The organism is Pyxidicoccus sp. M15, from assembly GCF_056858435.1.
The window spans coordinates 6,820,343-6,878,013 of sequence record NZ_CM166495.1 but is presented as its reverse complement, the minus strand read 5'-3'; the positions used below and the strand labels follow the sequence as shown (position 1 = coordinate 6,878,013).

40 protein-coding genes and 1 pseudogene (2 of these 41 running past the window's edge) are annotated in these 57,671 nt (G+C 69.6%); 13 read left to right on the top strand and 28 right to left on the bottom strand.

Annotated features, from left to right (window positions below; genetic code table 11):
* Window positions 1–1,214, bottom strand: the 5' portion of a protein-coding gene (locus ACX9TP_RS25365; protein WP_482973190.1) for an ELWxxDGT repeat protein. It extends 241 nt beyond the left edge of the window; the window shows 1,214 of its 1,455 coding nt (coding positions 1–1,214); it begins with the start codon at window positions 1,212–1,214; its stop codon lies off the left edge, out of view.
* Window positions 1,215–1,545: 331 nt separating this feature from the next.
* Between ACX9TP_RS25365 and ACX9TP_RS25360 the strand changes: the two genes are divergently transcribed.
* Window positions 1,546–1,707: a hypothetical protein gene (locus ACX9TP_RS25360; RefSeq protein ID WP_482973189.1), complete on the top strand. Its 162-nt coding sequence runs from the start codon at window positions 1,546–1,548 to the stop codon at window positions 1,705–1,707.
* Window positions 1,708–1,992: 285 nt separating this feature from the next.
* A complete protein-coding gene (locus ACX9TP_RS25355) occupies window positions 1,993–2,976 on the top strand; it encodes an aerolysin family beta-barrel pore-forming toxin (protein WP_482973188.1) in 984 nt (327 codons plus the stop codon).
* 32 nt (window positions 2,977–3,008) lie between these two features.
* On the opposite strand, the gene ACX9TP_RS25350 is transcribed toward ACX9TP_RS25355, so the two are convergent.
* The 4 genes from ACX9TP_RS25350 to ACX9TP_RS25335 all read right to left on the bottom strand — a co-directional run bounded on the left by ACX9TP_RS25350 (window position 3,009) and on the right by ACX9TP_RS25335 (window position 6,854).
* Entirely contained in the window at window positions 3,009–3,296 is a 288-nt protein-coding gene (locus ACX9TP_RS25350; protein WP_482973187.1) for a molybdopterin dinucleotide binding domain-containing protein, read from the bottom strand.
* Window positions 3,297–3,604: 308 nt separating this feature from the next.
* On the bottom strand, window positions 3,605–4,276 hold the full coding sequence (locus tag ACX9TP_RS25345) for a TVP38/TMEM64 family protein (RefSeq protein WP_482973186.1): 672 nt from the start codon (window positions 4,274–4,276) through the stop codon (window positions 3,605–3,607).
* The gene (locus ACX9TP_RS25340) at window positions 4,273–6,549 is read right to left on the bottom strand and encodes a sensor histidine kinase (RefSeq protein WP_482973185.1); all 2,277 of its coding nucleotides are present in this window, start codon (window positions 6,547–6,549) and stop codon (window positions 4,273–4,275) included. Before ACX9TP_RS25340 ends, ACX9TP_RS25345 begins: the two co-directional genes overlap by 4 nt.
* Before the next feature lie 26 nt (window positions 6,550–6,575).
* Complete coding sequence (locus tag ACX9TP_RS25335; RefSeq protein WP_482973184.1) at window positions 6,576–6,854, bottom strand: hypothetical protein; 279 nt, start codon at window positions 6,852–6,854, stop codon at window positions 6,576–6,578.
* 225 nt (window positions 6,855–7,079) lie between these two features.
* Here ACX9TP_RS25335 and ACX9TP_RS25330 point away from each other — a divergent pair, with 225 nt between their 5' ends.
* Window positions 7,080–7,703: a flavodoxin domain-containing protein gene (locus tag ACX9TP_RS25330; RefSeq protein ID WP_482973183.1), complete on the top strand. Its 624-nt coding sequence runs from the start codon at window positions 7,080–7,082 to the stop codon at window positions 7,701–7,703.
* A 132-nt stretch (window positions 7,704–7,835) separates the two neighbouring features.
* Here ACX9TP_RS25330 and ACX9TP_RS25325 read toward each other — a convergent pair whose 3' ends face one another.
* Together ACX9TP_RS25325 and ACX9TP_RS25320 are read right to left on the bottom strand one after the other, a co-directional pair.
* Window positions 7,836–9,350, bottom strand: coding sequence for a DEAD/DEAH box helicase (locus ACX9TP_RS25325; RefSeq protein ID WP_482973182.1), 1,515 nt, complete (start codon window positions 9,348–9,350; stop codon window positions 7,836–7,838).
* 8 nt (window positions 9,351–9,358) lie between these two features.
* Entirely contained in the window at window positions 9,359–10,159 is an 801-nt protein-coding gene (locus ACX9TP_RS25320) for a BREX system ATP-binding domain-containing protein (RefSeq protein WP_482973181.1), read from the bottom strand.
* Window positions 10,160–10,490: 331 nt separating this feature from the next.
* Between ACX9TP_RS25320 and ACX9TP_RS25315 the strand changes: the two genes are divergently transcribed.
* Together ACX9TP_RS25315 and ACX9TP_RS25310 are read left to right on the top strand one after the other, a co-directional pair.
* Entirely contained in the window at window positions 10,491–11,147 is a 657-nt protein-coding gene (locus ACX9TP_RS25315; RefSeq protein ID WP_482973180.1) for a hypothetical protein, read from the top strand.
* Complete coding sequence (locus tag ACX9TP_RS25310; RefSeq protein ID WP_482973179.1) at window positions 11,144–11,983, top strand: hypothetical protein; 840 nt, start codon at window positions 11,144–11,146, stop codon at window positions 11,981–11,983. The genes ACX9TP_RS25315 and ACX9TP_RS25310 overlap by 4 nt, the downstream gene beginning before the upstream one ends.
* Here the strand turns inward: ACX9TP_RS25310 and ACX9TP_RS25305 are convergent.
* Window positions 11,971–12,897 (bottom strand): hypothetical protein, encoded by a 927-nt coding sequence (locus tag ACX9TP_RS25305; protein ID WP_482973178.1) that lies wholly within the window; start codon window positions 12,895–12,897, stop codon window positions 11,971–11,973. The two genes, ACX9TP_RS25310 and ACX9TP_RS25305, sit on opposite strands and share 13 nt — an antisense overlap.
* Before the next feature lie 259 nt (window positions 12,898–13,156).
* A complete protein-coding gene (locus ACX9TP_RS25300) occupies window positions 13,157–14,044 on the bottom strand; it encodes a sulfotransferase domain-containing protein (RefSeq protein ID WP_482973177.1) in 888 nt (295 codons plus the stop codon).
* Between the two features lie 300 nt (window positions 14,045–14,344).
* Here ACX9TP_RS25300 and ACX9TP_RS25295 point away from each other — a divergent pair, with 300 nt between their 5' ends.
* Both ACX9TP_RS25295 and ACX9TP_RS25290 read left to right on the top strand, forming a co-directional pair.
* Window positions 14,345–16,108 (top strand): eCIS core domain-containing protein, encoded by a 1,764-nt coding sequence (locus ACX9TP_RS25295; protein ID WP_482973176.1) that lies wholly within the window; start codon window positions 14,345–14,347, stop codon window positions 16,106–16,108.
* Between the two features lie 53 nt (window positions 16,109–16,161).
* A complete protein-coding gene (locus ACX9TP_RS25290) occupies window positions 16,162–24,267 on the top strand; it encodes a LamG domain-containing protein (protein ID WP_482973175.1) in 8,106 nt (2,701 codons plus the stop codon).
* 34 nt (window positions 24,268–24,301) lie between these two features.
* Here the strand turns inward: ACX9TP_RS25290 and ACX9TP_RS25285 are convergent, their stop codons facing one another.
* Window positions 24,302–24,934 carry a hypothetical protein gene (locus tag ACX9TP_RS25285; RefSeq protein ID WP_482973174.1) on the bottom strand — a complete coding sequence of 211 codons (633 nt, stop codon included), beginning with the start codon at window positions 24,932–24,934 and terminating at the stop codon, window positions 24,302–24,304.
* Between the two features lie 44 nt (window positions 24,935–24,978).
* On the opposite strand from ACX9TP_RS25285, the gene ACX9TP_RS25280 reads away from it, so the two are divergent.
* Both ACX9TP_RS25280 and ACX9TP_RS25275 read left to right on the top strand, forming a co-directional pair.
* Window positions 24,979–26,580 (top strand): SAM-dependent methyltransferase, encoded by a 1,602-nt coding sequence (locus ACX9TP_RS25280; protein ID WP_482973173.1) that lies wholly within the window; start codon window positions 24,979–24,981, stop codon window positions 26,578–26,580.
* A gap of 89 nt (window positions 26,581–26,669) precedes the next feature.
* Window positions 26,670–27,476 carry a siderophore-interacting protein gene (locus ACX9TP_RS25275; protein WP_482973172.1) on the top strand — a complete coding sequence of 269 codons (807 nt, stop codon included), beginning with the start codon at window positions 26,670–26,672 and terminating at the stop codon, window positions 27,474–27,476.
* A 45-nt stretch (window positions 27,477–27,521) separates the two neighbouring features.
* On the opposite strand, the gene mxcL is transcribed toward ACX9TP_RS25275, so the two are convergent.
* The 15 genes from mxcL to ACX9TP_RS25200 all read right to left on the bottom strand — a co-directional run bounded on the left by mxcL (window position 27,522) and on the right by ACX9TP_RS25200 (window position 49,164).
* Complete coding sequence (gene mxcL / locus ACX9TP_RS25270) at window positions 27,522–28,808, bottom strand: myxochelin B biosynthesis transaminase MxcL (RefSeq protein ID WP_482973171.1); 1,287 nt, start codon at window positions 28,806–28,808, stop codon at window positions 27,522–27,524.
* Window positions 28,809–28,862: 54 nt separating this feature from the next.
* Window positions 28,863–30,086 carry a myxochelin export MFS transporter MxcK gene (gene mxcK, locus ACX9TP_RS25265; protein WP_482973170.1) on the bottom strand — a complete coding sequence of 408 codons (1,224 nt, stop codon included), beginning with the start codon at window positions 30,084–30,086 and terminating at the stop codon, window positions 28,863–28,865.
* 69 nt (window positions 30,087–30,155) lie between these two features.
* Window positions 30,156–30,992 (bottom strand): TonB family protein, encoded by an 837-nt coding sequence (locus ACX9TP_RS25260; protein ID WP_482973169.1) that lies wholly within the window; start codon window positions 30,990–30,992, stop codon window positions 30,156–30,158.
* Window positions 30,979–31,425: an ExbD/TolR family protein gene (locus ACX9TP_RS25255; RefSeq protein ID WP_482973168.1), complete on the bottom strand. Its 447-nt coding sequence runs from the start codon at window positions 31,423–31,425 to the stop codon at window positions 30,979–30,981. The genes ACX9TP_RS25260 and ACX9TP_RS25255 overlap by 14 nt, the downstream gene beginning before the upstream one ends.
* A 2-nt stretch (window positions 31,426–31,427) precedes the next feature.
* Window positions 31,428–32,117, bottom strand: a complete 690-nt coding sequence (locus tag ACX9TP_RS25250; RefSeq protein ID WP_482973167.1) for a MotA/TolQ/ExbB proton channel family protein — start codon at window positions 32,115–32,117, stop codon at window positions 31,428–31,430.
* Window positions 32,118–32,211: 94 nt separating this feature from the next.
* Window positions 32,212–33,447 carry a hypothetical protein gene (locus ACX9TP_RS25245; RefSeq protein WP_482973166.1) on the bottom strand — a complete coding sequence of 412 codons (1,236 nt, stop codon included), beginning with the start codon at window positions 33,445–33,447 and terminating at the stop codon, window positions 32,212–32,214.
* 52 nt (window positions 33,448–33,499) lie between these two features.
* Window positions 33,500–36,082, bottom strand: coding sequence for a TonB-dependent siderophore myxochelin receptor MxcH (mxcH, locus tag ACX9TP_RS25240; protein ID WP_482973165.1), 2,583 nt, complete (start codon window positions 36,080–36,082; stop codon window positions 33,500–33,502).
* Window positions 36,083–36,144: 62 nt separating this feature from the next.
* On the bottom strand, window positions 36,145–37,521 hold the full coding sequence (locus tag ACX9TP_RS25235; RefSeq protein WP_482982222.1) for a class II 3-deoxy-7-phosphoheptulonate synthase: 1,377 nt from the start codon (window positions 37,519–37,521) through the stop codon (window positions 36,145–36,147).
* A complete protein-coding gene (mxcG, locus tag ACX9TP_RS25230) occupies window positions 37,521–41,873 on the bottom strand; it encodes a myxochelin non-ribosomal peptide synthetase MxcG (protein ID WP_482973164.1) in 4,353 nt (1,450 codons plus the stop codon). The genes ACX9TP_RS25235 and mxcG overlap by 1 nt, the downstream gene beginning before the upstream one ends.
* Before the next feature lie 22 nt (window positions 41,874–41,895).
* On the bottom strand, window positions 41,896–42,792 hold the full coding sequence (locus ACX9TP_RS25225) for an isochorismatase family protein (protein ID WP_482973163.1): 897 nt from the start codon (window positions 42,790–42,792) through the stop codon (window positions 41,896–41,898).
* Window positions 42,793–42,804: 12 nt separating this feature from the next.
* Entirely contained in the window at window positions 42,805–44,454 is a 1,650-nt protein-coding gene (locus tag ACX9TP_RS25220; RefSeq protein ID WP_482973162.1) for a (2,3-dihydroxybenzoyl)adenylate synthase, read from the bottom strand.
* Window positions 44,451–45,680, bottom strand: coding sequence for an isochorismate synthase DhbC (dhbC, locus tag ACX9TP_RS25215; RefSeq protein WP_482973161.1), 1,230 nt, complete (start codon window positions 45,678–45,680; stop codon window positions 44,451–44,453). The genes ACX9TP_RS25220 and dhbC overlap by 4 nt, the downstream gene beginning before the upstream one ends.
* Before the next feature lie 55 nt (window positions 45,681–45,735).
* Window positions 45,736–46,509, bottom strand: a complete 774-nt coding sequence (locus tag ACX9TP_RS25210) for a 2,3-dihydro-2,3-dihydroxybenzoate dehydrogenase (protein WP_482973160.1) — start codon at window positions 46,507–46,509, stop codon at window positions 45,736–45,738.
* Window positions 46,510–46,642: 133 nt separating this feature from the next.
* A complete protein-coding gene (locus ACX9TP_RS25205) occupies window positions 46,643–48,241 on the bottom strand; it encodes an adenylate/guanylate cyclase domain-containing protein (RefSeq protein ID WP_482982221.1) in 1,599 nt (532 codons plus the stop codon).
* 83 nt (window positions 48,242–48,324) lie between these two features.
* A complete protein-coding gene (locus tag ACX9TP_RS25200) occupies window positions 48,325–49,164 on the bottom strand; it encodes a cyclic nucleotide-binding domain-containing protein (RefSeq protein WP_482973159.1) in 840 nt (279 codons plus the stop codon).
* 318 nt (window positions 49,165–49,482) lie between these two features.
* Here ACX9TP_RS25200 and ACX9TP_RS25195 point away from each other — a divergent pair, with 318 nt between their 5' ends.
* From ACX9TP_RS25195 to ACX9TP_RS25180, 4 genes and pseudogenes are all read left to right on the top strand, one after another.
* A complete protein-coding gene (locus tag ACX9TP_RS25195; RefSeq protein WP_482973158.1) occupies window positions 49,483–50,163 on the top strand; it encodes a Crp/Fnr family transcriptional regulator in 681 nt (226 codons plus the stop codon).
* Window positions 50,164–50,374: 211 nt separating this feature from the next.
* On the top strand, window positions 50,375–51,139 hold the full coding sequence (locus ACX9TP_RS25190; protein ID WP_482973157.1) for a cyclic nucleotide-binding domain-containing protein: 765 nt from the start codon (window positions 50,375–50,377) through the stop codon (window positions 51,137–51,139).
* Window positions 51,140–51,263: 124 nt separating this feature from the next.
* A pseudogene (locus ACX9TP_RS25185) lies at window positions 51,264–51,404 on the top strand (hypothetical protein); the annotation flags it as partial.
* A 90-nt stretch (window positions 51,405–51,494) separates the two neighbouring features.
* Complete coding sequence (locus tag ACX9TP_RS25180; RefSeq protein WP_482982220.1) at window positions 51,495–54,626, top strand: ATP-binding protein; 3,132 nt, start codon at window positions 51,495–51,497, stop codon at window positions 54,624–54,626.
* Here the strand turns inward: ACX9TP_RS25180 and ACX9TP_RS25175 are convergent.
* The 3 genes from ACX9TP_RS25175 to ACX9TP_RS25165 form a co-directional block, all read right to left on the bottom strand.
* A complete protein-coding gene (locus ACX9TP_RS25175) occupies window positions 54,614–55,807 on the bottom strand; it encodes an OmpP1/FadL family transporter (RefSeq protein WP_482973156.1) in 1,194 nt (397 codons plus the stop codon). The genes ACX9TP_RS25180 and ACX9TP_RS25175 overlap by 13 nt on opposite strands.
* Before the next feature lie 153 nt (window positions 55,808–55,960).
* Complete coding sequence (locus tag ACX9TP_RS25170) at window positions 55,961–57,226, bottom strand: glycosyltransferase (protein ID WP_482973155.1); 1,266 nt, start codon at window positions 57,224–57,226, stop codon at window positions 55,961–55,963.
* A 34-nt stretch (window positions 57,227–57,260) separates the two neighbouring features.
* A protein-coding gene (locus tag ACX9TP_RS25165; RefSeq protein ID WP_482973154.1) for a cyclic peptide export ABC transporter crosses the window boundary here: on the bottom strand, window positions 57,261–57,671 show its 3' end. 1,200 nt of this gene lie beyond the right edge of the window; 411 of the gene's 1,611 nt are visible here — the last part of the coding sequence; its start codon lies off the right edge, out of view — the gene reads right to left on this strand; it ends in the stop codon at window positions 57,261–57,263.

Below are 57,671 nucleotides of genomic sequence, written 5' to 3'. Positions count from 1 at the left end.
TAGAGCTTGCGGCTGGCCACCATGAGGCCGTAGGGCGAGGAGCCCTCCGCGCCCGGGCGGATGTCCCGCGCGAGCCGCGTGCCCGCGGCGGTGCCGTCAGTCACCCACAGCTCGCGCCCGTGCGCACCGTCGTCCGCGGTGAAGTAGAGCAGGCCCTCGAACACGGTCAGCCCGGTGGGAAACGAGCCCTCCTCGCCCGGGAGGATGTCCACCAGCCGCCCCGTGCCTCCGGGCGTGCCGTCGCTCACCCACAGCTCCACGCCGGCGCCGGGGAAGTCGCTCTCCTCGGCGGAGAAGTACAGGCGGCCGGCGTAGGCGGTGAAATGGCCCGGCGTGTTCACCTCGTCCCAGAAGTAGAGGGGCGTGGCGGCGCCCGGGGTGCCGTCGCTCACGTAGAGGAAGGGGGTGCCGTCCGTCTCGTCCACCAGGAAGAACACCCGGTCCCCCACGGCCGTCAGCCGGAAGATGGAGGTATCCCCGCCGCCGCCCACACGGAAGAGCTCCTCCACGGCCCGGGTCGGGGACACCTCCAGCACCGCGTGGGTCTCCAGGTCCTCGTCCACGTATGCGTCGAAGACGAGATTGCCGCTGGCCGTCTCCACGATTTCGTTGGGGAGGCTGGAGGGGGCGCCGGGGTTGAGGTCCAGGTACAGCCGGGTGCCCGCGGGCGTGCCGTCGCTGGCCCACAGCTCCACGCCATGCTCCGGGGTGTACATGCGGAAGAACAGTCGGCCGCGGAACTCGCCCAGCACCGTCAGGCCCGTGCCAAGCGGGGGCGACGACGGCTCGGTGACCAGCGGGAGGGTTCCGGCGGCAGTGCCGTCCGTCCTCCAGAGGGTGTCGCCCACGATGAAGAAGAGCAGCCCTCGTGCTTCCGTCAGGCTGCTCGGGTAGGCGCCGAAGTCGCGGAACAGGCGCGTGCCGCCGGGCGTCCCATCGCTGGTCCAGAGCGCCGGGCCGTGGGTGCCGTCATCCACGGAGAAGTAGAGCGTCCCCTTCACGCCCGTCAGCTCATAGGGCCCCGCGAGATCCCCTCCGGCCGAGAAGTCCGCGAGCCGCGTGGCGGAGGGACACGTGTCCCCGCCGTTCGCGAGCATGTCCGGTGTCTCCAGGGACACGGGCACTTCGTCTGGCTCCGAAGTCGTCACCCCGCATGCGGCCAACCCGAGCCCCAGCAGCCACGCACCCGACTTGCGTCCCCACCTGCTCATCATGACTTCCCCCTCCCGACAGGGCGTGATGCCCCTCGCGGTGGACCGGAAGCTTGGGCGGGCGCCAGGACGCTGCATCTGCACCCGGGTTGGGGGCAATGACAGCCGCAGGGAGGAGAGATGGACCGCACAGGCTTGCCTGCTTCGGCGGGAACGGAAGAGTGCGGTGCCGCCGAGACCTGTTGCGGCGAAGCAACCCAGAGGTGGAGGCGGCGCCTGGGCCTGAGCGGTTGCCCACGAGGGGCAGCGTGTGCGCACGCAAGGGGTGGAGGCTGCGCACGCCCGCCACGGGCTCACTTGCCCTCTCCGGGCCCGGACCCACCTTTTCAAGGCCATGACGGTGCTCTGGTTCATCATCTGGGTCATCGCGAACAACGTCGGTGCCCCTGAGCCGCTGCTCCTCGACCCCGTGAATGTGTGGGCCGGGGCCTTGATTCTCGCCGTGGCGCTCGACCTCTCGGCGGCTCACGCGAAGCGGGGCGGGCGGAGCAGGTAGAAGCGGAAGCGAGCAGCGGCCCGTGGGAAGTCAGGCCGGTGACAGCGCGTTCAGGCCGAGCAGCCATCGCGGGCATGTGTCCCCTTGCACGAGTCGGGCCGCTCCCTCGATACGCTCGCGATGGTCCCGCTCTGCTGGCGGACAGCCTCGCGGCAGTTCTTGGATACGCTCCCCGCCTTGAATGGTGACGTAGCTCAACCCCATCTCAATTCATGGAAGGTAGACGGGCCGCAACGGCGAAGCCCCAGGTCCAGACCTCGCGGCCGTCGGCAATGGAGGCGCAAGATGGAAGCGGGCGAGTATCTGAGGCTCCTGGCACAACGCGAGGTACCCATCACGCTCTTCAACAAGAGCTATGGGGCGTATGTGTTCGTCTCGAATGACAAGAAGGGCGGCGACCATGTCGTCGAGGCGCACGGCGCAGAGGGAGAAGCCCGGAACTCCTTTGTCCTGGAAGACTGCGGCGATGGCTGTTTCCGGCTGCGCAATCCCACGTACGGTGACTGGGTCTTCGTCTCCAACGACAAGCTCAGGGGCGACAACATCGTGGAGGCACATGGCTCTTCCGGAGAGGCTCGGAACAGCTTCCAGTTCGTTCCCGTGGACGCCAGCTTGCGGCGCTTCAAGATCTTCAGCCCCTCCTATGGGAAGTGGGTGTTCGTTTCGAACGACCGGATGGGGCGCGACTACGTCGTCGAGGCGCACCCACATGAATTCGAGGAACGAAACATCTTCGAAGTCACTCTTCCCGATGCCCAGTCCTACACGCTGACGAACGTAAAGTATGACTTGAGCAGAGCCATCCATTCGTTGACCCCACCCGTTTTCTCAGGCGTGGAAAACTTGACGAACGAGGGGGATACCGAAGCGTCAAAGACCGCGACCATCACGAGAGCGGTGTCTGAAACCACCAACTGGAGCACGAAGTGGGGAATCAAGGTGGGCGTCAGCACGAAGGTCAAGACAGGCATCCCGATACTGGTCGGTGGAGAGGTCCAGATTTCCGCCGAGACGACCTACGAGTCGACGGAGGGGGGCTCTGTCGTCATCACCGAGACTCAATCGCACGTCATTGCCGACAGGGTGCCGCCCCGCTCGGCGGTCAGGTGTGAGTGGTTGCTCCACCAGCACCACGTGGCGGTCCCCTATACCGCGACCCTGGTCCTGGACTTCGGAGGGACAGGAATTGATATTCCAGTGGAGGGCGTGTTCGAGGGCGTCAATCAGACGGAGTTCAACGTCACCTACCGTCGGCCGACGCCCCTCTAAGCCAGGGGAAGTAAGTCCTGTCACGGGGCCCGTCAAGCGCGCTCCACCCGCACGGCCGTCACTTTGTAGTCGGGCGTGTGGGTGTACCCGTCCTGATGCGGGCCGATGACGGCGTTGATGAAGACCTCCACCGTGTGGAAGGTGGTGAAGAGCTCACCGGGGCGAAGGCCCCCGGCGCGGCGCATGGGCAGCACCGCCTCTCCATGCCGGCTGCGGACCCGCACGCGCGCACCGTCCTCCAGCCCCAGCCGCTCCGCGTCCACCGGGGCCATGGGCAGGAAGACGTGGCCACAGGCCCGAGCCGTCTCGTTGAGAAACAAATCCTGGACCACCAACACCTGTAGCCGGTGAGGTTGCCCGGCTCGCAGCCCATGTGCGCCGAGCCCTGCACGTTGTTCTGCCCGCGCATTGGATTGACGCCCATGCCCGGCCCGCCGAGGTTGCCCGTCAGGAGCGCCAGGTGAGTTTCTGCATCGCAGGGTGGTACGGGGTTCCGGTGCGGACGGTGTCCGTCCAGTGAAACACCGCGCGGCGCCGCACCACCTCGGTGCACAGGTCATCGGGGCAGATGCGCTCCACGCGTGCCGGCTCGGCAGTGAAGTCGCCGGCCAGCACGGCGAGGGCGAGGCTAGGGGCCCAGCCGTCTGCGAAGCAGGTGCAGGGCCCAGGCGCCGAAGAGGATGCTGAACGCGCCCAGTCCCAGCCAGACGACGATGCGCTGCTCGAGGAAGCTGGAGCCGAGATAGACGGTGCCCACCGCGTACGGTAGCTCCGCCAGCGCCAGGACGAGCAGGTAGCGGCGCAACCCGTAGCGCGCCAGCCCGAGCACGTAGCCCGGAATCTCGGAGGGGACCGCGAGCTGGAAGAGCAGCACCAGCACGAAGGGCGTCTGCCGGGAGATGCGCTCCTCGTAGCGGGCGAGCAGGCTGGAAGAGGCGAGCCGGCGGATGACCGGACGTCCCCCATGGCGCGCGAGGCCATAGGCGCTCGCGCCGCCGAGCATCCAGCCCACCCACAGCAGCAGCACGCAGACCGTCTTCCCCCAGGCCTCCAGGGCCACCGGCAGCAGCAACGCGCTGGAGAAGAAGGCCAGCATCGCCGACAGCGCGGACACGAGGACGAAGAGCACCGCGCCCCAGAAGGGGTGCCCGGCGATGATGGGCGCGGAGGCGTCGAGCACCTGGCGGAGGACGGACTGGAATGCGTCCGAGGAGGCGAGGAACGCCAGCCCGACGAGCAGCAGCACCAGCAGGAGCGGCCGCCCCGCTGCACTGCGCGGCTGCCAGCGCGGGCGACTCACGCGTGATGCGACAACGGCCGCTCCGCCGTCACCAGCGCGGGGAGCGTGAAGGAGAAGGTGCTTCCCAGGCCCGGGCTGCTCTCCACCCAGATGCGGCCACCATGGGCCTCGACGAGCCCCTTCACGATGGTCAACCCCAGCCCCGCTCCCTCCTTCTTCCCCGCGCGCGCCTGCCAGAAGGGCTCGAAGAGGTGGGGCAGGTCCTCCGCGGCGATACCGGCCCCCGTGTCCCTCACCGAGAACCTCACCCTGTTCCCCTCCTGTACGGCCTGGATGCGAATCTGTCCGCCGTGGGGGGTGAACTTGAGGGCGTTGCCGAGCAGGTTCGAGAGGATCTGAAGCACCCGGTCATGGTCGGCATGGATGGGCGGCGCGTCCTCCGGGACGTCCGCCGTGAGCTGGATGGACTTCGCCTCCGCGAGCGCTCGGTGCAGCTCGAGGGCTTCCAGGACGAGCGCCCCGGTCTCCTGGGGTGCGCGCTCCACCGAGAGTCGGCCAGCCTCCAGGCGGGCCACGTCCAGCAGGTCCTGGATGAGCCGGTTGGCCCGCTCCACCGCCTTCCGGATGGAATGGAGCGGCCGCGTGTCGGTGGCCCGCTTTTCGGGCGGGTGCTTCAGCAGCGTCCCGGCGCTCAGGGCAATGACATTCAGGGGCGTGCGGAGGTCGTGCGCGACGATGCGCAGGACCTCGTCGCGGATGTGGGTCGCCTGCTCGGATTTCTCGTGGAGGCGCGCGTTGTCGAGCGCGAGCGCGGCGCGGCTGGCCAGCTCCTCGGCGAGCGCCAGGTCCCGCTCACCGTAGCGACGCCCGGGCTCGGAAATCCAGAGGATGACCGCGCCGAGGACGCGCTCCCGGGCGCGCAGGGGCACGACGATGACCGACACGGGAGCGAGGCGGCGCAGCCGCTCCAGGTGGTCGCCGTCCTCCGCCATCGCTTCGAGCACCGCCTCCGGGACGTCCGGGAGGAGGACGGGCCGGCCCGTCTGGAGCACGCCCGCGACGAGGCTCCCCTGGCGCAACGGGTCATGGGGATGGGTGGTGAGCAGCTCGTGCAGCAGCCGCGACTTCTCCGGCGAGGCCGCCGCGCCCTCCAGCCACTGGACGTGCCCGTCTTCATCCAGGAGCTCGGCCACGCACCAGTCCGCCAGCATCGGGACGGCAAGCCGCGCCACGGTGGCGAGCGTCGTCCGGGGGTCGAGCGAGCTGGCGAGCTGCGGGCCCGCCTCGGCCAGGAAGCGCAGGGCCTGCTCGAGCTGCTTGCGCGCCGAGATGTCCTGCACCTGCGCGATGAAGTGGAGTGGCTCGCCCCGGGAGTCGCGCACCAGGGAGCCCGTCAGCAGGACGCTCACGAGGTGGCCCCGCTTGTGGATGTAGCGCTTCTCCAGCTGGTAGGTACGGAGCTCCCCCTGGCGCAGTCGCTGCACGTTTGCCAGGTCCAGGTCCAGGTCCTCGGGCCAGGTGATGTCCTGGAAGGTCCGGGCGAGGAGCTCCTGCGGTGCGTAGCCGACAATCTCGGACATGGAGTCATTCACGTTCAGGAACCGGCCATCCAGGCCGACCAGGGCCATGCCGATGGGGGCGGCCTCGAAGGCGGCCCTGAAGCGTTCCTCGCTATTGCGGAGCACCTCCTCCGCGTGCCTGCGCGCGGAGACGTCGCGCAGGATGACGGTCAGGAGGCTCGTCCCATCCACCTCCACCTTCGAGATGCTGGCTTCGGCGGGGAACTCCTCGCCGCTCTTGCGCCGACCGGAGATGGGACGCCGCTCTCCCATCTGCCGGGAGGCCCGGGTGCCCGCCGCGAACTGCTGGACGTGGTGCCTGTGTGGCCGTCGATGCCGCTCGGGAAGGAGCAGATCCAGGGGCTGGCCCACGGCCTCGTGGGCGGAGTACCCGAAGATGCGCTCCGCGCCCTCGTTGAAGAGGGTGATGCGCTGTGCCGGGTCGACGGAGATGATGGCGTCGACCGCGCTGGAGACGAGGCCGGTGAGGCGCGCCTGCGTCATCCGCAGCGATTGCTCCACCCCCTGGCGCTCCGCTTCCATCCGGGAAAGGGTGCCTGCCCTCCGCGCGAGCAACGCGACGAAGACCGCCAGCGCGAGGAGCACGAGCACGAGGGCCGCGAGCGCGAAGCGGACGAGGCCTGGCGAGCCCAGGCCCCAGGCCAGCCCCCCGGCCGCCGCCATCAGCACGGCGAGTCCCGCCGCGAGCGGCGCGAGCCGGCCAAGGGCCTGTTCGAGCCAGGGAGTGGAGGCGCTGCCCGGGAGAGTCGTCATGGATGCCTGCCCGCCGCGGGAGTCCCTCACCGTGCCCGCGCGGCCTCCAGCAGCCGCCGCCGCTCCGCCGCCGCGATGACCCTCCGCGCGGCCCCCGGGATGGAGGTGATGTCCGCGCGCACCAGGTGCTCGGCGAACTCGGGCCGGTTGGACGGCGCCTGGCCGCGGAGGGAAGAAGTGATGCCGGCCTCGCGGCTGGCCCGGAGGATGTGGAAGAGGGCGTCGAACCAGGGGAGTGGCTCCGTGGCGGCCTCGCCCGGCGCCGGTGCCCGCGGATGCTTCTCGGTTTCGGGGGAAGGGTCCATGCTTCCAGCTCCTGGGACAACGGGTGGAGGCGAGCGGGCCCATGGCCAGCCGGACGTCGGTGGGTGCCCACCGCCTCGCCTGTCCTGACGCGCCCCGGGGAAGTTGGGCTCTACATGCCGCCGGGACACGCCAGGCCCAGGCAGGACGCCAGGGCCTGGCGCCCCAGTCCGCCCCTGCCCTGGGGCGGGCTTCCCTGCCTGGTCCCTCGTCTCGAGATTCCAGGCATGGAGATGCGGGAGTGGGACGCAAGGGCACTGCGCGTGCTCGTTGGCTTTCGGAGCAGCGAGGGACAGACGGAGAAGGTGGCGGACTGCCTTGCCCGGAGGATGATCGCGGCGGGGTGCGAGGTGGAGGTGCACGACGTCGCCGACGTGACGGAGCGGATGCTCGAGGCGTCCGATGCCGTCGTGCTCGGAGCCTCCATCCACAGGGGGCGCCATCAGCGACGGATGGTGCGCTTCGTCCAACGCTACCGTGAGGTGCTGGCGCGCAAGCCCACCGCCTTCTTCTCTCTCAGTCTGACCATGAGTCAGCCCACCGCGGAGCACCGGCGGACGGCCGAGGGGCTCGTTCACGACTTCGAGCGTGAGACGGGATGGACGCCCGACATGTTCGCGGTGTTCGCCGGCGCGATCCCCTATACCCACTATGGGTGGATTCTCCGCTTCTTCCTGCGGCGCATCCTCCGGGATGCCGGGGGACCCACGGACGTATCCCGCGACTACGAGTTCACCGACTGGGAGCAGGTCCGCCACTTCGCCGAGGACTTCCTCGGGAAGCTCGACGCCTCGGGCGCCCGGAGCGCGGTGGGGACGCCTGTCAGCGAGCCTGCGCCCCTGGCCCCCTGATTCACGGGCCGTTCCCAAGGACAGGCTGGCCCCTCCTGCAGAGGGGAAGGTCGGTCCTTCAAGGGCGGATGGCGCTCTTCATGACGCCGTCGTTGCGCTGGCCGAAGAGCTCGTACGCCTCGCGGATGTCCTTCAATGCGAAGTGGTGGTGCGGGACTGGATGGGAGGGGACTCCACATTGGACACGCGGAGGTGCGGCAGGTCACCCCGCTCGCAGAGCCGGTACACGGTGGCAGGTTCAAATCCTGTCGCCCCGACCAACTGAAGGCCCTGGAGTTTCCGGTGAAAGCCGGTGACTCCAGGGCCTTCGACTTTGCGGGCTACGTCGTGGCGGCTACTTTTCGTCGTTGTGCGCCGAGAACCTGTCGCGCCCCCGTTACGTCGAGGAATGCGTTGCCCAGCATTTCGGCCACGGCAGCTGGGGGCAAGGCGTCCTGGAACTTGCTCAACCGGTAGGGTGGGGATTCGTGCGGCAATGGCCTGAAGCCGGCCAGGCGTGGACCAGAACTCTTCACGCGCGGCCTCCTCTTCCACCCAGCCCGCGCGGGCCTGCTCGATGAGCGCGATGGCGAGCAGCAGAGAGTCGGTGTCCTCGCAGAGGAAGGCCATGTTCGAGAACTGACCCGCGCGGCGTCCCGTCCGCCCGATTCGCTGAAGAAACGAGGACACGGTGGATGGCGCGTTCGCCTGCATCACCGCATCCAGGTCGCCCACGTCGATGCCGAGCTCGAGCGTGGAGGTGCACACGATGCAGGCTTCCCGGCCATGGTGGAAGCGCTCCTCGGCGAGCGTCCTTTCCTCGAGTGACACCGAGCTGTGGTGAACGAAGACGTCGGTGCCCTGGCCCCGCATTCGCTCCGACACCGCTTCGGTGAGCGAGCGCGTCTGGCAGAAGAACAGGCTCTTCCTTCCCCGGGCCAGCGCTGCGCCTGTGCGCGCGATGTCCGAGACAGTGCCCGGGAGGCTGACCGAAAGCTTCCGCTGGGTCGGCTGCCGGGGAGGCTCCACCACCGCTCCGGTACGGTGTGAGGAGCCCTTCAGCCAGGTGAGGATTCGAGCCGGATTGCCCACGGTGGCGGAAAGCCCCACCCGCTGCACGTCCCCCCCACCCAGCGCCGCCAACCGCTCGATGACCGAGAGCAGGTGCGCCCCCCGGTCCGTCCCGGCAAGCGCATGGACCTCGTCCACGACCACGTACCTGAGCTGGGAGAACAGCGCCTGTACGGGAACGCGCGGCGAGATGAGCATCACCTCGAGCGACTCCGGCGTGGTCATCAGGAGCTCACAGGGCTCCTTGATGAAGGCGCGCTTCGCCCGGTCGGGCGTGTCTCCGTGCCACACGAAGCGGCGGAGCCCCACCATCTCCGTGTACGTCCCGAGACGCTCCTCCTGGTTGTTGAGGAGCGCCTTGATGGGCGCCACGTACAGCGCGCCAACGCCCGGGACGGGCCGCTCCATCAACTCCGCCAGTACGGGGAAGAGGGAGGCCTCCGTCTTGCCTCCGGCGGTGGGCGCGAGGACGACCGCGTTCTTTCCATCCAGCAACGCCTGGGCCGCCAACTCCTGGACGGGCCTGAGCCCGGTGAAGCCCAGGCGGCTGACGATGGCTTCCTGCAGCCGGGGAGGGAACCGGGAGAAGACGCTCATGAAGCCCCTCAGAAGTTCACGACTTCGTAGCCCCGGTCCTCGCCCGGCTCTGGCGGGTACTCGGGTCTGCCCTCACGGAGGCTCGCCTCGGTGTGCGTGAGCGCCGGCTCGATGGGGGGCTTGCCCGGCGCCGGCCGGAAGTCCGGCTCCTGCTCGACGATGTCGAACACGCTCACCAGCCGCCGCAGGAACTGCCGGGGCACCACGCCCACGTCGGCGCGCAGTCCCTCCGAGACTTCCCGCACCAGCGAGTCCAGGTAGTCCGGGCTGACAGTCAGCTCGAAGCGCGTGCGGTCGGTGGTCGGGTACATGGAACGGAGCTTCATCCCGACCTCCTTCAGCCGCTTCTGGTCGAAGGGCTTGAGCGCGAGCTGCGGCTGCTTGAGCGGCGCGAAGCCGTCCACCTGGGTGAACGCGATGCGCTCGTTCAGCGGTTGGAGCCCCTTCACGCCCCGGTTCGTGTCGAAGAAGTCGGGCGTGCCCGTGAACACCCAGAGCAGGCCAGGGAAGCCGCTCGCGGCATCGAGGATCTGCCGCATGCCGTTCAGCGACTTCTGCCGCACGTCCGCCTTCATGCGGAGGATGGTCTCCGCCTCGTCGATGACGAGCCCCGCATAGCCCGCGCCCTTCACGATGGCGAGGATGCCCCGCAGGTAGGCGAGCGCGTCGGTGCTCTGGATTTCGCCCTTGATGCCCGCCAGCTTCTTGGCGCCCGCCGCGATGTTCTCGCTCCCGGACAGCCAGGAGAGCAGGGCGGAGGCCTCGGCGAGCTGCCCCTTCTGCTTCAGCTCGAAGATGGTCCGCACCACGCTCTGGGACGGTCCCTCCTCGGAGGCACTGGAAGACGTGGTCGGTGTCTCGCTGGCTCAGGGGCATGGTGGGGTCTCCAGTCGGGGCGGCGACAGTTCCTGTCACACTCTCGCGGCACGACCTACGCCTTGTCGTCCCGCTCGTCCCGCTCGTCCAGTGGCTGCCGGGCTGTCTCGCGGTAGAAGGGCACGGCTGCTGACCTTCGCGGCACGGGACGTCGGGTGACGGTGGGCCCTATGATGCGGAAAGCGACGGTGCCCTGGATGGTAGAGAAGCTCTGGAGATGTCACCCACATGAGAAGAGCCTCAGTGATACGGAGGGTGATGGCGGTGAGCCTTGCCCTCATGCTCGGTGCCTGCGGTGCGACTCCGACGCGCCCCTCGGTGGCCGGGCCTACGGGCCCCCATGACCTTGGCAGGTACGCGCTCGCCTTCGAGCAACGCCCCGATGGGCAGGTGGCGCATGCCTGGATTCCGTTGAAAGACTTCGATCTGACGAAGTTCCAGCACACCTTGAGCACGACCCACCTCCGTCGAAATATCGTGCGCGTGTCCACCTCGGGCTTGAATGAGTACTGTGCTGGTCGACATGAGCAGTGCGTGAATGACTGTCTCGCGAGCAGCCGACCCTTCGGAATCGGTCATCGTAAATACATGGACACACGGACACAGCCGTGGCGCATCGCCAGGCGTTGGTGGTGTCCGCGCTACTGCATGGAGGGTTTGGTTGAGTGCAAGAAGGGACGCGGTGAGTGGGCAGAACAGTACGCGGCCGAGTTCGATGCGATAGATCCTGCCATTGACTGGATCAAGAGGCATCGCACGGAGCTCGTCGTGGGTGCTGTCGTGGTCATTGCCGGTGTAGCTTTCGCCGTGGTGGTCGTTGGCTCAGGGGGAGCGGCACTCGTTCTGGCGCCACTCCTGATCATGGCGGAACGCTCCCCGGCGCTGCCCCCCGACACCCAGCTCGTGGAGGCATGCAGGTGAGAACCTATGAGGCTCTCGCAGAAGCGGCGATTCTCATCGCGGCCCGGCAACGGACAGCAGGTGTGAAGGGGCGCCCGGAGGAGGAGAAGCTCTGGTTCTATCTGAGCGTACTCAGCTACTTCGTAAACGTCACAGGCCAGGTCTACCGTTTCGAAGACGCCCTCGAAGAGATGGGAGACGTAGCGCAGCGCCACGTCAGCGCACGCATGAGCGCGCACACGAATACGTACGCGCAACAGGCGGTGGAGCTGCTGCTCAATTCCCTGAGTGAAACGCCTGAGCCTGAACAGAGGCCCGTGCTCCTGCTCGTCGCGCTCATCAACTTCATCGCTGATACCGGACAGGTCGACGAGGTCGAGGACTTCTTCAACCATCTACTGGACCTCGCTCCGGTGGCCATCGCGCACTTCACCCGCCGCGAGGAGGCGGAGGCCTGGCTGAAGGGGAGCGCGGAACCCCCGAGCCCGGCCCGCATCCTCATTGGCGATGAGTACTATCAATTCTGGTATGAGAGAGAGGACAATACGCGCGGCATGTGTCTCGATTATGCAATCGAGCCGGCGCTGGAGGCACTGGCCGCCAGGGGAATTCCCGCACAGCGGCCTTCCTTTGCCACACGCGCGGAGGCAGAGGCGTGGTTGATGAGTCACCCAGCCAATCCCTATTCCTTCGTGGCCATCGCCGGGGAGCACTACTTCGCGGTGCACCACCCAAGACTGAAGCGCCACTCTCTCCATCATGTGGCATCCGCCCTGAGTGCCTGGGAGGAGCGCAAGAAGGCCGTCGAACGAGATGTGGCCCTGGGGGCGGCGGACCGGTCTGGTCAGAGGCGCTGATAGCGCTTGCCGTCCGCGGTGGTCATCACCTGGACGTCGAAGGTGAGCTTGTCCCGGAATGAGTCGAAGCGCGCGGCGAAGGCGCGGGCCTTTCGCGGGTGGCCGAGCAGCTGGACCAGCTCCGCCTCGTTCACGCTCCCGAACTGCTGGAGGTGGTCGAACACCTTGCCAGCGTCCGCGTCTCCCAGCTTCTCGCCCCAGACGCCAGGGGCCCTGGGGGGCGGTGCGGGCGGGGCCTCGGGTGCGGGTTGCTGTGTCTCCGGCTCCTTGCGCGCTGCTGGTACGTAGGAGACCGGGTAGGTGGTGGGCGGAGAGGCCTTCACCGACAGGTCGCCCGCCAGCGCGAGCTCCACTGCGAGCCTGTCATTCACCGCGCCCTCGAGGACGAAGTACACCTCGGCCCACTCGCTCGTGCCCGGGCGGAGGCGGAAGCCCCCGGGCTGGGCGACAGCATCGGCTCCCGTCACGTCCTTCACCACCATCCGGACATCCGTGTTGCCCGCCACCCGCATCACCACGTCCACGGGCTGGGAGCTGGCGAACTCCAGGGGCGCCTGTCCGCTCCGCTTCGCGGGACTCACCCGCACGAGCAGCCGCTGCACGCCCATGGCGGCGCTGGCGGGCTCGCATTCGATGGCGAAGCGCAGGCCCGTGTCCGCGGCGGCGCGCTTGCGCGAGACGTGCAGCACCGGGATGACGCGCTCCTGGAGCGAGTTGCCGCCGTGGGTGAACGAGCCCGGCGCGCGGCCCACGTCGTACTCGGCGGTGTCCTCGCGGAACACCAGGAAGCCCGGGGCCTCGTAGTGCAGCGAGGCGAGCGGCACGCAGAGGTGGCCCGCGTCCGTCCGCTCCATGTCGCTGAAGACGTAGCGCCGGTCCGCCTGCCCGCGCGCGCCGAACCCCTGCGTCCGCACCCCGCGCTGGAGCAGGAAGCCGTGGTCCGAGCCGCATCCTGGTGGAGGCCGAGTCCGACGAAACCCTGTCCCCTGAATCATGGACGCTGTGGCTGTCCGAGGAGGGCGGTGGGCGGGCGCTGGTCCTGGGAGGCATCGCCTTTGCCCCCATGGTGTGGCGCGGGGCCGGAACCACCAGGGCGAGTCCGTAGGCCCCGCAACATGCTCGTCGATGCCCGCAGGCGGAGCCCGAAGCCGGGCCCCAGTCGCCCGCCGTGCCTCACACCTCCGTCTCACCCATGCCGAGCTTCTTCCGAATCCGCCCCAGCCGTTCGCCCAGCGCGGCCTGCGCCTCGGGCGCAAGCTCCGTGCGGCTGTCACCCACGACGCCCTTTCGGATGAATCCCATCCTGGCGGGGCCTGATTGGAAGATGCGCACCCGCACGTCGAAGCGCTCATGGTGCTTCTTCATGTAGGCGAAGCTGCACTTCTCCAGGATGTCCCCCATGCGGTCCTCCTCCAAGGGGACGCCGAGGAAGCCCGCCACCTTCCGGATGCTGCCCTCCAGGTCCGCGACCATGTCCTCGTAGCGGATGTGGAGGACGTTGGCATCCGCGCGGTGGGGCCACCAGGACTTCAGGTGCGTCAGCCAGTGATTCACCATGCTGGAGTGGCGGATGAAGCCTGCGTCGAGGCGATTCCAGTAGCCATTGATCAGACCGACGTGGTGATGGAGCGACACCATCGAGTCCGCCGCATTGCGGGTGACGTAGATGACGCGACTGTCCGCGGGAGGGGACAACATCCCGTAGTACAGGTGCGACTTCATGATGCGCGGAGAGGGCAGCGCGTCCAGCACCTCCCGCGCGAAGCCCTTGAGCGCGATGCCGTCCAGATCGGGCGACACCTGGTACAGGTGCTCGAACTCGCCCCGGCCGCCCGTGAGCACCTGGTAGACGATCTGCTGCATCCACGTCGTGCCCGTCTTGGGCGCGGTGGCCACGTAGATGTCCCCGGGCCGTGGCTTGAGCAGGATGTGCCGCATCCGGAGCACCAGCAGCGCCTGGTACGCCATGCCCACGGAGTTGGTGACGGGGAGCAGGATCATGTTGAAGAAGCCCAGCACCCCCAGAAGGGCACGCTGCTTGAGTGTCAGACCCGTCGTCATGCCGTGCTCTCCCTGTCCTCCTCGAGGAACCGCCCCGTGCCACCCGGGGATGCGAAGTCCCGCCCGATATACACGGGTTTCCTCCACGAACCCGGTGGGACTGGCCGGATGAATGAAGGGACGGAGTGAGGCGGGGCCAAAGCTACCCAGTCGAGTCCCTGGTTCGTTGACGCACGCTGACGGCTGCGGAGCGTTCCGCTGCTCGCCTGCTCGCGGCTTCCGTGATTCGCGGCCGCTGCCCGGGGATTGCTACAGTCAACCTGCACTGGTCGACGTGCACCTCCGGGGGCGACACCAAACATGGAAACCGTCACGACTTCGAGCACCTTCGCGGCCACCGGGATGCGCGCTCCAACGCGTCTCCCCACGAGTGCGGGCGGCGCACCGCTGCCAGTGCGGCTGCGGCGGGTCCTCGAAGGGCTCTCCGGCTACGACCTGGGCGACGTGCGCGTCCACGCGGACTCTCCCTGGCCGGCGCGCGTCGGAGCGCGGGCCTTCGTGCTCGGCGGCGACATCCACCTGGCTCCGGGGGCCGGGGACGCCCTCGGACACGAGGCGTGGCATGCCGTCCAGCAGAAGCAGGGCAGGGTGCGCGCGACCCGGACAGCCTTCGGCGCCGTGGGACTCAACGACGAGGCGGCGCTCGAGCACGAGGCCGACCTCATGGGCCACCTCGCCTGGGAGCTCGCACGCCGGGGCGGCGCCGTGCCGCTCCCGTCCCCACTGCGTGTCGCGACACCCCTGACGCCGGTCCTCCAGCGGCACGTGCGCGTGGGCGGTGTCTGGATTCCCAACGAGGCCATGCTCGAGACGCGGATCCAGAACCAGCTGAACCTGGTGGACTCCGACGTCGTCGACTTCGACGAAATCCTCCGTGACATGCTCGACGAGGACCTCGACTTCGCGGACTGGAATGCCGTGAAGAGGGAGCTGCGCATCCGCGAGGTCGGCTATCAGGCCGTGACCAAGATGCGGGAGCTGGCGACCGTCCACGGCCCGCGATGGACGACCGCCCACAACCGCTACAACACGGAGCTCGCCCAGGCCCAGACAAACACTCCCGATGAGGTCGACCAGGCATTCCAGACCCGGCTCGAGCAGCGCATCTTCGACGAGGAGGAGGTCATCCGCTGGGGCAACGCGGCGTACTTCAGATACCAGGCGCGGCACCGCCCCATGTTCCAGTGGCTCGCGGGGGTGCGGAACGACGACCCCCTCCTGATGAACTGCTGGGAGGCCGTCCTCTATGCGCTCGTGAAGACCCGGCTCGTTCCCAAGAGCTACATCACCTGGTGCATCCGGCAGGAGGAAGCCGCGAGCCCCATCCTGCCGACGCTGGCCAATCCCATCAACCTGGCCATCAGCATGCTCAAGAACATGGACTACTTCTTCTGGCAGACCATGTCCGACAGCCTCATCGATACAGCCCGGTACAAGCGGATTCCGCCGCCAGTGAATGACAAGAGCGAGGGCATCAGAATCGCGGCGGACAGGGTGATCCCGAAGGGGCGCATCCTGATGTTCGGGACCAATGTGCACGTGGCGCTGTCCACGGGCACAGTCACGAACGGCAAGCACGGCATCCTCGAGCTCGACGGGAGCACCCGGACCATCCGTGAGGGCACCATCGAGGCCCTCCCCCTGCACTACCTGTCGTCCATGGTCGTCGCCCCGTTTCCCATCACCCCCGCGGGCGCGTTTCCCGTCTCGCAAGAGGACAGCGACAAGACGAAGAAGCGGCTGGAGATCAAGAAGTCGATCAACCTGACCTATATGCCGAAGCGGGCGAAGGCGCGGGAATTGTCCAACCGGGAGGTCGAGAAGCTGCAGCAACAGAAGAAGCTCGCCGAGAACGCCTCCCGCCAGGAGGTGCTCGACAAGGAAATCCTGGAGGAGGAGGCGTATTGCCTCAAGGTGCTCGACCAGCTCAGTGCCGAGGTCGAAGTGAAGGTCGATAAGCGGCTCGTGGAGTGGGAGAGAACCCGCCCGGCACCCAACATCGAGGTCTTCAACTTCGAGTACCCCGCGATCGACCCCTACGACGGAGACGTCGTCCTGCTCTGACCGGAGCACCCGCGCTTCGACCTCGTCGACCCCTGTCTGCTCCCTGGAGCGTCATGTCCTTCGCCCATCTCCTTCAGCAGTTCGATGCCCTCGGCCCCCTGGCGCCTCGCGCGCCCATCACCCTCAACCAGGCCTTCACGGGCTCGGCCGAGGTGACGGCCATGTTCCGGTCCGTGTTCGGCACGGATGCGCTCACGCTCGACACCGTCACCGCGCAGACGGCCCGCTCCGAGGACCGCCTGCAGCTCGTCGGCACCACCTCCGTCTTCAACATGCCGGAGGTCCAGGTCACGTTCCTGGCGCGCGACCTGGAGGGAGAGCTGCTCGTCACGCTCGACATCCTGCTCCCCGGAGGCTTCTCCTTCTCCAGCGTCTTCCCCCTGCTGCCGGAGCAGGTGAGCACGGAAGTGGATGAGCTCACCGGCGACAAGGTCACCGAGCCCCACTTCCTCAACCGGCTCAGCCTGGGGACGGGCCGGCTGCTCTTCTCGAACCGCGCCTGGCTCGACGAGCAGCGCTCCCTCCAGCTCGTGCCGGGGCTCAACTTCTCGGGGGAGCTCTCCTTCATGGGCCTGCTCTTCTCCGCGCGGTACCTGCTGCGCGACGACAGCCCGGTCCAGCTCTCCGGCCCCCTGAAGGAGTTCCGCCCGGCGGCCAGCCCCATGGAGTTCCTCGGGGTCCGCCTCTCCGCGCCGTTGGAGCTCGGCTTCGACAGCCTGGGGCCCCTCACCATCAAGCAGTCCCGGCTCTTCCTCAAGTCCGGCTTCCACGCGCACCATTTCGACCCGGTGGTCAGTGCCACGCAGGACCCCGGCGTCTACGTGCTCATCGACGCGGAGCTCGGGGGGCGGCCCGCCCAGCTGGTTGGCGCGTACGAGGTCCTCGACATCCCGTCGACCGTCGACATCCATGGGCGGTTCACGGACTTCGGCGTCTCGGGCTTCGCGAGCCTCACCCAGACGGTCGGCGTCGAAGGCTTCGAGCAGACGCTGCCCGAGGACTTCCCCACGGACACGGGGCTCTCCATCACCGAGCTCGGGGTGTCCTTCGACTACGTCACCCACGCCGTCTCCAAGCTCATCCTGGGCGTCGGCGCCCGGGTGGAATGGGAGATCGTCCCCGACGTCATGACGTTGAAGGAGGTGGGCTTCACCTTCACCATCTCCGAGCCCTTCAGCCGCGCGCGGCGCATCACCCCTACGCTCACGGGCCTGCTGGCCTTCAAGAAGTTCAGCCTGGCGGCCTTCGCGGAGTACCCCACCTGGCGCTTCGGCGCGGGCCTGCCCGCCGGGGAGACGCTCCCGCTCGGCGACGTCATCGAGTCCTTCCTGCCGGGTGAGACGGAGCTGCCGCCCCTCACCATCCAGCAGCTCCTGCTCCAGGCCTCGCCCAGGGAAAAGAAGGTGTACCTGAGCGCGATGCTCCAGGACCTTCTCTCCATCCCCGTCGGGGCCACGGCCTTCGAGGTGGCCGGCTTCAGCCTCGTCCTCGACTACGACAAGGTCCGGGGCGGCACCAATGCCCTGGTCTCGGCGCGTCTGCGGATGGCCGACACCCACGTCATCCTGAGCGGAGAGGTCCAACAGGGTCTCGTCCTCTCCGGCTCCCTCCAGGGCTTCGAGCTCAAGAAGTTCTGGTCCCTCGTCACGGGCGGCGAGTCGCTCCCCGACGAGGTGCCCGACATCGTCTTCGACACGCTCGCCTTCCGTGTCGACACGAAGACGCATGCGTTCTCGGTGCTCGGCAACGCGGTGGTGGACTGGGACGGGCTCTCCCAGGAGGGCTCGCTCCGGACCGCCGTGGAGTTCTCGCTGACGCGTGATGTCGCCGGCAGTCCGGGCGCCACGGTCTCCGCGTTCCGCGCGAGCCTGAGCCTCCAGGGCGACGGGCCGGTGCCCGTCGCCGAGGGACTGTCGCTCAAGGCCTTCAACCTCCTGTTCAGCTACCAGACGGGCACGGGCTGGCAGCTCTCCGGCGGCGTGAGCGCGGACCTCTTCGACACGGTGCTCGCCCTCCAGGCGGGCTACGAGTCCATGCAGGGCATCCAGAAGGTGAAGCTCCGCGCGACGGCCTCGCCGGAGCTGACGCTCATCGACCTCCAGGGCGTGGGGTCCTACTCGTTCAAGCAGTTCGACCTCCTGGTCGACCGCCGCGTCATCGACGGCGGAAAGAAGAAGACGTACTTCGACCTCCGCCTGGCCTCGACGCTGGAGATTGACTCCCTCTTCAAGCTCGGCGGCTACCTGGGCCTCAGCAACACCGCCGAGGGCAAGAAGGCGCTCGTCTTCAAGCCGAACCCCGGCTCGACGACGTTCCAGCTCGACTTCCCCACGGGCGAAGGGCTCGGCTTCCGCGGCGAGCTGTTCGAGGTGGGGGTGGTCAAGGAGTCCGCGAGCGCGGGCTGGAGCTTCTCGGGGACGACCATCCTGGGCTTCACCGGCATCTCCGGCGGCCTCGCCCAGGTGCTTCCCACCAAGGTCACCGCGAAGCTCGTCGCCGGCAGGTCGGCGGCCAGCCTCTCGGCGGTGAATGTCTCCGGCCCCATCGACTTCGCGCTGCCCAGGGCCAACGGCAAGGACCTCGGCAAGGTGGTCATCCAGCTCACCGAGCTGGGCATCTCCATCAAGCCGCAGCTCGGGCTGGTGCTGGAGGCCGGGCTCGGGCTTCCGGCGGAGCTCAACACGTACCTCGGCACGCAGCTGTTCCGCGTCTACCAGCCGGGCAACCCGCTCACCATGGCCCGCACCCGGTTCACCATCTCCGGCACGGGCGTCGCCATGCAGGTGCTCAGCTCGCCGTTCACCGGGGCCAACGCCGTCGTCCTCAACAACGAGGCCTGGTACGACGTCGACTTCGGGAAGTACGGCGCCATCAGCTTCAAGATGCCGACGTTCGTCTATGACGGCATCACCCAGTACTTCGAGGCGGGCGGCGGGGTGAAGGTGACGCGGCCCCTCGCGCTGCCCCTCGCGCCGCTCAAGCTCTTCCTGGAGGCCTGCGGGGCCAAGGGGATGGCGGACATCTTCCCGGACGCGCTCCCCATCGAGGCGCTCGACCTGGTCGACAAGAACAACGACCTGAAGATCGACGAGCTCGTCACCTTCCTGAAGAAGGCCGGCGGCGTCCCGAACGAGGTCGTCTCGGCGCTGAAGCAGGCCGGCAAGGTGCTCAACCGCTTCCCGGACGGGTTCAAGCAGTACCTCCAGCTCGAAGTGCCGGAGCACCTCGAGTTCAAGTTCGGCTTCTCTCCGGCGGGCCGCATCAGCCTCGGGCTGCTCGCGCCGAAGACGCCGGTGCGCGTCCTCTTCCCGGCCGTCGTGCAGAGCTACGTGCCCATGCCCGGGCTCATGGGCATCGAGGTGCGGAAGTTCTCCGTGGGCACGCTCCTGTCCGGCTCGCTCTTCTACGGCGAGGTCGACGCGCTCATCGACCAGTTCGACCTCCCGTCGCTCGCCGTCTCGCTGATGTTGCCGCGCAACGAGAGCTTCCCGCTGCCGACCTCGGACCAGCTGCAGCGGCGCATCATCCTGGATGACGTCTTCTGCATCATCCCCGTGTCCCAGGGGCTGCCCGTCCCGCTCCCGGTCTTCTATGACGAGCTCGGGTTCGAGTACCTGGGCATCGAAGGCCTGGGCCTCCAGGCCCACATCGGCTTCCCGAAGCCCCAGCTGGACGGGGCCGCCGCGGTCGCCGTCTTCCAGGCCTTCAACCAGTTCTTCAATGACCGCAAGGCGCTGCTCGACCCCAACACGCCGCCGGGCGGCGTGGACCTCGCCTTCGCCTTCCACGACGAGTTCCTGCAGGCGCCCGAGTACCTCGGCGCAGGCGTGCTCGGGACGAAGGGCAAGAGCATCAAGGTCGGCTCGTGGAAGTACATCGCGTCGCTGCTGAACTTCGGGAAGACGTTCTCCATCAACGACTGCATCGGCTCGATTCCCATCGAGAACCGCGTCGGCAGCGCGGAGTACCGCTTCGCCTTCATGAAGTTCGACGCCGACTGGCTGCTCACCACGCCGGCCGAGTTCCGGAAGGGCGCGTTCCAGCGGCTGAAGCTCAGCGAGAGCGACCGCGACGACTTCCTGACCGTCCTGCCCTCGGTGGCCAGCACCTCCGGCCAGGGGCAGACGGGCAACGAGGAAGGGCTCGTCGCCTTCGTTCGCGGGGAGGCGGACCTCGCGTTCATGCGCATGGAGGCGGCCTTCGGGCTGGCCGCGTCCGGCTCCATGGGCTTCAACACGGGGTTCAAGGTTGACGGCAAGATTGGCGTCACCGAGCTGGAGCTCTCCGGCGCGGTCATGGTGAACGCGCCGGTGGCCACCGGGGGCACTGGCGGCCTGGGGGGGCTGACCGCCCAGGCGCAGGAACCGGCCACGACCACGCTTCAGCTCACCCCGGGCACACAGGCCCTGTCCTTCAACGGGAAGGACACCCGCATCGAGATTCCGGCGTCCGACAGCCTCGTCCTGCCGGAGTACACCGTCGAGCTGTGGATGCGGTCGGCGAAGGACCAGCCCGGGGAGTGGGCCGACGTCTTCGGCGTCGACACGCGGAAGGGCGGCCTCTGGAGGAACCACTTCCTCGCCGTCAATTCGGGCTCCAGCTTCTACCACCACCGGCTCACGGACGCCGGGGGAGGGAACTCGGGCCCGCCGGACACTCGCAATGGCACCGTCACCTGGGGCCAGTGGCAGCACGTGGCGATAACGAACGACGGCGTCACCGCGAAGACCTGGGTCGACGGGAAGGAGCTCGCGAGCGGGCCGGTGAATGGGACGCTCGTCCTGTTCAAGGACACCCTCTGGGTCAGCAAGGTGTCGAATCAGGGCGCCCCCTGGAAGGGTGACATCGCCGAGATTCGCATCTGGAAGCGCGCCCGGGGCGCCGCGGAGCTCGCGGGTGGCATGTCCGAGCGCGTGGACGCTGGCAGCCAGGACCTCGTGTCCCTGTATCGCTTCGACTCGGACACGGGCTCGCGCGCCATCGACCTCTGCGGCAGGAACCACGGCACCATCACCAATGGCCGCTTCATCCCCTGCGAGCTCCTGTCGCTGCGCGGCCTCGTGTTCGACGGGAAGGACGACTACGCGGAGGTGCCGGACTCGGCGAGCCTCCGCCTGGGTCCTTACACCGCGGAGGTCTGGTTCAAGCCGAAGCCACCCACGCAGGAGTGGACGGGCCTGTTCGGGAAGAAGGGCCGCAACTACGCCGTCTATCTCCATCAGGCGGGCTTCGTTCACCACCGCTTCCACACCGCCGCCGGCACGAACGAGGGCGCTCCGAATACGCCTCCTGGGGCCGTCGCGTGGAACCAGTGGAACCACGTGGCCATCACCAATGACGGCAAGACGGCGCGCACCTTCGTCAACGGCGTGAAGCTGGCCGAGGGGCCCGTCAGGGGCGCCCTCATCATCGACAACGAGCGGGTGTCGTTCGGCCGCAACGCGGACGCGACGAGCAACCAGTACTTCGCGGGGGAGCTCTCCGAGGTCCGACTCTGGTCTCGCGTCCGGTCTCCCGAGGAGCTCGCGGGGAACATGCGCCGGTGGCTCGGCGTGACGGAGCAGGGTCTCGTCAGCCTGTGGCGCTTCTCCGAGGCGACGGGCAACACCCTCGTCGATGCCTGCGCGCGGAACCCGGGCCGCATCGAGATGCAGTCGGCCGCGGAGCCCGCGAAGCTGCGTCACGACGGCCTCGTCCTCAACGGCACGAGCGACTCCGCGCTCATCGCCCCCTCCGACAAGTTCAAGACGGGCCAGTACACCATCGAGGCGTGGGTCCGTCCCGACAAGGACCCGGCGGGCTCGTGGCAGTGCGTCTGGGGTGGCAGCGGGAAGGCCCCCAAGCTCTATGTGAGCAACAACGGCATCGTCTCCCATCGCTATACGGCGCTCGTCACGGCCACGGAGGAGCGGGCCTGCGTCCTCAACACTCCGGTGAATGCGCTGCGGTTCGGGGAGTGGAACCACCTCGCCATCACGAATGACGGGACGACCTGCGCCGTCCTCGTCAACGGGGTCCTCGGAGCCCAGGAGAAGATGCCGGGCAAGCTCGTCGCGGAGGCCGCCTCGGTCAACGTGGGCCGCAGTGGGGATGCCAGCGCACAGGCCTGGTTCCGTGGCGGCATCGACGACCTGCGGTACTGGTCCGTGGCCCGGACGCCCGAGCAGATTTCGGAGGGCATGAACCTTCCCGTGACGGGGAAGGAGGCCGGGCTCGTCGCCTGGTACAACATGGACCACACCGCGGGCACCCAGCTGGTGGACCTGGGGCCGAACAAGCTCCTCGGTGTGGTGAATGGCGGGCAGTGGGCGCTCGCGGCCTCTCCGGCGACGCAGGGCAGGGCGGCCATCCAGCTCCAGGGCCACATGTTGCTCACGGTGGCGGGCCGCCAGGCGATGCGCGGCGACCTGAAGCTCGTCGATGACCAGTTCTGGTTCAGCGGCGAGCTCGACCTCTTCCCGAAGGACTGGCCCCTCAAGGTGACGGGCAACGTCGAAGGGATGGTGAGCAAGCAACGCTTCTACGTGCAGGGCGAGACGCGCAACGCGCTCTTCGGCTTCGTCCTCTCGCAGTCCCGCGTGTACCTGTCCAACGACCAGCTCCGGCTGGAGGGGCGGTGGCTCGGGACGTACATGCTGCTGGACGTCTCGTGGGACAAGAGCGATCCCATCTTCAAGGGCTCTGTCGGGTTCAAGGCGTCGCCCCGGCTCGACTTCGGCGCGGTCCGCATTGGCGGGGTGAAGGTCGCGACCAACGTCAGCATCTCCATCGACCTGCTGCTGGACGTGTCCGTCGTCATCTCCCGGAATGGGTTCTCCGGAGACCTCACCGCGAAGTTCAAGATCAACGGCAAGGGCTTCGAGCTGCGCCTGGGAATCGACATTCCGCCGGCGGACTTCGAGCAGCTCCTCAACTGGGTCAAGCAGCGAATCATCGACGCGCCGGAGAAGTACCTCGAGCACCTCTTCGCGGACGCGGTGACGTGGCTCAAGAACGTGGGCAGTGGCGCCATCGAGTTCACCAAGGACTCCGGTGAGGCCATCGGGAAGGCCCTGAGCTCCGCCTACAAGGTCTCCAAGGAGAACGCGGCGAAGCTGATGAAGGGGGCCAACTACGCCGCCGACCAGGTCGGCTCGGCCTTGAGCAAGGGCTATAAGGCGACCGCGCAGGAGGCCGCTGCCGCGTTGAAGAGCGCCGACTATGCGGTGGACCAGGTGGGCGGCGCCCTCAAGTCCGCATACGGGACCAGCGCGGAGGAAGCCGCGAAGCTGCTCAAGGGCGCCGGCTATGCGGCGGACCAGGTGGGCAACGCGCTCAAGTCCGCGTACGGCACCAGCGCGGAGGAGGTCTCCCGCTGGCTCAAGGGGGCGGGCTACGCGGTGGACCAGGTGGGCAATGCGCTCAAGTCCGCCTATGGCACCAGCGCGGAGGTCGCCGCGAAGCTGCTCAATGGGGCAGGGTACGCGGCGGACCAGGTGGGCAATGCGCTCAAGTCCGCGTACGGCACCGCTGCCAACGAGGCGGCCCGGCTGCTCAGGAATGCCGGTTACGCGGCGGACCAGGCAGGCAACGCGCTCAAGTCAGCGTATGGAACGGGCGCGGAGGCGGCGGCGAAGCTGCTCAATGGCGCTGGCTATGCCGCGGACCAGGTCGGTAACGCGCTCAAGTCCGCGTATGGCACCAGCGCGGAAGAGGCCGCGAAGCTGCTCAAGGGGGCGGGCTACGCCGTGGACCAGGTGGGCGGCGCCCTCAAGTCCGCGTACGGCACCAGCGCGAACGAGGCGGCCAGACTGCTCAAGAACGCCGGGTACGCGGCGGACCAGGTGGGCAATGCGCTCAAGTCGGCCTACGGCACCAGCGCGGAGGAGGCCGCGAAGCTCCTCAAGGGCGTTGGCTATGCCGCGGATCAGGTCGGCAATGCCCTGAAGACGGGCTGGAACAGCTCGGCCGATGCCACCAGCAAGGCGCTCAAGGCCGCTGGGTACGGGGTGAACGAGGTCGGCAACTACCTCAAGAGCGGCTACAACCTGGGCGCCGACGCACTCTCGAGCGCGCTCAAGGGCGCCGGCTATGCCTCCAACGAGATCAGCAAGCTCTTCAAGAGTTTCGGCGGTGAGTTCTCCAAGGCCGCGAGCAAACTCGATCCGTCGAAGTGGTGACCACTCGCGCGCGTTCGCCGCGCGGACCTGCGTCTCAGAGGCGCAGGCCGCGCGGTGGCGGCTCGGCGGGGTCGCGAGCGAATTCGGCGAGCACGATGGCGAGACGCCACGGCCCTTCCGGTGCGGCGGAGTAGCCGAGCACGGCGTGGGGCAACTCGCCGGAGAGGCGGCAGGCGCGGCCCGGACGCGGCGTCACGAGGACACCCTGGTGGCGCTCGACGGTCTCTCGCGCACCGTCGCGTGACACGGGGCCGGCGTCATCGAAGGCTCCGCGCGGAAACACGGCCAGCTCGCCCCCACGCGCGTCGGCGGGAAAGTCCAGGTACACCATGGTCGTCCAACGCGGCGGGGCGGAGCCGAAGCCGTCACCCAGCCAGCGACGGTCGACATGGGGACGGAGCAGGAAGCGGTCCGGCTCGGTGGGCGGAGTCTCATTGACGGCGAGCACGTAGATGGAGTCCGCGTCGCTGGCGAAGCGGGTGAACAGTCCGGCCAGCTCGGGCAGCTCGGCCCGGAGCCATGCGTTGCCGTCCGCGCCTCCGCTCAGCTCCAGCAGCAGGCCTCGGGTCCTCGGGTCGCTCTGCGGTACGGGGTGCGCGCCCAGCCGGGGCCGCAGCGCCCGCGCGAGCGCGGCCGGTTCGGCGACTGCACCGTCATCGACAGCCATCGGGAGCATGGTGCGCGGGTCGGGGATTCGGAGAGACTAACAGCATGCGGGCATGGACGGCGCAGTGGCTGCTCGGGCAGCTCGGAGCGGAGCTGGGCGGGCGCGATGGGGTGGACCTCGAGTTCTCGCTCCGCCTGATGCAGGGCCGGGTCGATTCGGAGGGCCGCTTCTGTTGCTGGTTGTCGGGAAGCGACACGCTGGCGTTCGAGCCCATGGCGCGCGTGCTGGAGCGCCTGGAGGCTCCCGAGCCCGTCCGCGCCGCTCAGCGCGAGGCCGTGCTTCCAGTCCGCCAGGGACTCGCGGTGGGGTTCACCGACGGCGTGCCCGAGCTCCGGTTGTACCTGCACGGCCGCGACCCGGCGACCCTGGCTGACGACTACCGGGCCTGGCGCTGGCGGCCGGGGGGGGAGGCCCGACGCTCGCGCTACTTCTTCCACTACCTGCCGGAGACGCCCTCGGGGCTGCGCCCGTCCTCGCTGGTCCCCGACGCGCTTCGCCCGGCCTTCGAGCGGCTGCTGCAGGACGAGCGGCTCCAGCAGGCTTCTGGCTTCTGGCTGCGCGAGGGGAGCGACGGCGCGGTGGAGCAGGTCGACCTCGCGTTCCCCTGGTGCCCCGACGCGGGCGCACTGGAGGGGCTGCTCGAGCTGGCCGGGGTGCTCGGAGTCCCGGCGCGGGAGGACTCGCGGTGGCACGCGCTGCCCATTCGTCATGTCGCGGTGCGGGTGGGGGAGGGGGCTCCTCAGGTGACGCTGTATGCCGCGGCGTCGCTGGAGGGCGCGTGGCCCGGGAGCGAGGCCGAGCTCCAGGCCCGTGTCCGCCAGGGTGCCCTCGCGTACCACCGCGACGTCGAGGCGTCGGTGTTCCGACGGCTGCCTCCGCCGTCTCGCGTCGGCGCGGAGCGCATCGACCTCGATGCGTTCTATGGCGGCGACCTGAAGACCTGGCGGACCGTGCTCGGGCCGGAGATGCACTACCACGCCGGACTGTTCGACTCGCCCGGGCTCGAGGTGAGCGACGCGGCGATGGACGAAGCGCTGCGCCGTGCGGTGGTCGAGCTGTACCCGTTCATCCCGGCGGGCGGGCGCATCTATGACGTCGGGTGTGGCTGGGGCGGGCCGCTGGCGATGTGGATTCGCGAGCTCAGGTGCCGGAGTCTCGGCCTCACCATCAGCCGGACCCAGTTCCAGTACACGGCCGGACGGGGGCTGCCGGTCCGCTGGGGCGATGCCGAGCGGACCCTGCCGCCCGGCCACTTCGACTGCGCCATCCTCCTCGAGTCCCTGAGCCACATCCGGGACAAGGACCGGCTGCTGCGCGTCCTCCGGGTGTTCGCGGACCGCCTCGTGATGCGCGTCAACTGTCAGGACGGCTCACCGCCGGGCTCGGCGTTCGGCGGCACGATGCACATGGTCAGCTCGGGGCGGCTGCGTGAGTTGCTGGAGGGCGCTGGCTGGCGAATCCGGCACTGGCGCGACCGCCGCCGCGAGGCCGTGCCCTCCGTGGCCGTGTGGCACCGGCGCCTCCAGTCCGTGCCGGTTGGCGCGGATCCACATCTGGAGACACTCCGGGAGTGGTGCGAGCGCGTGATGACCGCCCCCGAAGCGTGGGCGGAGCACAACCCGCTCATCGAAGTCGTTGCCGATTGAAAGTCTGGCCGCTCCCTGCTTGTGGTGATAATGAGAAGCAGTATCATCTTCAAGTGCTTCAGGGTTCCCACAGCACACAGGAGCAGGTCGTGGCAGAGCGAGTCTTCCGTCGAGGTCCCTTCCCGGTGAAGTTCCGGCTCCTCCAGGTCCGCCGGGTCACCCGGGTCACTCCGCACATGGTGCGAGTCACGCTGGGCGGGGAGGACCTCGTGGGCTTCCACAGCGACAGCGCCGACGACCATGTGAAGCTGCTCATCCCCAATCCGGGAGAGCTCAAGCCCGCCATGCCGACCATGGGCCCGCACGGCGTCGTCTTCGCGGAGGGCGTCAAGCGGCCCGCGACGCGCGACTACACGCCCCGGCGGCATGACCCCGTCGCAGGTGAGCTGGACCTCGACTTCGTGCTGCACGGCTCCGGGCCCGGCTCCACCTGGGCCTCCCAGGCGAAGGAGGGAGACTTCATCGGTGTCGCGGGCCCCCGGGGCTCGCTCATGGTCGCCGACGACTTCGACTGGTACCTGTTCGCGGGAGACCCGAGCGGGCTGCCGTCCATCAGCCGCAGGCTGGAGGAGCTCCCCGCCAGCGCCCGAGCCATCGTCTTCCTCGAGGTGGGCGATGCCTCCGAGGAGATTCCGCTCAACACCCGCGCCCGGATGGAGCTGACCTGGCTGCACCGCAACGGCGCGGCGCCCGGGACCACCCACCTCCTGGAGCAGGCCATCCGCGAGCTGCCGCTCCCTCCGGGGGACGGCTTCGTCTGGGCGGCGGGCGAGGCCCTCTCGATGCGGAACATCCGGGAGTTCCTGGTCAACGAGCGCGGCCTGAACAAGAGCTGGGTGCGCGTGATTGGCTACTGGAAGCGCGGCACCGCCGACCACGAAGAGCCCCACGACTGAACGACGGCCGGGGGCGCGATGCCCCCGGCCACCGTGTCATCCCGCTCAGGCCGCGCTGGCGGCCGAGGCGGGCGCGAGCAGGGACTGCATCACCTCTGCCGCCATCTCAATCGTGTACTCGACCTGCTCGGCCGTGTGCGCCGCGCAGAGGAAGTTGACGTCACGGCGCAGCAGCACGCCCCGGCGGGCCATGCCGGCCTGGAAGGGCTGCATCTGCTTCGCGTGCTCCTGGGGGTTCTTGTCGAAGAGGAAGAGCGGAATCGCGTCGTAGCCCACCACCCGCAGCGGCGAGCCGAGCTTCTCCGCCCGCTCGTTGATGCCGGTGCGCAGCCGCCGGCCCAGGGTGGCGATGTGCTCGACGTAGTTGCTCTCGCGGTAGCCCTTGAGCACGGACTCACACACCACCAGCGACAGCAGCTCGCCGCCGAACGTGGTGGACACCTGCAAATCGCCCAGCTTGCTCAGGTGCCGCTCCGGACCGGCAATCGCCGACAGGGGCATGCCCGCCGCGATGCTCTTCGACAGGCACACGAAGTCCGCCTGCACTCCGAAGAACTCCTGGGCGCCTCCTCGCGCGAGGCGGAACCCGGTGACCACCTCGTCCAGCACCAGCAGCACGCCATGGGTGGTGCAGGCGGCGCGCACGGCCTGGAGGAACTCCCGGCTCAGCACGCGGTTGTAGGGCACCGACAGGAGCACCAGCGCGAGCTGCTTCGCGTTCTGCTCGATGCTGGCCAGCAGGGCCGCCTCGTCCGGAGGGGTGAAGAGCGGCATCCGCAGGGTGAGCCCGGCCAGCGCGGCGGGCACTCCCGGTGTGTCGAACATGAAGTGGTCGTGCCAGCCGTTGTAGCCCACCGTGATGATGCGCTCCTTGCCGGTGATGTAGCGCGCCAGCCGCACCGCGGCGGACGTCGCATCCGCGCCCGTCTTGAAGAAGCGCACCTGCTCCGCGCCGGGAATCATGTCCACCAGCACCTGCGCGGCGCTGACCTCCACCGGCGTGGGCAGCGAGTGGAGGATGCCTTCCTCCAGGTGCTTGCGGATGGGCTCCACCACGTGCGGATGGTTGTGGCCCAGCATGTTGGCCCCCAGGCCGGTGATGAAGTCGATGAACTGCTGACCATCGACGTCCTCCACCAGCGCGCCCTGGCCCTTCGTCACGAAGACGGGGAAGGCGCCGGGGGCGAACATCTCGGGCCGCTTCATCAGCGACTGGGTGAGGCCGGGCACCAGCCGCTTCGCCTCGGCCAGCAGGCGATGGGAGCCCTCGAGCTTGAGGTCTCCGATGATGGGGCGGGGGAGTGATGGATGGTTTCTCGTGGCGGGGTCCATGAGTCTTCCTTTGTGGGTAGGGCTGCGAGGCACGAACAGGAAAAGAGTCGCCGTTCAGGTCGCCGCGGCGGTCGCGGGCACGGCGCTACGTCCAAACGTCCAGAGGATGCACAACGAGAAGGCCGTCACTCCCACCGCCATCCAGCCGACCTGGCCAAAGCCCACCAACGCGCCCTGGGGCCCGGTCGCAATCCACAGTCCGCTCGCCCAGGCGGAGAGCCCGGACGCGGCGTCGCCCGCGGCCATGTTGACCGCGAGGTAGCGGCCGCGCAGCGCGGGCGGGACTCGCGCGGTGACCAGGGCGATGGTGGGGATGGCCCGGCTGGAGGTCATCGCCATGAACAGGACGAACACGCCCATCACCACCGGAAGCGGCGAGGGCGCCAGGTGGGTGAACACCAAGTGGGGCACCACCGTCGCCACCAGCAGCGCTCCGAGAACGCGCGCGGGGCCATGGCTGTCCGAGAGCTGCCCCACCAGGCGCGCGCTGAGCAGCGTCCCCGCGCCTCCGGCCAGGTACACCCAGGACAGGTCCTCCAGGCGCAGTCCCAGGTTGCCGACCATGTACGCGCCCAGGTACGGAATCAGTAGGAAGCTGGAGAACACCACGCAGAAGGTGAGCAGCCAGCCCAGGGCGAGCCCGGGTGCCGCGAGGGGCGCCAGTGGATTGCGGCGCACGCCCACCTCCTGTCCGGCGAGGTGCTGGCGCACCGGAGGCAGGCGCCACAGCAGGCACAGCCACACGCAGGCCGCGAGCGCGCCGATACACCAGAACGGCCCGCGCCAGCCCAGCTGGCTGGCGATGCCCAGGCCCAGCGGCACGCCCGCCACCGCGGACAGGCCGAGCGAAGCCATCACCGTGCCGATGGCCCGTCCCCGGCGCTCCGCCGGCACCAGGTCACCGATGATGGCCATGACGCCGGCGCCCATCAGTCCCGCGCAGGCGCCCGCGAGCATCCTCGCCACCAACAGCTCCGTGGGGCTTCGCGCCGCGCCACAGGCCAGCGTCGCGGCGATGAAGGCGCCGTAGAGCGTGAGCAGCGCCCGCTTCCGGTCGAAGCGGTCCAGCCAGAACAGGCCCGACACCCCCATCACCGCCGACGCCAGGGTGTAGGCGGAGACCAGCGCCCCGAACCGGGCGGTGGAGATGTCGAACACCCGCATGAGCTCGGGCCCCAGGGGCATCACGAGCATGAAGTCCATGAGGTGGGTGAACTGCACGGCGGCCAGCAGCCAGAGCAGCTGACGTTCCTGCCTCGGCGTGATGGGAGCACTCACGGGAAGTTCCTGACGGGACGGTGATGAATGGGCGACGGTAGATTCATGGAAGGAGGCGAGACCGCGGGCCTAGCGCCGGGTGAAGCGCACCCGGATGGGGGGCGAGGTGGACAGGTACCGCTGCCCGTTCCGGTCGATGGCGGCCTCGAAGCGCGCGCGCCTCGCACAGGCGAGCGCCGCCTGTCCGAAGCCATGGCCCGGGTCGGACAGCAGCTCGGCCGACGTCACGCCACCCTCGGCGGTGACGACGACTCGCAGCACCACCGTCTGCTCGTCGAGGCGAAGTGCATCCGCCTCCCTCGGCCAGGGACAGCTCCAGTTGCGCGCCGGAAGCCGGACGGGACGGGCCGCGCTGCCTCCAAGGCCATTGCCCTCGGCACGCGTCCCTCCTCCAGGCGCAACCGCCGTGGTGGAGCGACCCGAGGACGCCGTGACGCCACCGGCGTAGCGCGGAGCCTGACCGCTCGCGATGTCGAAGCCCGTGAAGTCGAGGGGGGCCTGCGCCTCCTTCGCGGCCACCACCTCGCCGGCCTGCGCGGGCTCGGAGGGGGGGGAGGGCGGGGCCTCCTTCGCCGCGGGCCGGATGGGCTTCACGCGATTCGAAGGTGCCTCCGCGCGGGCGGGCGGCGGGGGCTCCGCCGGTGGGGGCGGCGCGGGGGGAGGGGGCAGCTCCACCACGTGGTCGATGCGAAGCGCGGGCTCGGGCGCGGCCGCCGGAGGCGTACGCGGGGCTCCATTCCGCCATGCGTGCCACGCCAGTGCCCCGGCCGCTCCATGTAGGGACACCGTCGCGAGCACGGCCCACACGAGCCCCTTGGACCGCTTTGGCCCCTCGGGTCCGAGGATGAGCGCGGCGATGCTCTCCGTGCCAGCCTCGCGCTGGCTCGGGGACTCAGGGGATTTCACGCCGGGCTCCCGTGGGCGTGGCGCTGTCGGGCTCGGGGCGCACGGTGCCGAAGGCCACCCGGGTGAGCCCCGCCTCCTTCAGTCCGTCGAGCACCGCGATGACGCGGCGGTGGGGCACGGCGCCATCCGCCTGGATGACGGCGCGAAGCTCGGCGTCCCTCGCCAGCGCCTCGCGCGCCCGGGCCTTCAGGGCCTCCACGTCCGTGGCCGCGCCATCCAGCAGGAGCGCTCCATCGGCGGTGATGGAGACGGCGAAGATGGTCTGCACGTCCTCGCTCTTCGAGGCCTGGGGCAGGTCCAATGGGACGGCGGGGCTGTCGACGAGCCGCGCGGTCACCATGAAGATGATGAGCAGCACCAGCATGATGTCGACGAGCGGCGTGACGTTGATGCCTTCAATCAACCCACCGCGGGGCTGTGTTCCGCCGGCCATGGCTAGCGCGCTCCCTGCGTGGGGCCGGCGGCGCTCCGCTCGCGCGCGGACAGGTAGGCCAGCACGAGGTTGGAGAGGGCCTCGGTGTCCGACAGAATCTGCGCGATGCGCCGCTGGAAGTAGTTGTACGCGGCGACCGCGGGCAGGGCGACGCCGATGCCGATGGCGGTGGCCACCAGCGCCTCGGCGATGCTGCCCATCACCGCGTTCGACGCGACCTGGCTCGCGCGGCCGCCTCCCACCGCGCCCGAGCTCCGGCTGAGCTCCTCGAAGGCCAGGAGCACGCCGATGACCGTGCCGAACAGCCCGATGAAGGGCGCGTTGTTTCCCAGCGTGCCGAGGAAGGCCAGGCGGTTCTCCAGCGTGGAGCGCTCGAGGGCGAGCGCGCCCTGCATGCTCTTCTCCGCCGCGGTCATCCCCTGGGGCGCGAGCCGCAGCCCCGCGCGCGCTACCATGGCGCCCACGGAGGTGCGCTTCTCCAGTTGCGCCAGCGCCCTTGCGAAGTCGCCGGTGGAGAGCGTCGCCTCCAGCGACAGGGACAGCTCGCGGATGACGTCCTGCTTGCTGCGGAAGACGAGCCAGCGCTCGACGATGATGCCGAGGCTCACCAGCGAGAGGGCGAACAGGAGCCACAGCACCCAGTTGGCTCCCCACTGCACGAATACATTCTTGATGACATCCACGATGGGCATCGCCGTGTTCCTCTCAAGGGTGCTCGGGCTCTACGCGGGCCGTGGTGCTGGCGGGCGACATGGCACCCGCCAGGGAGCGCGGCTCGTGCCTTCTCTAGCGGAGCTGGAGGAAGGAGAAGACGAGGCCCTGCGTGCTCATGGCCACCGTGCCGTTCTGGCTCGACAGGTCCCGCAGGTTCGTCTGGCTCGAGCTGTTGGTGAACTCGGTGAACACGGTCCGGTTGTCCGCGACGTTGAAGACGAAGGAGCTACCGGTGCTGGGCGGAAGTCCCGCCACCTTCGTGGCGACCAGCGTGTCGAACTTGAGCTGCCACCACGTCCAGGCCTGGGCGCTCGCCACCACGCGGGGGGCGGTGCCCGGGGCGACGGGGTAGACAGTCTCGTCGAGGACGCGCAGGTACGCCGTCCCCGAGGGGCCGGGGAGCAGCGAGCCGGTGGCCGCGCCGCCCGTGAACGAGCTCAGCTCCCGGTAGAAGGTGCCGTCGAAGGCCTGCGTCGCCGGGTCGAACTTCAGCAGGCAGGGCGCGGGCGTCTCGCCGCCAACGACGCGGTACACCGCCGTGCCAAAGGCCTCGGTCGCCACATACACCTTGCCGTCCGGAGCGAGGACGCCATCGCGCACGTAGCCGCAGCGGTCGTCGGTCACCAGCTTCACCGCGTCCGTCTTCGTGTCGACCACGATGATGCCGGCCTTCTTGACGAGGCTGGTGGGGCCCGTGCGCCAGCCCACGGGCATGAGGACCAGGTCCCCGCTGCGCACCGGGTGCGTTGCGAAGGTCGTCGTCGCGCCCTCGATGGTCAGGCCCCCGACGGCCACCGCATTGGTCACCGTCATGTCGGAGGGGTTCCAGACGATGACCTGCGAGGTGCGTCCGTCGAAGTAGTAGGCCTTGGTGCTGGAGACGAACTGGAACTGGTTCTGGTACTCGCCAATGGAGCCGACGCCCTTGCCCGCGAAGCTCACGGTGGCCTTCTGATCCAGGCCCCCATTGCTGTTCAGGTCATAGCGGGTGACGTTGGCGCCCTCGCTGCTGCTGACGTACAGCGAGCCCGACTTCGCAATCCCGGAGCCGAGCGCGCGGCCGGGAATCTCGATGGCCTTCTCCAGCGACAGCGGCGCGGTGTGGTCCACCTTGTCGGTGACGACGACGTAGCTCTGCGACTCGTTGTTGGCGGAGACCTGGGCGACGACGGCGTACAGCGGAGTCGCCTCCGGCGTCTCGTCCGGCGGGTCGACCGGGTCCTTGTCGTCGCCACACGCGGTGAGCAGGGAGAGGGCGAGGGCTGCCGCCGTCAGGCGGGCGATGCGGAAGGGCGAGGCGGGCTTCATTCGGAATGTTCCTTTTTCCAGGTGGGCAACTGCGTGGGGGTGATGAGAAGGCTCAGAGCTCCGCGACCAGCTTGGCGGCGACGGTGCGTCCGGGACGCTGCACGCCCAGGAAGTCGAAGGCGGTGGCGTCGGTGAGGTTCTGCACGTCCACCGTCCAGCTCAGCGTGGCGCGCGAGGTGCGGGTGACGTAGGTGAGCGCGAGGGAGTGCAGGAGCTGGGCGTCGATGGACTGCTTCGAGCCGCCCTGGCCCAGCCGCTCCCACGAGCGGAAGAAGGAGTGGATGTAGCGCGTGTGCCAGCTCAGCGAGAGCTCGTCGCGAGGGCTGGCCACCTCCGTCCACTGGAAGCGCGCGCTGCCATTGGCGAGCAGGTGCGGGCGGTTGGGAAGGCGCTGGCCCTCGAACTCCGCGAAGGGGCCCTCGGTGGAGATGTTGCGGAAGTCCTGGAAGGTGGCGTTGCCGTCGAGCGAGAGCCTCTGTCCCGGCGAAGTCCAGCCGGCCGCACCGGAGACGCCCAGGCTGCGGGCCTCGATGACGTTCTGATACGTGAAGTAGCCCTCACGGCCCACCGGCTGGATGAAGTCGTCCACCAGGCGCGCGAAGCCGAGCACGTTGCCGCGGAATGCACCGGCCGCCGTCTCCGGAAGGAGGGCCGCCAGCTCCACGTTGAGGTTGTGGCTGCGCTCGGGCCTGAGGAGGAGGTTGTCTCCGTAGAGGATGCCGTCGCCGAAGAGCTCGTCGGGGCGGGGCAGGCGCGTGGCCCACTCGTAGGAGGCCTTCGCGGTGAGCACGTCGGAGACGCGGAACCGGAGGCTGTCTCCCAGGCCCAGGTGGTGGAGGTCCTGGTCGGCGGGCACGAAGACGTCGCCAGGCAGCAGCAGGTCGGCGCGCGAGCGCTGGAGGTAGTCCTTGAGGAACGCGATGTTCTCCAGGCGTCCTTCGAGCGCGTCGTGCTCGTATTCGAGCCCTGTGACGAACGAGAGGACGCTGCGAGCTCCGGTGAGCGGATCGACCTCCCCGCGCGCCCGCAGGGCCCGGTCCTCGCCGGAGCGGCCCACGAGCGTGGGGGCGACTGCGAGGCGGAACGCGTGGTTGGCCGCGGGCGTCCAGCCAACGTTGAGGCGCGCGAAGCCGGTGTGCTGCCGCACGTTGCGCTCGACGGCGCGGGACTCGATTTCCCCCGGCTGGGGGAGCTGCTGGACGCAGCGTCCGAACCAGTCGTACGCGCAGGTTCCAAGGTCCGTGAACTGGCTGTGGCGGAAGACGTAGCCGCCCACCGCGTCGGTGGTGAGCCCCCGGCCATGGACCTGCTCGTAGCGCAGCGTGGCGCCCGCGGAGTTGCTTCCGGAGTCCACGTCCCCGTACGGCGTGTCCATGGTGACGCCGTGCTGCAGCTCCTTGGCCGTCGTGCTGGCGAAGGCGCGCAGCAGCAGGCGCCGGGCCCACGGGCGGTCCGCGAAGCCGGCCTCCACGGAGCCGCCGCCGGCCCGGTACGCATCGTGGAAGCGGGGGAGCGTCTTCGGAACGAGCCGGCCCAGCTCGTCGGGGACCTCGACGTCGACGCGGTAGTCGTTGGGCGTGGAGTCGTAGAAGCCCGTGGCGCGGACGAACAGCCCGCTCGGCGCGTGCAGGTGCGAGCCGCTGAGCGTCAGCCGGTGGGTGTCGAACGAGCCCAGCTCGTAGGAGGCCGACGCCCGGGTGCCGCCGAGCCTCTCATTGGTGACGAACTGGACCGCCCCGCCCAGCGCGTCCGCTCCGAAGCGGACCGGGACGACGCCCTGGTAGACCTCCATGCGCTGGACGAAGTTGACCGGGACGTTGGCGAACTCCGGGCCATAGCCGGCCAGCTCCAGCGGGACACCATCGATGAAGAAGCGGATCTGCTCGTCGGTGAAGCCCGCCAGCGAGAAGCGCGCGCGGCTTCCGAGCCCGCCCACGCGGCGCACTCCGATGCCCTCCGTGCGCGCGAGCACCTGGCCCAGGTCCGCGGCCTCGCGCTGCACCTGCCCCATCTCGATGACCCGCACGGACTCGGCGGAGTTGCGCAGGCGCTGCGCCTCGGATTCGCCTTCGACGGTGACTTCGATGGGTTCGACGGCCGCCGCGTCGGGAGCGGGCCCTGGCGTGGCGGGAGGCGCGGGGGCGGAGTCAACGACTGGCGCGGGCGCTGGCTCCCCGGGGACACCGGGCTCGTGCGGCGCCGGGGCCCACTCGACCGGCGCGCTGGGGGCGTCCGCCGGAGGAAGGCGGAACTCGTAGCTGTAGGCGATGCGCGAGGGCATGGGCACGCCGTTGCGCTTCGCGGGCTCGAAGCGGAAGCGGAGCGCCGCGTCCCGGGCCGCCTCGTCGAAGCCATGTCCGGCGGGCTCCAGCACTTCCGCCTCGGTGACGGTGCCCTGCGCGTCGAGCGTGAGCCGGAGGAGCACCGTGGCCTCCATGCGCGCCTGTTCCGCCTGCGCGGGGTAGGGCGCCTCGCTGAACTCCAGGAGCCTGGGGGCCTCGATGGCGGGGGCGGCCGTCGCGGGCACTTCGGCCTGCGGCACGCCCGCGAGGACCGGCCCCGCGACGAGCAGTCCTCCCAGCACCAGGGGGTACGCAAGCCCGCGCCACGGCAACCGGGCCCTCGCTCCCGTCACCGCTTTGATTATGAAAATGGCTATCATTCTCAATTTTTGTGTATGTGGCGCGACTCGGGAGCTCAAGCGGCGCGAGCGTGGTGGGTCCGGGGGGCCTGGAGGGCCTCGGCCACCATGAAGCCGAGCTGGAGGGCCTGGGCGGCGTTGAGCCTCGGGTCGCAATGGGTGTGGTAGCGGCTGGAGAGGTCGTCCTCCGTCACTGGCAGCGAGCCGCCGAGGCACTCGGTGACGTGCTGTCCGGTCATCTCCAGGTGCAGGCCGCCCGGGTGCACGCCCTCGGCGGCGGCGACCTCGAGGAAGGAGTGCACCTCCGAGAGGATGCGGTCGAAGGAGCGCGTCTTGTAGCCGTTGCTGGCCTTGTGCGTGTTGCCGTGCATCGGGTCGATGGACCAGATGACGGGGCGGCCGGCGCGGCGGGTGGCGGCCATCAGCCGGGGCAGGCACTCGGCGACCTTGTCCGCGCCGAAGCGGCCGATGAGCGTGAGGCGTCCGGGGACGCCGTCGGGGTCGAGGACGTCCATCATCCGCAGCAGGTCGTCCGGCTCCATCGTCGGGCCGCACTTGAGGCCGATGGGGTTCTGGATGCCGCGCATGAACTCCACGTGGCCGCCGTCGAGCTGGCGGGTGCGCTCGCCAATCCACAGCATGTGCGCGGACGTGTCGAACCACTCACCGGAGCCGGGCTCGGCGCGGGTCAGCGCCTCCTCGTAGTTGAGGAGCAGGGCCTCGTGGCTGGTGAAGAAGTCCACCGGGCCCGACCCGTGCGGGTGCGGCTCGGGGTTCGCGTTGAGCGCGCTCATGAAGCACAGGGACTCGAAGATCTTGTCCGCCAGCCCCCGGTAGCGGTCGCCCTGGGGGCTGTTGGCGACGAAGTCGAGCGTCCACCGGTGCAGGTTGCACAGGTCCGTGTAGCCGCCCTGGGCGAAGGCGCGCACGAGGTTCAGCGTCGCGGAGGACTGGTGGTACGCCATGACGAGGCGCCGGGGGTCCGGCATCCGCTCGCGGGCGTCGAAGTCCATGCCGTTGATGATGTCGCCGCGGTAGCTGGGCAGGGTGACGCCGTCCCGAGACTCCACGGGGCTGGAGCGCGGCTTGGCGAACTGCCCGGCGATGCGGCCCACCTTCACCACCGGCCGGCCTCCCGCGAAGGTGAGCACCACCGCCATCTGGAGGATGAGGCGGAAGGTGTCGCGGATGTTGTCGGTGGTGAATTCCTTGAAGCTCTCCGCGCAGTCTCCCCCTTGCAGCAGGAAGGCCTTGCCCTCCGCGACGCGGGCCAGCTGGGTGGTGAGGCGGCGCGTGTCCGCCGCGAAGACGAGCGGCGGCAGGTGTGCGAGCTGCTCCTCGACGCGGGCGAGCGCGCGCAGGTCCGGGTAGTCATCCGGCATGCACGTCACGGGCTTGCTCCGCCAGGAACGCGGTGTCCAATCTCGGGTCATCACGGGAGGGCCGTTTCGGGTGAGGGCGGCGGAGGCAGGAGTCCCTGCGCGACGCAGAATTCGAGGTAGCGGTACAGAAGGGCGCGGTCCGCGGGAGGGCAGGTGATGCCGGTGCCGGCCAGCCCCTGGAGCACGCGCTCGCAGCGGATGGGGCCGAGACCGAAGGCGGGCTCGGAGGAGCCGGAGCGCAGGTCGAAGAACGCCAGCGTGGCGCCATGTTCCGTGCTTCCGGACCGCTCCGCGACGCGTGCGCGCCACGCGCCGACGGGGAGCATCTCCACCGGGTAGCCGAAGTCGCGGACCCATTGGAACAGCTCTCCCAGCCGCACCTCCGCCGTGGGCGTGAGGTTGAACACCTCGCTGGAGCGGGCCACGCCCGACAGGTGCACGAGCGCGCGCGCGACGTAGTCCACCGGCGTCCAGGTCTCGCCCACGTCCAACAGGGGCAGCGCACCGGCGGGGATGCCGGCCAGGAGGATGCGCCAGACGAGGTCCTGCGGATTCACCATGCCGCTGTCCGGCGCGCCCACGACGCGGCCCAGCCGGTAGACGGCCACGGGCAGGCCGCGGGCTCCCGCCTGCTGGACCAGCCTCTCCGCGACCCACTTGCTCTGCTGGTAGCCGTCGCGCAGGCCGGCGTGCGAGGGCACGAACTCCTCGGGGACTTCGGGAAGGAGCTTCACGGAAGGTGCCACGGCGAGCGTGGACACGTAGTGGAAGGGCTTGGGCCGCACGGCGGCGGCGAGGCGGAGCAGCTCGCGCGTGCCCCGCACGTTGACGGCCTGGAGGCTGCCGTACTCACGCACGACGCTGACGACGGCGGCGTTGTGGAGGATGGCGTCGCACTCGGAGGCCAGGGCGTGGAAGCGCGCCTCGCCGAGCCCCAGCCATGGCTGGGTCAGGTCGGCCGGCAGCGCCAGCACGCGCTCGGTGAGGCCCGCCGTGGGAAGCCGCTGGGCCGTGAGGGCCTCGCGAAGCCGCTCCATCGCCTGTGCCTCGTCGCGCGCTCGCACCAGGCAGACCACCCGGGCGTCCGTCCGCCGCAGGAACTGCCCGAGCAGGTGGGCGCCGACGAAGCCCGTGGCCCCGGTCAGGACCACCTGTCGCAGCCGCGTCGGCGCCGCCGCGCGGGGAGCGAGCACGGGGACGACGTCCTCCGGCAGCTCCGCGTCCGCGAGCATCGCGGGAGTCAGTCCTCCCGCGTCGGAGGCCGCGTCGGCACCGTGCTCCAGGGCGCGTGCCAGTCCCTCGGCGGTGGGGTGGCGGAACACCGTGGCCACGGGCACTTCACGGCCCAGCTCGACGCTGAGCCGGTTGGCCACCTGGATGCTCTGGAGCGACTGGCCGCCCAGGTCGAAGAAGTCGTCCCTCGCGGACACACCGCTCACGCCGAGGACTTCCGTCCAGACTCGCAGCACCAGGTGCTCCAGTCCGGTGGCCGCCGCGGAAGAGGCGGGCGGCTCCTCGGTGATGGACACGCGGCGAAGCTCCGCGCGGTCAATCTTCCCCGTGCTCGTCCTGGGCAGTCGCTCCAGCTGCACGAAGGCGCCGGGCACCATGGGCGCGGGCAGCGCGGCCTGCACGTGCTGGCGCAGCTCCGACGTGGAGGGCGCGGGTGCTTCGGTGACGAGGAAGGCGCACAGCCGCCGCGAGCCCGAGGGCAGCGCCTGTCCGATGACGGCGGCCTCTCGCACGCGGGGGTGGCTGAGGAGGGCGCTCTCGACCTCGGCCGGGTCGATGCGGTGCCCGCTGATCTTGAGCTCGTCGTCCACGCGACCGACGAACACCAGGTGGCCGTCTTCCCGGAGCCGGACCCTGTCTCCGGTGCGATAGGCGCGGGGCCTGTCGGGCAGGGCGTCGAGCACGGTGAAGCGCGCGGCGGTCAGCTCCGCCCGCCCCAGGTAGCCTCGGGCCAGACCGCCGCCGAGCAGGTACAGCTCGCCCTCATCGCCCGGAGCGACGGGCAGGCCTCGTGCGTCGAGGAGCACCGCCCGCACGCCCGGAAGGGGACGGCCGATGGGGACCTCGTCGCTGGTGGAGCCCACCGCGTCCGCGCCGCTGAGCGTGGCGACGGTGGCCACCACCGTCGCTTCCGTGGGGCCGTAGGTGTTGAGCAGCTGCACCTGGGGGCCCACGGTGGCGCGCCAGCGCGCGACGCGCTCGGGCAGCGCCGCCTCGCCTCCGATGATGACGGTGCGCAGCGAGGAGGGCAGGCGGGCCGAGCCCGTCGACACGCTGTAGGCCAGCTCGTGCCAGAAGGCGGTGGGCAGGTCGAGCACGGTGATGCCGTGCTCGGCGCATGCGTCGAGCAGCCGTGGCACCGACTGGAGCATCTCCTCCGTGCGCAGCACCAGCCTGGCGCCGTTGCACAGGGTGAGGAAGAGCTCCTCGATGCTGGCGTCGAAGTGCAGCGGAGCGAACTGCAGCACGCGGTCATCGGAGCGCAGCCCGTAGCGGTGCGTTGCGCCCGCCACGAAGTGCGCCAGGGCGTCCCGGTCAATTTGCACGCCGTTGGGCTGGCCCGTCGAGCCGGACGTATAGATGACGTATGCCAGCCGGGCCTCCTGGGCCCTCGCGCTCGAAGCGGGAGCGTTTGCCCTCCGCGTCACGGTCAGGTTCCCCGGAGCCCACGGACCGGCGCCGGGCACCAGGTCGTGATTCGCGGTGACCATCAGCTCGGGCGCCGCGTCGGCGAGGATGGCGGCGGTCCGCGAAGGTGGGCCGAAGGGGTCCACGGGCAGGTAGCCCGCGCCTGAGAGGAGCACACCCCACGCGGCGACCACGGCATCCAGGCCGCGCGGCAGCATGACCGCCACGGGCGAATCCGGCCGCACGCCATCGGCGACGAGCCGGTCCGCCAGGACGCGCGCGGCCTGGAGCAGCTCGCGGTAGGTCATCCGGTACGGGCCGTGCTGCACGGCCACCGCCTCGGGCTGATCGAGGGCGTGCTGCGTCAACAGCTCCACCACCGGGCGCGGCGGACCTTGGAGGGGCCCTCCGTCGAGCACGGTGGTGGTTGAAGATGTCCGCGCCTCCGAGCCGCCGCTCCGCGTGGCGGCCCTCGCGCCCACGGGCTGCTCGGGCTCGGCGGTCAGCGACTCCAGGAGCTGGAGGAAGGACCGCTGGTGGGCCCGCAGCTCATTGGGGCGGTAGCAGGCGGGGTTGGCGTCGAAGTCCACGCGCATGCCGCTGCCGTCGGAGCGGGCGTACATGCCAATGGACAGGTCCTCGACAGGGCCCGCGGAGAGGTTGTGCGCGACGGCCGGCATCCCCGCGAAGCGCAGCGCGTAGTCGAACGGCATGAGGTTGACCACCGGGCCGAACAGCCGGCGCTGGCCTCCTACCCGCCGCAAATCACGGCGGAGCTGCTCGTAGCGGTAGCGCAGGTGCGGCCGCATGGCGCGAAGCTCCGCGGCCACGTCGCGGGCCATCGCGAACAGCCCCAACTCCGGACGCACCGTCACCCGCAGCGGGACGATGTTCATCGCCATGCACGGCACCCGCAGGGCCGCCGAGCCCAGGCGCGTCATCACCGGCAGGCCCAACACCACCTCGGAAGCATCCGTCAGCCGGTGCAGCCAGACGGCGGTGGTGGCCAGCACCAGGTCCGGCCAGCCCAGTCCCGCCTGGCGCGCGGTGGCCTGCAGGCGCTCCACTTCGCCCGCGGAGAGGTGCTGCATCTGCCGCACGAAGCTGGGGGACATGGGCGCGGGCCCGGCGATGCTGACGGGCGTGGGGCCCTTCTCGAAGCGCTCGACCCAGAAGGCGCGGTCCGCCTGCACCTGCGGTCCTGAATGATAGGCCGCGTCCTCGTCGAGGACGGGACGCAGGGGGCCGAAGCCTCCCGTCGCGGCGCGTCCGGTGACGCGCGCCGTGTAGAGGTCGGCCACCCGCCGCGCCACCAGGGAGAAGCCAAAGCCATCCAGCGCGATGTGGTGGACGCGCTGGAACCAGAAGAAGCGGTCCGGTGCGGCCTTGAACAGCGCCTCCGCGAAGAGCGGGCCCCGGGCCAGGTCCACGGTCCGGGTCAGGTCCTCCCGCATCCAGGCATGGGCCGCCGCCCACGGGTCAGTCGTCCCGCTGACGTCCACGAAGTGCAGGGGCCAGTCGGTACGGGGCTCGACGTACTGCACGGGCCCCGTGGCGCCGGACATGAAGCGCGAGTGGAGGGCCTCGGCCTCGCCAATGGCCTGGCGCAGCGCGGACTCGAAGTGCGCCACGTCGACGGCACCGCGAATCTCGATGCACTCGCCGGCGTTGTACACCGGGCTCGTGAGGTCGAACTGTTGTCCCACCCAGATTCCGTGCTGGGCCGCGGACAGCGGCCAGCCCGCGGGCTGTGAGTCGCGCATCGGTGTGGCTCCCTGCAAGCGGTCAGGACGGTTGGTGGGTGGAGGCCCGGGACAGCAGCGCGTCCCAGTCGGTGAGCGTCGGCCGCTCGGCCAGCTCGACGAAGGTGACTTCCGTGCCCGCGCTCCGCCAGCGCTCGATGAGGCTCATCAGCCGGATGGAGTCGAGCCCCCGCTCGAGCAGGTTGTCGTCATCATCCAGCTCCGTGGGAGACAGCTGCAGCACCTCGGCGACGTCCGCGCGAATCTTCCAGCGGCCCAGCGGCCGGGCCTCGTCCGCGGGGCGCGCACCCAGCGCATCGATGATTTGCTGGGTGGTGAGGGTGACGGCGCACAGCTGCGACGCGTAGCTCAGGGCGAGCTGGTGGTGGGCGAGCGAGAAGTCGCCCAGGGCATCCGCCACCAGGAAGGGCCGCACGTCGCTCATGAAGGCGTCGCTGGCCGTCTGCAGGCAGCCGATGTGGGCGTAGATGCCGCAGATGAGGAGCTGGTCCCTGCCGCGCTCGCGCATCAGGTCCATCAGCTCCGTCTTGCGGAACGCGCTGTAGCGCCACTTGGTGAGGAGGATGTCGCCTTCGCCCGGCGCCAGCGCGTCGATGATCTTCCGCTGCTCCGGGTTCGTGGTGACGCCCGGCCCCCAGAAGTCCTGCAGCAGCCCGCGCTGCTCGGGCGTCTGCCCGCCTGGCTGGGCCGAGTACACGATGGGGATGCCGAGCGAGGCGCAGTGCTGGCGCAGCCGCTGGATGTTCGCCACCAGCTCCGACACCGGGGACTGGCCGGCGGTGAAGGCGTCGACGAAGTAGCGCTGCATGTCGTGAATCAGCAGCGCGGTGCGCCGGGGCTCGAGCGTCCAGGAGACCTTGTTCCTGGGCAGGTCGGCCGTGGCCGGCATGGGGTAGGGGGCGATGGCGGGGAGCGCCATGGGGAGGTCCTTTCAGCGCGGGGAGGGGGAAGCGGCGTTTGCAGCGGCGGAGCGGGTGAGTGCCTCACGCAGCGACTTCTTGCTGACCTTGCCGATGCCGGTCTGCGGGAAGGCTTCGATGAACTCGACCCGGTCGGGAATCTTGAAGGCGGCCAGTCCCCGCTCGCGCAGGAACGCGGTGAGCACCGTCGCGGCTGGAGGCGCGCCACGCGCAATCACGAACGCGCAGGTGCGCTCGCCCAGGAAGGCATCGGGAATGGCGACCACGGCGGCGTCGTAGACGGCGGGGTGGGCCAGCAGGTGGTTCTCCACCTCCTCGGCCGCGACCTTCTCGCCGCCGCGGTTGATCTGGTCCTTCACGCGGCCGTCCACCACGAGGTAGCCCTCCGGTGTCAGCCGGACCAGGTCTCCGGTGCGGTAGAAGCCGTCGGACGTGAAGGCCCGGGCGTTGTGCACCTCCGCCTTGTAGTAGCCGCGGATGGTGTACGGGCCCCGCGTGAGCAGCTGCCCGAGCTCACCCGGCGCCACGTCGCGGTCGTCCTCGTCGACGACGCGCAGCTCGTCGTCCGGGGAGATGGGCCGCCCCTGGGTGGTGACGATGAGCTCCTCGGGGTCGTCCAGGCGGGTGTAGTTGACCAAGCCCTCCGCCATGCCGAAGACCTGCTGCAGCGTGCAGCCCAGCGCGGGCCGCACGCGCCGCGCAGCCTCGTTGCTCAGCCGGGCACCGCCCACCTGGAGCACGCGCAGGCTGGACAGGTCATGCCGGCGGGCCTTCGCGGCCTCCATCCAGATCATCGCCAGCGGCGGCACCAGCGCGGTGATGGTGACGCGCTCGCGCTCGATGAGCGGGAAGGCCACGTCGGGGCTGGGGTGCAGCGCCATGACGACGGTGCCACCCGCGTGGAGGACGCCGAGCACGCCCGGCGAGCTGAGCGGGAAGTTGTGCGAGGCGGGCAGCGCGCACAGGTAGACGGTGGACGCGTCCAGCCCGCAGATGTCCGCGCTCGCGCGCACGCTGTAGAGGTAGTCGTCGTGCGTGCGGGGGATGAGCTTGGGGACGCCGGTGCTGCCCCCCGAGAGCTGGAAGAAGGCCACGTCGCCGGCCTGGGGCTCGGGCAGCGCGACGGGGGACGCGGGCAGGCTGCTCAGCGCGGTGAAGGGCCCCGCCTCTCCGGCGACGATGACGTGCCGCAGGGTCGGCACCTTCTCGCGCACCTGGGCCGCCAGGGGGCGGTAGTCGAACCCGCCGTGCCGGTCGGGGATGACGTAGGCGACCGCCTCGGTGTGCTCGCAGAAGTAGCCAATCTCCGAGCCCCGGTGGGCCGGGAGCGCGAACACCGGCAGCGCGCCGATGCGGAACAGCGCGAAGCACACCTCGAAGAAGGCGGCGATGTTGGGCAGCTGCACCACCACGCGGTCTCTCGGCTGGAGGCCCAGGGCGAGGAACCCCGCGGCGAGCCGGTCGACGCGCTCGTCGAGCTCCCGGTAGCTCCAGCGCTCCGCTCCTGCGACGACGGCCGTGCGCTCGCCGTGGCGCAGCGCACGCTCGCGCAAGAGCTGGCCCAGGGTCTCCCCGCGCCAGTAGCCGGCCTCCCGGTAGCGGGTGGCGAAGGCCTCTGGCCACGTGGGGCAGCCCGGCAGGGGCTGGGCGGGGGACGTCATGGCTGGACCTCGGCGCCCTGGCCCAGGCCCATCGCCTGGAGCATGGTCCGGAACTTCGCCTCGGTCTCCGCCAGCTCGGACTCGGGCCGGGAGCCGGCGACGATGCCCGCGCCCGCGAAGAGCCGCAGCGTGCGCGAGTCGGCCTCCGCGCAGCGGATGGTCACCGCCCACTGGCCGTCACCGCTCGCGTCACACCAGCCGACGGCGCCCGTGTAGTAGCCGCGCTCGAACGGCTCGATGGAGTCGATGGCCTCGTGCGCCAGCCGCGTCGGGTAGCCGCACACCGCCGGCGTCGGGTGCAACGCCGCGGCCAGCGTCAGCGAGGAGATGGACGGGTCGGCCAGCTCACCGACGATGCGCGTCGACAGGTGCCACATCGTCGCGGTGCTGACGAGCGAGGGCCCCGCCGGCACGTCCAGCGTCTTGCAGTAGGGGCGCAGCGCCTCCGCGACGGCGTCGATGACCACCGCGTGCTCGTGCAAATCCTTGGGGGAGGTCAGCAGCGCCTGGGCCCGCGCATGGTCCTCCACCGGGTCCGGGCTGCGCGCGGCCGAGCCCGCCAGCGGATTGGCGAGCACCTGGAACCCCGAGCGCGACACGAGCAGCTCCGGGCTCGCGCCAATCAGTGTGCGCGCGCCCGTGGCGCCGTCCGCCTCGGGCGGCAGGTCCACCGCGAACGTGTAGCCAGTGGGGTTGCGCCAGGCCAGGTTGCGCAGCAGTTGCCCCAGGTTGATGGGCGCGGCCGCGTGCAGGTGCAGCGAGCGCGACAGCACCACCTTCCGCAAGGGCCCGCTCTGCATCAGCGTCAGGGCCCGCTCCACGCCGTGGAGGTAGGCGGCGGGCTCCGGCACCGGCTGCACCGTGTAGCTCGCGCCGAGCGGGCGATGCACGGACGTCGCCGCGTCGAACACCAGCGGCCCCGCGCGCTGGATGGTCATCGGCACCACCAGCTGCGCGGGGACGGTGCCGTCGAAGGGCACCGCGCCCACCACCACCGGGATGTCGTGGTCGGCCTGCCGGGCGGCGTCGAGCACGCTCCTCACGCTTGCCGGAAGGCGCTCCAGCGCGTCCTCGCCGCGCGTGTGCGGAACGGTGGCGAACGTGCCGCGGGCCAGCAGCGTCCGCCGGGGGCTCGCGAAGAAGAAGGATGACCCCGCCGCGTAGCTCTCCAGGAGCTGCGCGGGGAGGCTCTCCGTGGCGTTCTCGACAATGGATGTAGGAATCATTCTCAACTCCAGGAGGGAGGAGTGCCGGCTTCAGGTGCGAGGGGAGGGGAAGGAACTAGGCGCCCAGCGTGGCGCCGCCGTCGACACAGAGGTCGTGCATGGTGATGTGACGGGCCCCGTCGGAGACGAGGAAGCGCACCGCCTCGGCGATGTCGCCCGCGTCGGCCAGCCGGCGAAGGGGGATGCCCACGCGGTAGGTCTCTGGCGAGCCGGCAATGACGGCCTGGGCCCCGTGCTCGTCCGCCCAGAGCGCGCGCTGCATGGCGGTGTCCGTGGAGCCGGGGGAGACCACGTTGCAGCGGATGCCGTGCTGGGCCAGTTCCAGCCCCAGGCACCGGGTGAACATGCTCGACGCGGCCTTGGAGGCGGCGTACGCGGCCATCTGCATCCTCGGGACGTGGGACGCGTTGGAGCCCACGGTGACGATGACACCCGCCCGGCGCGGCACCATGCGACGCGCGACGGCGCGGGAGACGTGGAACACGCCATGCGTGTTGACGGCGAAGGTGGCGGCCCAGTCCGCGTCGCTGAGGGACACGGCGGGTGCCACCCGCAGCACGCCGGCCACGTTGGCGAGGATGCCGATGGGGCCCTGCTCGCGCTCGATGCGCTCCACCACCGCCTCCACCGCGGCGCTGTCACCCACGTCGGCACGGTACGCAGAGGCCTGGCACCCTCGGGCGCGCAGCTCCGCCACGAGGGCGGCGAGCCCCGCCTCGTTCACGTCCAGGGCGGCGATGGAGGCTCCGTCCGCCAACGCCCGGGCCACGGCGGCTCCGATGCCCTGCGCGGCACCCGTAATCAGCGCTACCCCGCGGTTCGTCTCCATCGGTGCTTCTCACCTGTTCTTCCGGAAGAGGCCGGACACGCGTTCGACACATAATGAGAATGGTTCTCATTATCGTTAGCGCGTGTGGTAAATGCCACGCGATGACAGGACTGTCAATACTTCAGGTGTGGGCTCACCGCTTCGCGGCGCTGCCGCGGAGCCAGTCGACGCGGTAGAGCGTCAGCGGCGCTTCCTTCCCCTTCACGGGAGTGGGGGGCAGTCGCTCCAGCGGCCAGTGCTTGTCCGCGAGCAGATCATGGGTGCTCTGGGTGATGAGAATCTCCCCCGCGCTGGCCGCGCTGCACACGCGGCTGGCCACGTTGGTGGTGTCACCGATGGTCGCGTACTGGAGGAATCGCTTGGAGCCGATGTTGCCTGCCGCCACCGGCCCGCTGTTGAGGCCGATGTGGATCTGCAGTTCCACCTGCTGCCGCGCCCGCCGCTGCTCGTTGAGCAGCAGGAGCGCCTGCTGCATCCGCACGGCGGCGCGCAGCGCGCGGTCGGCATCGTCGGGATGGGAGAAGGGCGCGCCCCAGGTCGCCATCAGCGCGTCGCCGATGTACTTCTCCAGCGTTCCCTCCTGCTCGAATACGATTTCCGCCATGATGGGGAAGTACGCGTTGAGCATGTCCACCACCTCGGTGGGACGCATCGTCGAGGACAGCTGCGTGAAGCCGCAGATGTCGGAGAAGAGCGTGGTGACTTCGGCCTCCTTCGCGCCCAGGTCCATGCCGGTGGAGGACTGCTCCAGCCGCTGCAGGGCGCTGGGTGGGAAGAAGCGCTGGTAGTTGTTGCGGCGGATGGCCTCCTGCTCGATGCGCCGGTACAGCATCGAGTTCTCCAGGGCGATGCCGACCTGGTTGGCGAAGGAGGACAGGAACTCGAGGTCCTCCTGGGAGAAGCGCTCCGGGCGCCGGAGGTTGTCCAGGTAGAGCACCCCGAGCAGCTCCTCGCGGGCCTTGAGCGGAGCGCACATGGCCGCGTAGATGGACTGCTGGAGGACGGACTCGGCCGTGTCCAGGCGCGGGTCCAGCCGCGCATCCGCGAAGAGCGCCGCGACGCCGTGCTGCTGCACGTACGTGGTGATGTGGCGGCTGTAGACCTGCGACAGGTCCTGCGAGCCGTCCGACGTCCGGGCCACGTGCGGCCGCAGCGCCTTGGAGCCCTTGTCCACCAGGAGGATGACCGCGCGGTCCACCTCGAGCACCTGGAACACCAGCTCCAGCGAGCGCTCCATCAGGCTCTCAATCGAGCCCGGGGACGAGAGGAACTGGCTCACCTTGAGGAGGATCTGCAGCTTGTCGCGATCTCGCTCCACCGCCGGCGTGGTGCCCAGCTTGAGCGCGGAGGAGCGGGAGGGGTCCTGGGCCCCCAGCAGCTCCTGAAGCGAGACCTGGGACAGCGCGCGCGATTCGTGGGTCAGCATGGGGCTGACCAGCGTCTCCTGACTGTCGGCGAGCAGGCGGAAGCTCACGGCGCCGCAGCTGAAGGTGTCGCCGGAGCGGAGCTCGTGGCGGGTCACCCTCGCACCGCCCACGAACGTGCCGTTCTTGCTCTGCAGGTCCGTCAGGACGACCTTGCCCCCCGACGTGTCCAGCCTCGCGTGCTGGCGGGACAGGCTGCGGTGGAGGACCGAGATCTGGTTCTCCACGTCCCGCCCGATGAACGTGACGCCCTCGCCGAGCGGGAAGACCTGCTCGTCGGGCAGCCCCGGGTTCATGACAATCTGCATGACCTGCACGAGACCTCTCCCACGATGAGGGCTCCGCCGCAGCGTGAGCCCACGCGCCCTGTCTATCACAAGCGTGGGAGCGCCTACCGGGGACGTGCCAGCAGCAGTGTGGTGCGACACAACCGCTCCGCCCCCACGCGCTGCAGCTCGCGGCGCAGCTCGGGCTCCGCCGCGATGAGCTGCTCGAAGCTCGCGCGGTCCAGCTTCAACAGCAGACACGCGGTGGTCGCCCGCACCGAGGCCGTCACCAGCTTGCTGCGCAGCAGGGCCACCTCCCCGAAGACATCCCCCTCGACCAGGTCGGGATAGGCCGTCTCGTGGCCATCCACGTGCTGGTGGAACACCGTGCACCGCCCGTGCAGGAGCAGGTAGAGCGCCTGGGCCGGCTGCCCCCGGGTCAGGATCTGCTCACCCGGGTCCGCCGTGCAGGGCTGGAAGGCTTCGCTCACCAGGTGAAGCAGCGGCTGCTCCAGCCGGGCGAAGAGCGGGCTGCTTCGCAGCAGGTGGGCCACCACCTCAGGACGCGGTGCGGCGGGCGCCGGTGCGGTGGACGCCATGGGCGGCGTCACGGACTCGCCCTCGGGCGGGGGCAGCCCCCGGCGCGCACGGAGGCAAGCCAGCAGCGCCCGGGTGCGCGAGTGGCCCGGGTCGAGCTGGAGGATGACCTTGCACAGCCCGATGGCGCGCAGCAGCCACCCCTGCTCATCCCAGAGCCTGGCCGCCGCCTCGTACTCGGCAATCGCCTCGCGGGTCCGCCCGAGGCGCTGCAGGACTTCGGCGACCTTCTGCCGGCAGGAGGGCTCGTCCGGCGTCAGGGTCGCCGCCTCCAGGAAGGCCGCGAGCGCGCCGGCCAGGTCTCCTGAGATGAGCAGCTCGGTGCCCCGGTTCCTCGCCTCCCTCGGCGACGCTGTGTCGGCGTCCACATCCGGGACAGAGGCCTGGGGCGCCTTCGGCTGACGGGGCTGGGGGTGGGAAGAGGGAAGGAGAGACGCCGATGCATTCGAGCGGGGCATGGGGGACCGTCCAGTCACTCACTGCGGGGTTGGACATGACGGTAGGCCTCTCGAGAGGTTCCGGCTGTGAAGCAGTTCACTCCCGAGCGGTGAAGCCGGATACAGGTATGAAAACGAGAGTCATTCGTTATTTCACTGGCATACCCTGGCATGGAATTGCGTTGCCTGGATGAATGGTCAAAGCTGAGTCAACCTTGTCGTGACACGCGCGGTTCGAGGGGTGCTTCCGTGTCCTATTCGCAGCTCCTGGCCCAGGTCTCCATCTTCGAGCAGCTCGAGGGCGATGATCTCGAGCAGCTGTCCGCGCTCCTGCGCACCCGGCGCTATGCCAAGGGAGAGGTCATCTTCCACCAGGGAGATGTGGGCACCGCGCTCTACATCATCCGGAAGGGAGAGGTTGCCATCCGCCTCAGCTCTCCGGACGGCAAGGAGGTCATCCTCGCGCTGCTGGACCGGGGGGACTTCTTCGGAGAGCTGGCGCTGCTGGACGGAGAGCCCCGCTCCACGGACGCCGTCGCGCGGGAGGAGACGGACCTGCTCTCCATTCAACGCGAGGACTTCCGCGTCTTCCTCAACTCGCGTCCCAAGGTGGCCCTGGGGCTGCTCGCGAACCTGAGCCGGTTGGTCCGGCACGTGACGCAGCTCGTCCACGACACCACCTTCCTGGATGCCCGGGCGCGCCTGGTGCGCGTCCTCCTGGAGCTGGCGCGAAACCAGGGCCAGCAGGGCGCCGAGGGCGTCGTCATTCCCCAGAAGCTCACGCAGACGGAGCTGGCCAACCTCTGCGGCCTCACGCGCGAGAGCACCAACAAGTGGCTCCGCTTCTATGTCCGCGAGGGCCTGCTGGCGTACGAAGGTGGACGCATCACCCTGGTCCATCCGGCACGGCTCAGCCGCGAGGCGGAGTGAGGCCCGCGTAGGGCGGTGTGAAGCGCTTCACTGCGCGGCACCCGGGCGAAGGCATACGGTGGCAGCGAATCTTTACTCCTGCGTTGGAGGAGTCATGTCGCGTCAGGCCTTCCCTTTCATGTCTCTGATTGACGGTCCTCGTTCCGCCGCTGCCAAACCCACCCGGCCTCCCGCGACGGTGGGTGGCGTTCCGGGTCCTGGGGCGCTGCCGGTGTGGACGCGCTTCTACTCCGCGGGACAGCTGGTGGTGCGCGAGGGGGAGCCTGGCGACTCGATGTTTCTCATCGTCGAGGGGCGGGTCGCGGTGATGCGCCAGCCCGAGGGCGCCGCTCCGACGACGGTGGGGTACCTGACGGCGGGGGACTTCTTCGGCGAGCTGGCGCTGGTGACGGAGTGCCGCCGCACCGCCAGCGTCATGGCGGTGGAGAAGACCGTCGCGCTGGAGCTGTCGCGCACGGGGCTGGAGGAGGCGGGGGCACGGCACGGGCTCGAGGCCGCCGTGGTGCGGATGGCCTGCCGGGAGCGGCTGTTGGGGGATGCGTTTCGGAGCAACCCGCTGCTCGCCGCGCTGCCGTCGGAGCTGGGGATACAGCTTGGCTCGGCCCTCGTTCCCCGGGCCGCCGAGGCGGGCGAGCCCATCCTCAGGCGGGGCATGCCTGGAGATGGGCTCTACTTCCTCTTGAGGGGCCGGTGCGCCGTCTTCCACACGCACGAGGATGGGGAGACCACTCCGTATCCGGACCTGGAGGAGGGGGCCGTCTTCGGTGAGGTCTCGATTCTCCGAGGCCAGCTGGCCACCGCCACGGTGGAGGCCGCGACGCCCTGCACGCTGCTCCGGTTGGAGCGTGACGTCTTCAAGAAGTTCTTCATGGGCCAGCCCGCGTTGAGGCGCGCGCTGCTGAAGTTGGGGCTGGACCGGGTGCGCCGCACCGTGCGGCTGGTGGTGGGGGCTGGGTCCGCCATCTCCAGCTATTGAGGGTGGGTGCCCTTTCTCCCCGCGAAGGGCATCCGTCAATTCCTGGCAATGAAGATGCGTTCAGGAATGTCAGTGCAGTGTGTGGATTGAATAGACAGTCAGAAGCGAAGGTATTCGCTCATGAATGTCTTTGCCCCACCCATCCCCTGGGGGCGGGGAGGTTTGCTTGCTGGCCCGGACTGCCTTGTGTTGTGCGCGCTGTGAATTCCCGAACCCGGAGGGGATGCGCTTCTGTGGTGGATGCGGCATCCGACTGGGGACGGTCTCCCTCTGCCCGGACTGCGGCGTCCGAAGCCCACCGAGCTTCCGTTTCTGCGGCCATTGCGCCGCGTCCCTGGGCAGCTGGGAGCGTCTGGTGCGGGAGCGCGCACTCCCTGCACAGGGGGCGGAGGCCGAGCGCCGCCAGGTCACCGTGCTCTTCTGTGACCTGGTGGGCTCCACGCAGCTCTCCGACAAGCTGGACCCGGAGGAGTTGCGGGAGATCGTCCGCGAATACCAGCGCGTCTCCGGCGAGGTTGTCGATCGCTTCGAGGGTCATGTCGCGCAATACCTGGGGGATGGGCTGCTCATCTACCTGGGTTATCCCCATGCCCATGAGGACGATGCGCGCCGGGCGGTGTCCGTGGGGCTGGAAATCATCGAGGCCGTTCGCGGGCTGAACGGGCGTCACCCGCTGGCGCAGCCCCTGTCGGTCCGCATCGGCATCCACACGGGCTTTGGCGTGGCCGGCAACGTGGGAGGGCCCGGTCGCCGCGAGCAACTGGTCATCGGGCGCACGCCCAACATCGCCGCTCGCCTTCAGGGGCTGGCCGCTCCGGACACCGTGGTCATCAGCGAATCGACGAAGCGGCTGGTGGAGGGCTTCTTCGTTCTCGAATCCATGGGGCTTCATACGCTCAAGGGAATCGAGGAGGCCCTCGAGGTGCTGCGCGTGACGCGAGAGATTGGCGCCCACGAGCGCTTCGAGGAGGCCCGGCGCGCTCACCGCAGCCCGCTGGTGGGACGTGAGAAGGAGCTGGCGGCGATGCATGACTGCATCAATCACAGCTGGACGGGGCACGGGCAGGTGCTGATGCTGGTGGGAGAGGCGGGCATGGGGAAGTCCCGCCTGGTGCACACCCTGGAGCAGCGGGTGCGGGGCGAGGCTTCGGTCCTCATCGGGCGCTGTCTGCCTTACGGGCAGACGCGCGCGCTCTTGCCCATCGTGGAGCTGTTCCAGTCCCTGCTGGGTTTCGAGCGTGGCGCGACGAAGGCCGAGAACCTCAAGAAGGTCACGGCCTTCCTCGCGCGCGAGCTCACCGCCAACGAGCTGTCTCTGCCGTTGATGGCCTCGTTCCTGTCCCTGCCGCTTCCCGCTGGGCCCACGGCCTCGGCACTCTCTCCACACAAGCTGCGGGAGCAGACCCGGCGCCTGCTCATCCTGTTGCTGCTCCTCCAGGCCCGGACGCGCCCGCTCGTCCTGGTCATCGAGAACCTGCACGATGCCGACCCGTCCACACTGGAGTTCCTCGACGAATTCATCGAGGCGGCCTCCTCCGTGCCCATCCTCACGCTGCTCACCTCGCGGCCTGCCTTTCAGGCGCCCTGGAAGCACCGGCCATACTTTCGGCCCCTGACGCTCTCTCGTATCGGGGATGACGAGGCGGGCCGGCTCATCGCGGAGATGGCGGGGACTCGCACCCTCCCGGAGGCCGTGGTCCAGCAGATCCTGGACAAGGCGGACGGCATCCCGCTGTTCATCGAGGAGCTCACCCGCGCCACGCTGGAGTCGGCGGTGCTGGAGCCGTTCGCGATTCCCACCACGCTTCGCGACTCGTTGATGGCGCGGTTGGACCGGCTGGGGCCCGTCAAGGAGGTGGCGCAGCTCGCCTCGGCCATCGGCCGCCGGTTCTCCTATGCGTTGCTCGCGTCCGTTTCTTCCATGGAGCCGCTGTTCCTGCGACGGCACGTGGATCAACTCCAGGAGGCCGGGCTCGTGCTGCTGGAGGACTCCGCGGACCGGCAGGAGGTCTACAGGTTCCAACACGCCCTCATCCAGGAGGCGGCGTACGAGTCCATCCTGAAGACCCGGCGAAGGGAGATGCACGAGCGGATTGCCCGGGCCCTGGAGGGAGAGTTTCCCGACGTGGCCGAGGGCTGCCCGGAGCTGCTGGCTCGCCACCACGAGGAAGCCGGGCAGGGGGAGAAGGCCGCGCGCTATCTGCACCGCGCGGGTCAGCACGCCATGCAACGGGCGGCCTACTCCGAGGCCATCACCAACTTCACGCATGCGCTCGGCCTGCTGGCGGCGTTGGCACCGACCGCGGCGCGGGAATGCCTGGAGCTGGAGCTGCGCATCTCGATGGGAGGCGCACTCATCGTCACCCGGGGCTACTGCTCGCCGGAAGTGGAGCAGAACGGCATCCGCGCCAGGGAGCTGTGCGCGCGGCGCGGCAACCCGCCAGAGCTGGTGCCCGTTCTCTTCGGTCTCTGGTTGGTGAACCTGACCGGCAGCCGGCGTGCGAATGCCCATGACCATGCGCACCAGTTGCTGGAGGCGGCCCGGGCACATCCGGGGCCCTTGCAACAGGTACCGGCATTGGGTGCCCATGCCACCACGCTCTTCTTCCTGGGGCGGTTCGAGGAGGCGCGCACGGAATATCACCGTGCCATGCAGCTCTACTCTCCGGGACTGCATGCCGCGCTGACCCGCACGTATGGCGAAGACCCGGGCGTGTATGCCCAGGTGCATCTGCAGTGGCTCCATCTGCTCACGGGGGACGTGGAGCAGGCACGCTCACTCATGGGGCGGACGCTCGTCCTCGCGGATGAGCTGGCCGATCCGCTGGCGCAGGCGCTTGCATGCAACTTCGCCAGCGAGGTGCTGGTGATGTTGAGGGAGCCCGAGCGGGCGCTCGCCTACGCCGAGCGCTCCATGGGCCTGTGTATCGAGCACGGCTTCCCGCTCTGCCTGGCGCACAGCATGCTGCAGATGGGGTGGTGCTGCGCCATGTTGGGCAAGGTCGCGGAGGGCCTGCGCGAAATCGACAAGGGCCTGGCCTTCTTCGAGGCCATCCAGCAGAAGCTGCCGCTCACCTATTACCTGTCAATGCCGGCGGCCGTGCACCTCGCCACCCATGACCCGGAGCGGGGACTCGTCTTCGTCGACCTGGCGCTGACCTACGCGGAGACGAACCTGGACCGCTTCTACCTGCCGGAGCTGTGCAGGCTGAAGGGGGAGCTGCTTCGAGCCCTGGGAGCGGCGCTTCCGGAGGTCCTCGAGTGGCTCGAACGGGCCGTCGCCGAGGCCCGCGAGTCCGGCGCGGCCTGGCTCGAGCTCAAGGCCGCGAAGAGCCTGGCCGCGGTGCTGGAAGACAAGGCGCGCGCCCGGGAGCTCCTCACCACCGCGATGGCCAGGATTCGCGGCGGCGAGGACACGCGCGACTTCAAGGAGGCGCTCCAGCTCCTGCAGACGCTGGAGCCCACCGGCACCGTCTACATCGAGTAGCCGAGCGTCACGCCGAACACGTGCGCGGTGCCGGAGTAGTTGCCTTCGATGCCCGGCGCCGTGCTCTCCGTGTCCGCGAGGAGGACGAGCTGGTACGCCGCGTCCGCGCGCAGCTTGCCCAGCTTGTAGCCGGCGCCCACGGTGATCTTGTAGCGGTCCGCGTCCGGCAGGTCCGGCGTCAGCGTCTCGGCGGGGCTGGGCGACAGGTCCACCACGAAGCCCGCGCGCAGCTGCAGGTCCGGCGTCAGGCCGTACTCCGCGCCCAGGTGGTACTTCGCCTTGGCCACCCACTTCTTGGCCACCGGGTTGTTCAGCGCGGGGTTGCCCGGGAACTGGATGGTCAGCTCCTGGAAGCTCGCCCAGTCCACCAGCTGGAGGTCCAGCGCCACCGTCAGCCGCTCCAGCGGCCGGGTCGCGAGGCCGAACGACAGCGTCGCCGGGAACTTCACGTCCGCCTCCACCGCCTGGTCCACCAGCCGGGTCTGGAACTCCAGCGGCACGTTCTGGAAGTCCGCGCTGCCCTTGAAGGTGGCGGACACCGCGCTGCGGTAGTGGACGCCCACCGACAGCTCGTCCTTCAGGATTTCGGCCTGGACGCCCGCGTTGAAGCCCACGCCCCAGGCGCCGCCGCCCAGGTGCACCGCGCCCTCGCTCTCCACGAAGTTCAGCGCGCGCTTCAGCTCCACCGTGCTGCGCACGATGTCCACGCCCACGCCCAGGCGGATGCTCTCGTGCACCTGATACGCGAAGGTGGGGTTGATGTAATAGGCGGCCAGGCTGGACTCGCGGCCCTTGAAGCGGCCCACGAAGTCATCCACCCAGCGGCTGCGCGCGCCATAGGGCGTGTACGCGCCCAGGCCGAACGCCGCCTTCTCGAAGGGGCGGTAGACGACGAACACGTGCGGCGGGGGCGACAGCGTCATCTTCTGGCCCTGCGCCGTGCCACCCGTCGGGGTGAACTCGATGCTGGGCAGGATGCCGGTGTCGCCGATGGTGATGTCCAGCGTCTTCACGCCGAGGATGTTGGCGGCGTTCGAATAGATGGCCGACGAGTCGTCCAGCACGGCCGTGGTCGCGTTGCCCATGCCCGTCGAGCGTGCGCTTTGGGTGTCGATCTGGAAACCCGCGGCCTGGCTGGCACCGGCGGCGAGCAGCGTCACTAGGGAGAGCGTCTTCTTCATGGTGTGGGGCGGGACAGTCGCTGTGAGGAGGCGCGACTATAGGCGGAAGGCCGGCCCGCTTGCAGCCGCGCGTTCCATTCGGGGAGGTTTCCCAGGATCGGACGCATGGCCCCGGCGCCGGGCGCACTCCGGGTGGGGGCTTCCAGGCGCGGCTCAGCCGAGGTGCCGCTCGACGACGTCCGCCCCGTCCTCCAGCTCGCGAGACTCCCGGCAGCCGCGCTGGATGGCCGCCATGGCCGCGGTGATGTCGTCGCGCGCGAGCAGGGCGTCCACCCGCTCGGTGATGACCCGGGCGTCCCGCGTGCGGACATCCCCGCGGAGCCCGAGCCGGTGGTGCACCAGCCGCGCCGCCAGCCCGGGCTGGTCCGCCGAGAAGGGGAACAGGAGCATGGGGACGCCGAAGTACAGCGCCTCCCGAACCGAGCCGATGCCGGCGTGGCTCAGGAACAGCCGCGCCCGGGGGAGGACCTCCAGCTGGGGGACGGAGGACTCCACCCGGATGGACGGCGGCAGCGCCTGGCTCCGGAGCCGCTCGGCCAGGGCGCCGCAGCTGATGAGCAGTTGCCAGCCCTCGCGCCGCCGGAAGGACTCGATGACGGCGGTGAAGAAGCGGTGCGCGGGGGCCTGGTACTCGCCGAACGTCCCCAGCGAGCAGTAGGCGAGCGGCTTCGACGCGTCGTAGCCGCTCCAGTCGAAGGTGCCGTCCTGTCGCGACGGCTCCACGCTGGGGCCCAGGTAGTGGCGGTGGGGGAGGTCTCGCAGCGGCTCGAAGTCCAGGGCGCGGGGGCCAATCACCAGCTCCGGCACCTCCGGGCGGTAGCCGAAGTCTCCCCACCGCAGCCGGCCTCCCGCGCGGTGGAGGCGCCCGAAGGCGTCGTGGCCGACCCAGCCGAGCAGCTGGTCATACGCGCTCCGCTTCCAGGGGATTCCCGCCTGGAAGGTCCACGCCACGAGGTTGCGCACCCGGGCACCGGCGCCTCCTCGCGGAGGCACCACCGGCGAGTGCACGGGCGGGTAGGCCAGCGAGAAGGGGGCCGAGTAGGTCGGATTGAGGCTGAGGTACGGGAGCTTTCGCGCGTGCGCGCCCGCCGCCACGTTCCACACCACTGGATCCACCAGCACCCCGTCGAGCCTGTCCGCCTCCACCCACGTGTCGAACGAGGCCGCGAGGTGCTCGTTGTAGCGCGCGCGCCGATGCAGGAAGCTCAGGCCGGGGACTCGCGTCCTCCAGCTCGCGCGGAGGCGGAGCGTCTCGGTGTACCGGGCGCTCTCGAAGCCCTGTCGGGTGACGTGGGCCTCGAACGACTCGGGCACGAAGTAGCGGACGCGGTGGCCACGGCGCACGAGCGTCCTCGCCAGCGCGAAGGTCGCGTTGAGGCCGCCGTACTCGGGCAGCATGTAGATTCCCACCGTGGCCATGGCACACCCCCTGGCGTGGCTCCGGACCTTTCCGCTATGCGCCCGCGAGGCGCTGCGCGCCGGGCGCGGACTCCTCGGCGACGATGGCGCCGGACTCCAGCTTCACCAGCCGGTCCGCCACGTCGAAGTACCGGTTGTCGTGGCTGATGACGACGACGGCCTTGCCGGCCGCCTTCAGGTCCGGCAGCAGCTCCCGGTAGAAGACCTCCTTGAAGGTGGGGTCCTGGTCCGCGGCCCACTCGTCGAAGAGGTACACGGGCCGGTCCTCCAGGTACGCCGTCAGCAGCGCGAGCCGCTTGCGCTGGCCCGCGGACAGCTCCGTGGTGGAGAGCGCGCCGCTCGCGTCGATGCGCACCTTGTGCTCCAGCTGGAGCCGCTGCAGGTACGCGCGGGCCCGCTCCGCCACCTCGGCGTGCGCCAGGCCCAGCAGCGTGTCGAAGAGGTG

Coding starts and splice junctions, on each gene's coding strand:
- ACX9TP_RS25360 (WP_482973189.1), top strand. CDS start 1,546: ATGACGGTGCTCTGGTTCATCATCTGGGTCATCGCGAACAACGTCGGT.
- ACX9TP_RS25355 (WP_482973188.1), top strand. CDS start 1,993: ATGGAAGCGGGCGAGTATCTGAGGCTCCTGGCACAACGCGAGGTACCC.
- ACX9TP_RS25340 (WP_482973185.1), bottom strand. CDS start 6,549: ATGACGACTCTCCCGGGCAGCGCCTCCACTCCCTGGCTCGAACAGGCC.
- ACX9TP_RS25335 (WP_482973184.1), bottom strand. CDS start 6,854: ATGGACCCTTCCCCCGAAACCGAGAAGCATCCGCGGGCACCGGCGCCG.
- ACX9TP_RS25330 (WP_482973183.1), top strand. CDS start 7,080: ATGGAGATGCGGGAGTGGGACGCAAGGGCACTGCGCGTGCTCGTTGGC.
- ACX9TP_RS25325 (WP_482973182.1), bottom strand. CDS start 9,350: ATGAGCGTCTTCTCCCGGTTCCCTCCCCGGCTGCAGGAAGCCATCGTC.
- ACX9TP_RS25300 (WP_482973177.1), bottom strand. CDS start 14,044: ATGACGACGGGTCTGACACTCAAGCAGCGTGCCCTTCTGGGGGTGCTG.
- ACX9TP_RS25295 (WP_482973176.1), top strand. CDS start 14,345: ATGGAAACCGTCACGACTTCGAGCACCTTCGCGGCCACCGGGATGCGC.
- ACX9TP_RS25290 (WP_482973175.1), top strand. CDS start 16,162: ATGTCCTTCGCCCATCTCCTTCAGCAGTTCGATGCCCTCGGCCCCCTG.
- ACX9TP_RS25285 (WP_482973174.1), bottom strand. CDS start 24,934: ATGGCTGTCGATGACGGTGCAGTCGCCGAACCGGCCGCGCTCGCGCGG.
- ACX9TP_RS25280 (WP_482973173.1), top strand. CDS start 24,979: ATGCGGGCATGGACGGCGCAGTGGCTGCTCGGGCAGCTCGGAGCGGAG.
- mxcL (WP_482973171.1), bottom strand. CDS start 28,808: ATGGACCCCGCCACGAGAAACCATCCATCACTCCCCCGCCCCATCATC.
- ACX9TP_RS25255 (WP_482973168.1), bottom strand. CDS start 31,425: ATGGCCGGCGGAACACAGCCCCGCGGTGGGTTGATTGAAGGCATCAAC.
- ACX9TP_RS25250 (WP_482973167.1), bottom strand. CDS start 32,117: ATGCCCATCGTGGATGTCATCAAGAATGTATTCGTGCAGTGGGGAGCC.
- ACX9TP_RS25245 (WP_482973166.1), bottom strand. CDS start 33,447: ATGAAGCCCGCCTCGCCCTTCCGCATCGCCCGCCTGACGGCGGCAGCC.
- ACX9TP_RS25235 (WP_482982222.1), bottom strand. CDS start 37,521: ATGACCCGAGATTGGACACCGCGTTCCTGGCGGAGCAAGCCCGTGACG.
- mxcG (WP_482973164.1), bottom strand. CDS start 41,873: ATGCGCGACTCACAGCCCGCGGGCTGGCCGCTGTCCGCGGCCCAGCAC.
- ACX9TP_RS25225 (WP_482973163.1), bottom strand. CDS start 42,792: ATGGCGCTCCCCGCCATCGCCCCCTACCCCATGCCGGCCACGGCCGAC.
- ACX9TP_RS25220 (WP_482973162.1), bottom strand. CDS start 44,454: ATGACGTCCCCCGCCCAGCCCCTGCCGGGCTGCCCCACGTGGCCAGAG.
- dhbC (WP_482973161.1), bottom strand. CDS start 45,680: ATGATTCCTACATCCATTGTCGAGAACGCCACGGAGAGCCTCCCCGCG.
- ACX9TP_RS25210 (WP_482973160.1), bottom strand. CDS start 46,509: ATGGAGACGAACCGCGGGGTAGCGCTGATTACGGGTGCCGCGCAGGGC.
- ACX9TP_RS25205 (WP_482982221.1), bottom strand. CDS start 48,241: ATGCAGATTGTCATGAACCCGGGGCTGCCCGACGAGCAGGTCTTCCCG.
- ACX9TP_RS25175 (WP_482973156.1), bottom strand. CDS start 55,807: ATGAAGAAGACGCTCTCCCTAGTGACGCTGCTCGCCGCCGGTGCCAGC.
- ACX9TP_RS25170 (WP_482973155.1), bottom strand. CDS start 57,226: ATGGCCACGGTGGGAATCTACATGCTGCCCGAGTACGGCGGCCTCAAC.